The sequence below is a fragment of the Mesorhizobium sp. B4-1-1 genome, assembly GCF_006439375.1.
Lineage (GTDB): Bacteria > Pseudomonadota > Alphaproteobacteria > Rhizobiales > Rhizobiaceae > Mesorhizobium.
The window spans coordinates 1-52,165 of record NZ_VFTH01000029.1 but is presented as its reverse complement, the minus strand read 5'-3'; the positions used below and the strand labels follow the sequence as shown (position 1 = coordinate 52,165).

General features: G+C 64.8%; 48 protein-coding genes and 2 tRNA genes. 29 read left to right on the top strand and 21 right to left on the bottom strand.

Annotation, left to right across the window (positions count from 1 at the left end; all coding sequences use genetic code 11):
• Positions 1 to 261: 261 nt before the first annotated feature.
• The 5 genes from FJW10_RS27645 to hemP form a co-directional block, all read right to left on the bottom strand.
• Positions 262 to 1,050, bottom strand: a complete 789-nt coding sequence (locus FJW10_RS27645; RefSeq protein ID WP_140902425.1) for a heme ABC transporter ATP-binding protein — start codon at positions 1,048 to 1,050, stop codon at positions 262 to 264.
• A 6-nt stretch (positions 1,051 to 1,056) separates the two neighbouring features.
• The gene (locus FJW10_RS27640) at positions 1,057 to 2,154 is read right to left on the bottom strand and encodes an iron ABC transporter permease (RefSeq protein WP_140902424.1); all 1,098 of its coding nucleotides are present in this window, start codon (positions 2,152 to 2,154) and stop codon (positions 1,057 to 1,059) included.
• Positions 2,155 to 2,160: 6 nt separating this feature from the next.
• Entirely contained in the window at positions 2,161 to 3,054 is an 894-nt protein-coding gene (locus FJW10_RS27635) for a hemin ABC transporter substrate-binding protein (protein WP_140902423.1), read from the bottom strand.
• A gap of 11 nt (positions 3,055 to 3,065) precedes the next feature.
• Positions 3,066 to 4,127, bottom strand: coding sequence for a hemin-degrading factor (locus FJW10_RS27630; protein WP_140902422.1), 1,062 nt, complete (start codon positions 4,125 to 4,127; stop codon positions 3,066 to 3,068).
• Between the two features lie 70 nt (positions 4,128 to 4,197).
• Entirely contained in the window at positions 4,198 to 4,404 is a 207-nt protein-coding gene (gene hemP, locus FJW10_RS27625) for a hemin uptake protein HemP (protein WP_140902421.1), read from the bottom strand.
• A gap of 276 nt (positions 4,405 to 4,680) precedes the next feature.
• On the opposite strand from hemP, the gene FJW10_RS27620 reads away from it, so the two are divergent.
• The 4 genes from FJW10_RS27620 to FJW10_RS27605 all read left to right on the top strand — a co-directional run bounded on the left by FJW10_RS27620 (position 4,681) and on the right by FJW10_RS27605 (position 8,694).
• A complete protein-coding gene (locus FJW10_RS27620; RefSeq protein ID WP_140902426.1) occupies positions 4,681 to 6,822 on the top strand; it encodes a TonB-dependent hemoglobin/transferrin/lactoferrin family receptor in 2,142 nt (713 codons plus the stop codon).
• Between the two features lie 7 nt (positions 6,823 to 6,829).
• A complete protein-coding gene (locus FJW10_RS27615; protein WP_140902420.1) occupies positions 6,830 to 7,258 on the top strand; it encodes a hypothetical protein in 429 nt (142 codons plus the stop codon).
• 127 nt (positions 7,259 to 7,385) lie between these two features.
• Complete coding sequence (locus FJW10_RS27610) at positions 7,386 to 8,336, top strand: TonB family protein (protein ID WP_140902419.1); 951 nt, start codon at positions 7,386 to 7,388, stop codon at positions 8,334 to 8,336.
• Between the two features lie 43 nt (positions 8,337 to 8,379).
• Positions 8,380 to 8,694 carry an antibiotic biosynthesis monooxygenase gene (locus FJW10_RS27605; RefSeq protein WP_140902418.1) on the top strand — a complete coding sequence of 105 codons (315 nt, stop codon included), beginning with the start codon at positions 8,380 to 8,382 and terminating at the stop codon, positions 8,692 to 8,694.
• A gap of 42 nt (positions 8,695 to 8,736) precedes the next feature.
• Here FJW10_RS27605 and putA read toward each other — a convergent pair whose 3' ends face one another.
• Positions 8,737 to 12,345, bottom strand: a complete 3,609-nt coding sequence (putA, locus tag FJW10_RS27600) for a bifunctional proline dehydrogenase/L-glutamate gamma-semialdehyde dehydrogenase PutA (protein ID WP_140902417.1) — start codon at positions 12,343 to 12,345, stop codon at positions 8,737 to 8,739.
• Positions 12,346 to 12,510: 165 nt separating this feature from the next.
• Here putA and FJW10_RS27595 point away from each other — a divergent pair, with 165 nt between their 5' ends.
• Positions 12,511 to 12,963, top strand: coding sequence for an Lrp/AsnC ligand binding domain-containing protein (locus FJW10_RS27595; RefSeq protein ID WP_140902416.1), 453 nt, complete (start codon positions 12,511 to 12,513; stop codon positions 12,961 to 12,963).
• Here FJW10_RS27595 and FJW10_RS27590 read toward each other — a convergent pair.
• On the bottom strand, positions 12,960 to 14,168 hold the full coding sequence (locus FJW10_RS27590) for a cytochrome c peroxidase (protein WP_140902415.1): 1,209 nt from the start codon (positions 14,166 to 14,168) through the stop codon (positions 12,960 to 12,962). The genes FJW10_RS27595 and FJW10_RS27590 overlap by 4 nt on opposite strands.
• Before the next feature lie 7 nt (positions 14,169 to 14,175).
• Entirely contained in the window at positions 14,176 to 14,619 is a 444-nt protein-coding gene (locus tag FJW10_RS27585) for a FixH family protein (protein ID WP_140902414.1), read from the bottom strand.
• Positions 14,620 to 14,778: 159 nt separating this feature from the next.
• On the opposite strand from FJW10_RS27585, the gene FJW10_RS27580 reads away from it, so the two are divergent.
• A complete protein-coding gene (locus tag FJW10_RS27580) occupies positions 14,779 to 15,696 on the top strand; it encodes a sugar kinase (protein WP_140902413.1) in 918 nt (305 codons plus the stop codon).
• A gap of 45 nt (positions 15,697 to 15,741) precedes the next feature.
• Here the strand turns inward: FJW10_RS27580 and FJW10_RS27575 are convergent, their stop codons facing one another.
• From FJW10_RS27575 to FJW10_RS27565, 3 genes are all read right to left on the bottom strand, one after another.
• Positions 15,742 to 16,767, bottom strand: a complete 1,026-nt coding sequence (locus tag FJW10_RS27575; RefSeq protein WP_140902412.1) for an aldose epimerase family protein — start codon at positions 16,765 to 16,767, stop codon at positions 15,742 to 15,744.
• A gap of 95 nt (positions 16,768 to 16,862) precedes the next feature.
• Entirely contained in the window at positions 16,863 to 18,320 is a 1,458-nt protein-coding gene (locus FJW10_RS27570) for an NAD-dependent succinate-semialdehyde dehydrogenase (protein WP_140647661.1), read from the bottom strand.
• Positions 18,321 to 18,643: 323 nt separating this feature from the next.
• On the bottom strand, positions 18,644 to 19,594 hold the full coding sequence (locus FJW10_RS27565; protein WP_140902411.1) for an AEC family transporter: 951 nt from the start codon (positions 19,592 to 19,594) through the stop codon (positions 18,644 to 18,646).
• Positions 19,595 to 19,758: 164 nt separating this feature from the next.
• Here FJW10_RS27565 and FJW10_RS27560 point away from each other — a divergent pair, with 164 nt between their 5' ends.
• From FJW10_RS27560 to FJW10_RS27520, 9 genes are all read left to right on the top strand, one after another.
• The gene (locus FJW10_RS27560) at positions 19,759 to 20,307 is read left to right on the top strand and encodes a histidine phosphatase family protein (RefSeq protein WP_140902410.1); all 549 of its coding nucleotides are present in this window, start codon (positions 19,759 to 19,761) and stop codon (positions 20,305 to 20,307) included.
• Between the two features lie 210 nt (positions 20,308 to 20,517).
• A tRNA-OTHER gene (locus tag FJW10_RS27555) sits at positions 20,518 to 20,591 on the top strand.
• A gap of 2 nt (positions 20,592 to 20,593) precedes the next feature.
• Positions 20,594 to 20,663, top strand: a tRNA-Met gene (locus FJW10_RS27550).
• Between the two features lie 364 nt (positions 20,664 to 21,027).
• Entirely contained in the window at positions 21,028 to 22,170 is a 1,143-nt protein-coding gene (locus tag FJW10_RS27545) for a slipin family protein (RefSeq protein ID WP_140902409.1), read from the top strand.
• A 235-nt stretch (positions 22,171 to 22,405) separates the two neighbouring features.
• Entirely contained in the window at positions 22,406 to 22,687 is a 282-nt protein-coding gene (locus FJW10_RS27540) for an acyl carrier protein (protein WP_027167184.1), read from the top strand.
• Positions 22,688 to 22,742: 55 nt separating this feature from the next.
• Positions 22,743 to 23,930: a beta-ketoacyl-ACP synthase gene (locus tag FJW10_RS27535; RefSeq protein ID WP_140902408.1), complete on the top strand. Its 1,188-nt coding sequence runs from the start codon at positions 22,743 to 22,745 to the stop codon at positions 23,928 to 23,930.
• Positions 23,931 to 23,944: 14 nt separating this feature from the next.
• Positions 23,945 to 25,216, top strand: a complete 1,272-nt coding sequence (locus FJW10_RS27530; RefSeq protein ID WP_140836343.1) for a beta-ketoacyl-ACP synthase — start codon at positions 23,945 to 23,947, stop codon at positions 25,214 to 25,216.
• Positions 25,217 to 25,333: 117 nt separating this feature from the next.
• Positions 25,334 to 26,362 (top strand): zinc-binding dehydrogenase, encoded by a 1,029-nt coding sequence (locus tag FJW10_RS27525; RefSeq protein WP_140902407.1) that lies wholly within the window; start codon positions 25,334 to 25,336, stop codon positions 26,360 to 26,362.
• Positions 26,363 to 26,367: 5 nt separating this feature from the next.
• A complete protein-coding gene (locus FJW10_RS27520) occupies positions 26,368 to 27,360 on the top strand; it encodes a lipid A biosynthesis lauroyl acyltransferase (protein WP_140902406.1) in 993 nt (330 codons plus the stop codon).
• Between the two features lie 22 nt (positions 27,361 to 27,382).
• On the opposite strand, the gene FJW10_RS27515 is transcribed toward FJW10_RS27520, so the two are convergent.
• Positions 27,383 to 27,814 (bottom strand): L,D-transpeptidase, encoded by a 432-nt coding sequence (locus tag FJW10_RS27515; RefSeq protein WP_140836351.1) that lies wholly within the window; start codon positions 27,812 to 27,814, stop codon positions 27,383 to 27,385.
• Positions 27,815 to 28,074: 260 nt separating this feature from the next.
• Here FJW10_RS27515 and FJW10_RS27510 point away from each other — a divergent pair, with 260 nt between their 5' ends.
• From FJW10_RS27510 to FJW10_RS27490, 5 genes are all read left to right on the top strand, one after another.
• Entirely contained in the window at positions 28,075 to 29,352 is a 1,278-nt protein-coding gene (locus FJW10_RS27510) for an acetylornithine deacetylase/succinyl-diaminopimelate desuccinylase family protein (RefSeq protein ID WP_140902405.1), read from the top strand.
• A 125-nt stretch (positions 29,353 to 29,477) separates the two neighbouring features.
• A complete protein-coding gene (locus FJW10_RS27505) occupies positions 29,478 to 30,959 on the top strand; it encodes an ABC transporter substrate-binding protein (protein ID WP_140902404.1) in 1,482 nt (493 codons plus the stop codon).
• A 27-nt stretch (positions 30,960 to 30,986) separates the two neighbouring features.
• Positions 30,987 to 31,934: an ABC transporter permease gene (locus tag FJW10_RS27500; RefSeq protein ID WP_140902403.1), complete on the top strand. Its 948-nt coding sequence runs from the start codon at positions 30,987 to 30,989 to the stop codon at positions 31,932 to 31,934.
• Positions 31,931 to 32,800 (top strand): ABC transporter permease, encoded by an 870-nt coding sequence (locus FJW10_RS27495; protein WP_140902402.1) that lies wholly within the window; start codon positions 31,931 to 31,933, stop codon positions 32,798 to 32,800. Before FJW10_RS27500 ends, FJW10_RS27495 begins: the two co-directional genes overlap by 4 nt.
• Positions 32,797 to 34,419 (top strand): dipeptide ABC transporter ATP-binding protein, encoded by a 1,623-nt coding sequence (locus tag FJW10_RS27490; protein WP_140902401.1) that lies wholly within the window; start codon positions 32,797 to 32,799, stop codon positions 34,417 to 34,419. Before FJW10_RS27495 ends, FJW10_RS27490 begins: the two co-directional genes overlap by 4 nt.
• Positions 34,420 to 34,506: 87 nt before the next feature.
• Here the strand turns inward: FJW10_RS27490 and FJW10_RS27485 are convergent, their stop codons facing one another.
• Positions 34,507 to 34,938, bottom strand: a complete 432-nt coding sequence (locus tag FJW10_RS27485) for a TerB family tellurite resistance protein (protein WP_140902400.1) — start codon at positions 34,936 to 34,938, stop codon at positions 34,507 to 34,509.
• A 206-nt stretch (positions 34,939 to 35,144) separates the two neighbouring features.
• On the opposite strand from FJW10_RS27485, the gene FJW10_RS27480 reads away from it, so the two are divergent.
• The 4 genes from FJW10_RS27480 (at position 35,145) to FJW10_RS27465 (ending at position 37,581) form a co-directional block, all read left to right on the top strand.
• Positions 35,145 to 35,930 (top strand): TSUP family transporter, encoded by a 786-nt coding sequence (locus tag FJW10_RS27480; RefSeq protein WP_140902399.1) that lies wholly within the window; start codon positions 35,145 to 35,147, stop codon positions 35,928 to 35,930.
• 52 nt (positions 35,931 to 35,982) lie between these two features.
• Positions 35,983 to 36,153 carry a hypothetical protein gene (locus FJW10_RS27475; RefSeq protein ID WP_108702979.1) on the top strand — a complete coding sequence of 57 codons (171 nt, stop codon included), beginning with the start codon at positions 35,983 to 35,985 and terminating at the stop codon, positions 36,151 to 36,153.
• 90 nt (positions 36,154 to 36,243) lie between these two features.
• Positions 36,244 to 37,077 (top strand): AraC family transcriptional regulator, encoded by an 834-nt coding sequence (locus FJW10_RS27470; protein ID WP_140902398.1) that lies wholly within the window; start codon positions 36,244 to 36,246, stop codon positions 37,075 to 37,077.
• 84 nt (positions 37,078 to 37,161) lie between these two features.
• Complete coding sequence (locus FJW10_RS27465) at positions 37,162 to 37,581, top strand: VOC family protein (RefSeq protein WP_140902397.1); 420 nt, start codon at positions 37,162 to 37,164, stop codon at positions 37,579 to 37,581.
• Between the two features lie 180 nt (positions 37,582 to 37,761).
• Here FJW10_RS27465 and FJW10_RS27460 read toward each other — a convergent pair whose 3' ends face one another.
• Positions 37,762 to 39,237, bottom strand: a complete 1,476-nt coding sequence (locus FJW10_RS27460; protein ID WP_140902396.1) for a cobyric acid synthase — start codon at positions 39,235 to 39,237, stop codon at positions 37,762 to 37,764.
• Positions 39,237 to 39,842, bottom strand: coding sequence for a dimethylsulfonioproprionate lyase family protein (locus FJW10_RS27455; protein ID WP_140902395.1), 606 nt, complete (start codon positions 39,840 to 39,842; stop codon positions 39,237 to 39,239). Before FJW10_RS27455 ends, FJW10_RS27460 begins: the two co-directional genes overlap by 1 nt.
• A 139-nt stretch (positions 39,843 to 39,981) precedes the next feature.
• Here FJW10_RS27455 and FJW10_RS27450 point away from each other — a divergent pair, with 139 nt between their 5' ends.
• Together FJW10_RS27450 and mmsB are read left to right on the top strand one after the other, a co-directional pair.
• Entirely contained in the window at positions 39,982 to 41,148 is a 1,167-nt protein-coding gene (locus tag FJW10_RS27450) for an isobutyryl-CoA dehydrogenase (RefSeq protein ID WP_140902394.1), read from the top strand.
• A gap of 26 nt (positions 41,149 to 41,174) precedes the next feature.
• Positions 41,175 to 42,059 (top strand): 3-hydroxyisobutyrate dehydrogenase, encoded by an 885-nt coding sequence (mmsB, locus tag FJW10_RS27445; protein ID WP_140902393.1) that lies wholly within the window; start codon positions 41,175 to 41,177, stop codon positions 42,057 to 42,059.
• A gap of 296 nt (positions 42,060 to 42,355) precedes the next feature.
• On the opposite strand, the gene FJW10_RS27440 is transcribed toward mmsB, so the two are convergent.
• The 6 genes from FJW10_RS27440 to FJW10_RS27415 all read right to left on the bottom strand — a co-directional run bounded on the left by FJW10_RS27440 (position 42,356) and on the right by FJW10_RS27415 (position 49,020).
• Positions 42,356 to 42,721, bottom strand: coding sequence for a hypothetical protein (locus FJW10_RS27440; RefSeq protein WP_140902392.1), 366 nt, complete (start codon positions 42,719 to 42,721; stop codon positions 42,356 to 42,358).
• A gap of 127 nt (positions 42,722 to 42,848) precedes the next feature.
• Positions 42,849 to 44,228 carry an aspartate aminotransferase family protein gene (locus tag FJW10_RS27435; protein ID WP_140902391.1) on the bottom strand — a complete coding sequence of 460 codons (1,380 nt, stop codon included), beginning with the start codon at positions 44,226 to 44,228 and terminating at the stop codon, positions 42,849 to 42,851.
• Between the two features lie 52 nt (positions 44,229 to 44,280).
• Positions 44,281 to 44,403: a hypothetical protein gene (locus tag FJW10_RS27430; protein WP_041003987.1), complete on the bottom strand. Its 123-nt coding sequence runs from the start codon at positions 44,401 to 44,403 to the stop codon at positions 44,281 to 44,283.
• Between the two features lie 46 nt (positions 44,404 to 44,449).
• The gene (locus FJW10_RS27425; RefSeq protein ID WP_140902390.1) at positions 44,450 to 46,519 is read right to left on the bottom strand and encodes a prolyl oligopeptidase family protein; all 2,070 of its coding nucleotides are present in this window, start codon (positions 46,517 to 46,519) and stop codon (positions 44,450 to 44,452) included.
• Positions 46,520 to 46,592: 73 nt separating this feature from the next.
• On the bottom strand, positions 46,593 to 47,753 hold the full coding sequence (locus tag FJW10_RS27420) for an MFS transporter (RefSeq protein ID WP_140836393.1): 1,161 nt from the start codon (positions 47,751 to 47,753) through the stop codon (positions 46,593 to 46,595).
• Positions 47,754 to 47,847: 94 nt separating this feature from the next.
• Entirely contained in the window at positions 47,848 to 49,020 is a 1,173-nt protein-coding gene (locus FJW10_RS27415) for an MFS transporter (RefSeq protein ID WP_140836395.1), read from the bottom strand.
• Positions 49,021 to 49,220: 200 nt separating this feature from the next.
• Between FJW10_RS27415 and FJW10_RS27410 the strand changes: the two genes are divergently transcribed.
• The 3 genes from FJW10_RS27410 to FJW10_RS27400 form a co-directional block, all read left to right on the top strand.
• Positions 49,221 to 50,798, top strand: coding sequence for a trimethylamine methyltransferase family protein (locus FJW10_RS27410; RefSeq protein WP_140902389.1), 1,578 nt, complete (start codon positions 49,221 to 49,223; stop codon positions 50,796 to 50,798).
• A gap of 162 nt (positions 50,799 to 50,960) precedes the next feature.
• Positions 50,961 to 51,422, top strand: coding sequence for a DUF559 domain-containing protein (locus FJW10_RS27405; RefSeq protein ID WP_246674383.1), 462 nt, complete (start codon positions 50,961 to 50,963; stop codon positions 51,420 to 51,422).
• A partial coding sequence (locus FJW10_RS27400; RefSeq protein ID WP_140736295.1) for an FAD-binding oxidoreductase occupies positions 51,419 to 52,165 on the top strand: 747 nt, incomplete at its 3' end. The genes FJW10_RS27405 and FJW10_RS27400, both read left to right, overlap by 4 nt.

Below are 52,165 nucleotides of genomic sequence, written 5' to 3'. Positions count from 1 at the left end.
GCCCATGACTTCCCGGGTGGGGCGCCGCCCATGACTTCGTCATTCTAGGGCGGAGCAAGGAGCGAAGCGGCGCAGCGTAGACCCTAGAATCCATTCCGTAACGTTCGAGCGCCGCAGCGATGCAGAACTGGCGGCGTTAGCGCCAGCGCTCCTTCTGGACCGCTGCTTTCTTCGGTTGATGTCACGGAATGGATCCTCGGGTCTGCGCTGCGTCGCTACGCTCCTTGCTCCGCCCGTGGATGACGAAGTTCACCGCCAAGCCTAAGCCGCCGATTGCGGCAACACGAACGGCATGTTCGCGGCCGGCAGCGCGCCGACCTTGAGCCGGCAGTCGAACACTTTCTCGATCAGCTCGTCATTGAGCACGTCCGTCGGCGAGCCGGCGGCGGCCAGTTGGCCGTGGGAAAGCACGAAAATCCGGTCGGCATACATGGCCGTCAGGTTGAGGTCGTGCAGTATCGCCACCACGCCACCGCCGCGCCGGGCGAAGTCACGGGCGATGTTCATGATGATGAGCTGGTGCTTGACGTCGAGGCTGGAGACAGGTTCGTCGAGGAAGAGATAGCGCGGCCTGCCCTCGAGCACCGGCGCCCAGACCTGGCAGAGCACGCGGGCAAGCTGCACGCGCTGCTGCTCGCCGCCGGAAAGCTCCTGGTAGAAGCGGCCGGCAAAACCGTCGAGGTCGACGCGCGCCAGCGCCCGCTCCGGCAAACGCGCATCCTCGCCGGGCAGCACGCCGGAGCGCCCGCCGATCAGGCCGAGGCGAACGATCTCGCGCACCGTGAAGGGAAAGGACAGCGCTGTCGATTGCGGCAGCACCGCGCGCAGCGTGGCTGCCTCGACAGGCCTCATGGCCGACAGGTCGCGGCCGTTGAGCGTGACGGTGCCGGTATAGGCGAGCTCGCCGGTCAGCGCCTTGAGCAGGGTCGTCTTGCCGGACCCGTTCGGTCCGACGATGGCCGAGACCGCGCCGGGCCGTGCGGCGAAATCGACATGCGAGACGATGCGCTTGCCGCCGATCGCCACCGAGATGTCGCGCGCTTCGATCATGGCAGCTCACAGATCAATGACGCCGCGCTTGCGCAGCAGGATCCACAGGAAGAACGGCGCGCCGGCAACCGCCGTGACGATGCCGATCGGCAATTCGGCCGGCGCGACGATGGTGCGGGCGACCGCGTCGGCTAGCAGAAGCAGCGAGGCGCCGAGCAGAGCGGAAGCCGGCAGCAAATAGCGGTTGTCCGGGCCCATCGCCAGCCGCAGGACATGCGGCACGACGATGCCGATGAAGCCGATGCCGCCGCTGACCGCGACCGAAGCGCCGACCGCCGCCGACACCGCGACGATGGCCGTGTATTTCAGCCGCTGCACCGGAATGCCGAGATGACCCGCGGTCGCTTCGCCCAGCGCCAGCGCGTTGAGGCCGCGCGACAGGAGCGGCATCGCCGATAGCGCCAGCACGATCACCGGCCCCACGGTGCCGATCTTCGGCCATGTCGCGCCGGCAAGCGAACCGAGCTGCCAGAAGGTCAGGTCGCGCAACTGCCGGTCGTCGGCCATGAAGATGAGGATGCCGGTGAGCGCCATGGCAAGAGCGCTGATGGCGATACCGGCAAGCAGCATCGTGGCGACCGACGTCCGCCCCTGGCGCGTGGCGATGGCATAGAGCAGCAACGTCACCGCCAGCCCGCCGAAGAAGGCGGCGAGCGGCAGCGCGAGCGTGCCCAATGCAAGCGTGACGGGCGCAAGCCATGTGGTGCCGAGCACGATGATCGCCACCGCGCCGAGGCTGGAGCCGGCGGAGACCCCGATCAGGCCGGGATCGGCAAGCGGATTGCGGAACAGCCCCTGCATCACCGCGCCACAGACGGCGAGCGCCGCACCGATCAGCGCGCCGAGCAGCACGCGCGGCATGCGGATGTCGTAGACGATCAACTGGTCGCGCGCGGCCAGCGCCGCGTCGGCGGGCATGGCGCCCGTAAACCAGTCGCGGATGACGCGGACGGCGGAGGCGTCGGAGGCGCCTGACGTCAGCGACAGGGACACGCAGAGCGCGAGCGCCAGGCACAAGAGCAGGATGACGAACCTTGCCCGGGCCGAGCGGTCGCCATCGGCCGCCATCACCCTGACCGCGCCGGCAATGGACTGTTCGACCATCGCCGCTCAGTCCGTGACCTGGTTGCCATAGAGCTCGACCGCAAGGTCGTGGATGGCTTCGGCGGTTCGCGGGCCGAAGCCGAGCAGGTAGCCGCCCCACATGCTGATCATCTTGCGGCTGGTGCCCGCCGGTGTCGAGGCGACGGCCGAGTTGGCGAACAGCTCCTCTTCCGAGATCGGCGGTCCGCCGCCCTTCATCGTCAGGATGACATCCGGCCTTGCGCTGACGATCGCCTCGTCGGTCATCCCTTTGTAGCCGGAAAAGCCCTCGACCGCGTTGACCGCGCCGGCAAGCTTGATGATGCCGTCGGCCGCCGTGTCGCTGCCCGCGGCAAGGATCTTGCCGCCTTGCGTCGACAGCACGAACAGCACGCGCTTGCGCTCCTTGATCGCAGCCGTCCGCTTTTCAGCCGCCGTCAGCTTCGCGTCCGTCTCCGCGGCGAGCTTCTCCGCCTTCGCCTCGACCCCCAGCGCCTTGCCGACGATGCGGATCTTTTCGAGGATGCCCTTATGATTGTAGTGGTCCGGCACTTCGATGAAGGGCACGCTCGACTTCTTCAGCACGTCGACCGCTTCTTTCGGACCGCTGCCGTGCAGCGCCAGGATTCCGGTCGGATTGACCGACAGGACACCCTCGGGCGAGAGCGCGCGCATGTAACCGACATCCGGCAGCTTCGCCGCCGCCTCGGGATAGTTGCTGGTCGAATCGCGGGCCACGAGACGGCCTTCCTCGCCGAGCGCGTAGACGATCTCGGTGATCGAGCCGCCTATGGAGGCGATCCGCGAGGCGTCCGGAAAGACGGCCACCCCCTCGTTAACGCCGGCCGGCGGCGCGGTGAACGCGAGCAGGACACCGAGCATCGGCGCAAGCGCCGCGCGGAAACTGAGAACAAAGCGCATTGGGTGCTACCTCATGCAGCGGTCGGATTGGGGATGCGGGGCAGGTTCTCGGCCAGGAGGCGCCAGTCTTCCCGCTCGCCTTCGCCTTCATGACGCTTGCCGAAGAACTGGATGATCATGTCGCCATTGGCGTCATAGGCCTCCAGCGAGGTGACATGGCCGTCCTTGGTGGGCTTCCGCACCGCCCAGACTTCATGGATGTGGTCGGCCCTCAGATGCAGATGGAAGGTCTCGTCGAGCACGTTGATCCACGGGCCCATCGGCTGGACCGACCTGATCGGGCCGGAATGGATCTGGATGCAGCCGCGGTTGCCCACGAAGCACATGATGGGCATCTCGCCTGCCGCCGCGTGATGGAACATGGCGCTCACCGCGTCGTTGTCGAGCAGCCAGGCATAATCCTGGCCCACCATGCGCACCGCCTCGCGGCGGCTGAGCTTCAGCGTCTTCAGCATGCCGAAGAACTGATGCACATCGGTGAGCCGGCTCCAGCGGTCGCGCAGATCGTCGATCGAGGCAACAGAACCCTGCCCCTCACCCTCTCCTTCCGCCGCGCTTGGGAGGATCGCGACTGTCGGCTCCTGGTTCGGCGATTCGAGGCTCGCCACCAATTTCTGGTAGGCATGGAGATTGGATGCGGGCTTCAGATGCACCTTGTGCACCGCCTCGCCCGCCGCATCGAAGAACTGCAGACTGCGGCGGATTTCGCCGCCGTCGCGTTTCTCTACGGCAAAGCCATGCGCCCAGACCTTTGGGAAGACGCGCAGGTCGATGTTTTCGCCGAGCACCATAGCGTTGTGGTTGCCGGTGACGACCTTGTCGTAGACGCCGATCTTTTCATGCACGGCGCTTTCGTTGCGGGTCAGCGCCATCACCTCGCCGACCGCCTCGAGGCCGGTCAGCAGATCGTTGACGCGCGGCTCGACGCGGACAGCGCCGACGCCGCAATGCGCCGCGACCAGCTCCGCTTCCGAAATGCCCAATTGCGCCGAAAGATCGCGCTCCCGCATTTTCGGATTTTCTCCTCGCGCCCGCCGGATTTCCTCCGGCGACGGCTTAACGCGCCGGTCCATGACTTCCACCTGCAATGTTGTCTTCCACCTGTGATGTCTGATCAATGCTCGCCTGTCCCACCGCCGATCCTCACTTGTTGAGGATCAGCTTGCCTTGGCGGGTGATCTTCAGGCGGTAAAGCGCGCCGTGATGCTCGATGCCGATCTCGTGCTCGCCCTGGAACAGCGTGTTGCTGGACAGCGTCCTCACCGCCAACGGCATCCTTTCGTAACGCATCTGCGTGTCCTCCGGGCGGCTGACGCGATAGCGGAAATCGTTGGGATTGTGCGTGTTCATCGGGTCGGTCCTTTCCTCTGACGGCCACCTTGGCCGCAGCCTCATAAAATGCCGATTAAATTCTTGACTAGAATAATCATGTTTACTAGTCAGTGCATTACAGGACTAAATGAGTCAAGATTTAAGACGCCGGACGTGATCAAAAATGCGAGCGAGCCACTGGCCAGCCAGCTGTGAGCCTGAATCTGGAGTTGGGGCATGGGGTTGGTGACTTGGGGACGGACGGGCCTGGCGGGCGACAGCGCGGGCCCGGGCTTCCGATCGTTGGCGCGGGCGATGGCGATATTGATGGCCGGTTCGGCGGTGATCGCGCTTGGCGCGCCCGCCGCCAAAGCGCAGCAGGCCGCGCAGCCGGCGGCCGACCAGCAGCAGGCCGATCAGAAAAAGAAGGCTGATGAAAAGGCCGCGGCCGAAGAAACCCTGCTCGACAAGATCCTCGTCATCAGCCGCACGGGCGAAACGGCGATCCAGTCGCTGGCCTCGGCCAGCCATGTCGACCAGGAGCAACTCGACCGCCGCATGGCGACCACGCCGAACGAAATGCTGCTCGGCGTGCCCGGCGTCGCCGTCCAGGCCGACGCGCGCCGCGTCAGCTCCAGCATCAACATCCGCGGCCTGCAGAATTTCGGCCGCGTCGCGGTCATCGTCGACGGCGCCCGGCAGGACTTCCAGCGCTCGGACCACGGCACGCAGTCGACCTTCTATGTCGATCCCGAGCTCATCAAGTCGGTCGACGTCATCCGCGGTCCGGTCGCCAACACCTACGGTTCCGGCGCCATCGGCGGCGTCGTCTTCTTTGACACCAAGGACGCAGCCGATTTCCTCAAGCCGGAAGAGACCTGGGCCGGATCATTGACCGGGCGCTATGAAAGCAACGGCAAGGGCTGGACCACCAGTGCCACCGGCGCCTACCGGATCAACGAGAACTGGGACGTTCTGGGCAACATCGTCTACCGCGACTACGACGACTACAAGAATGGCGGCGGCGATACCGTTGCCGGCACCGGTTTCGACGTGTTGAGCGGCCTGCTCAAGACCACCATACGCCCGACCGAGGACAGCGAATTGAAGCTCGGCTGGGTCGGCTCGGGCGACGGATGGACGGAAACCAGCGGTGGCGTGCCGGCCAATGACGTCGATCTGAAGTCGAACACCTTCACGGCCCGCTACAACATCACCGACGATGCCAGGAGCTGGCTCGACCTCCACATCAACGCTTCCTACAACAAGACGGTTCTCGACCTGACCACGCTCACCGCGCAGAATCGCTTCGATCCGACCACCGGCCTGCCCGTGGTGCTGCCGGCCGGCTCGCTGTCCACTTTCGATGTCGGCACGACCGGCATCGACATCTGGAACACGTCGCGCTTCGAGACGGCGAGCGTCGCGCACGAATTGACCTATGGCGGCGACTGGGTCGGCGACGATGTCGAGACCGGCGGCACGGTCGGCGGCGACAACTTCTACACGCCATCGGGCAAGCGCAACGTCTCCGGCGCCTATATCCAGGACAAGCTGACCTGGGAGTGGCTCGAGGTCATTGGCGGCCTGCGCTACGACAATTACAGCCTGAAGGACGACACGAATGAGACCTCCGGCGACCGGGTATCGCCGCGCATCACCATCGGCGTCTCGCCCTTCGAAAGCGCCGGCCTGGCCGGACTGCAATTCTACGGCACCTATGCGGAAGGCTATCGATCGCCCTCGCTGACCGAGACGCTGATCAGCGGCAACCATCCGGCCGGCGTCAGCTTCCCGTTCCTGCCCAACCCGAACCTGAAGCCCGAGACCGGCAAGACCGTCGAGTTCGGCGTCAACTACAAGCAGAACGATATCATCGAGGGCGGCGACGCGCTGCGGCTCAAGGCTGCCTATTTCAACAACAATGTCGACGACTACATCGACGGCGTGACGCTCTCGCCCTTCGATCCGACCAGCGGCTGCCCGTTCGGCCCGGGCATTCCGATCTGCTTCCAGTACCAGAACTTCGCCAAGGCCAAGATCAACGGCTTCGAGCTGGAAAGCGTCTACGACGCCGGCTGGGGCTATGCCGGCCTGTCCGCCTCCATCATCAATGGGCACACCATCTCCTATGAAGGCGAGCGCGCCGACCTGGCCACCGCCCCCTCTTCCCAGGTGACGGCCCAGCTCGGCCTGCGCTTCCTCGAGGACAAGCTGACCGTCGGCGGCGAAGTGCAGTACAATGGCAAGCCCAAGGGCAATCCGGTGGCCAAGGACTATACGTTGGTCAACGCCTTCGCCAGCTACCAGGCGACGGACAATCTCAAGCTCGACTTCCGCGCCGACAATCTGTTCGACGTCAAATACACCAACCCGCTCAACGGAAGCACGACCACCGTTCTCTACGAACCCGGCGTCACGCTGAAGCTGGCGGCAACCATGCGCTTTGGAGGTTGAGGAAGACATGAAACGCTTCACGGCATCCTTTCGTCTGCTGACCTCGACGTTTGCGATGGTGCCGGCGTGGGCCCAGTCCGCGCCGGCTCCGGCCCTGAACCTGGAGCTCAATGCGGCGCAGCCTTCGGACAAGGGCTGCCGGCTTACCTTCGTCGTCAACAACGCGCTCGGCGCCGACCTGTCCAAGGCGGCTTTCGAGATTGCGCTGTTCAACGAGGCCGGCGCCGTCGACCGTCTCACCGTGCTCGATTTCAAGGACCTGCCGGCAGGCAAGACCAAGGTCACCCGCTTCGACCTTGCCGGCGCCGACTGCGGCAAGCTCAGCCGCGTGCTGATCAACGGCGCGACGCAATGCGCCGGCAACGGCTTCGAGCCGGCGGCCTGCATGCGCGGCCTGAAAACCTCGACCAGGACCGCCATCGCTTTCGGCGTATAGGGTGGGACTGCATCCGGCCTTCCCGCTTGACGCAATGGCGTGGCCTGCCTGCGGTCCACCGCCATGGGCGGCAACCGATCTTGATTTGACAATTCCTTGTCACGTGCGGCAGGTCTCGGCGCGAGACATGCAGGATATCGATCACCCTTCCGATGCAGGCAGTGAACTGGCGATCAAGCCGGCCGAGCCGCTCACGCGGACGCGGCAATCCGCGCGAGACCGCAGATGGACGGTGGCGATCATCGCCTCCGGCCTGCTCCACGGCGCCGCCGCGGCGGCGTTTCTGATCGCACCCGCGGGGACATTCGACTCCGCGGACCCGATCAGGGCCGAGGGCGCCGACCAGTCCGGCGCCAACGTCATCGGCAGCGCCTTGGATGACCAGGCGTCCGGCGCGGTGGATGTTACCCTGGTGCCGGATCCGCAACCGGCAAAACGCCAAGCCGTCCAGCCCGCTCCGCCGCAACCGGTCAGTGAACAGGTGACGCCTCGGCCTCCGCCGGAAGCCGTCAAGGAGCCGGCCCCGACGCCGGATATCCTGGCAGCCGCCACGCCGCGCCACGATGATCGGAGCGTCCCCACGGACAGCAAGCCGACGCCCGCGATCGAGCCGCAAAGCACACAAGCGCCCCCTGCCGAGCCTGGGCAATCACCGGTCCCGAGCGCGACATCGAGCGCGCCGGCCGGATCGGCGGGGCCAAGTGAACCCGTTGAACCGCGCGGCACGGCGGATGGCGACACGCGCGATGCGCCGGTCATCGCCAGCAAGGGTAAGAAACAGGCCGCCGGCAATGCGCTCGAATCCCGCTACAGCGGTGAAATCCAGAAGAAGCTTGCCCGCGCCAACCGTCGCGTTTCGAAATCGATCCAGGCCAAGGCTCGCAACAATGCCAGGGTGGTTTTCGTCGTCGCGGCCGACGGCAGCGTCAGCGACCTGCAGCTCGCTGAGAGTTCAGGGTCCGCCGAGCTCGATCAGTTCGCTTTGACGCTGGTGCGCAAGCAGGCACCGTTCCCTCCCATTCCGCCCGAGACCGGAAAATCAAGTTGGGTGTTCAAGGCGCGGATCGGCCCTTTTTGAAACTTCGCCATCCTAAGAATTCATCCATTTCGAAAGGAACCAGATGTACATCGCCATGAACCGCTTCAAGGTCCAGAACGGCTCGGAAGAAGCCTTCGAGGACGTCTGGAAGAACCGCGATTCAAGCCTCTCCGAAATGCAGGGATTCAGGGAATTCCACCTGCTGCGCGGTCCGGTCAACGATATCGAGGGCTATACGCTGTTTGCCTCGCACACCGTCTGGGCAAGCCAGGAGGATTTCGTCGCCTGGACGAAATCGGAGAACTTCCGCGCCGCCCATCGCAATGCCGGCGGCTCGAAAGTGCACTATCTCGGCCATCCCCAATTCGAGGGCTTTTCGGTCGTCGAAGGCGCCTGAGCGTCGCCGGTTCGCGACGGCGCTTCCAGCCTTGCTCGCCTGTTATGCAGCCGCCAGCAGGCTGGCGTTACCGCCTGCGGCCGTCGTGTCGACGCAGACCGCGCGCTCATGCGCGTAAGCCGCCGGGTTGAGCACCTCGCTGACCAGCGGCACGATCGGCCCGGCGCGCTCGGCGATCACCTTGCGCACGATCCGTGCCGCCTCTGGCGTGCCGGAGAAGGCGACGACATCGACCCGCAGCGAGCGCGCCTCGACCGGATCGGGCCGGCCGTCGATGGCCGCCAGCGGCAGGCCCTTGCCGGTCAGCGCCGACAGCGCCGCCGGAGCGCCCGGCGCTACCGCCAGCACGGCATTGCCGGCCGCGAGTGCCTGGATCGTCTGGGAAAGCAGCGTCTCGGCATCCGGGCCGAGGCACAGCACCCTTCCGCGCGGCGACAGCGACAGCGTGTTGGCTTCGCCGGTCGGTCCCGGCAGGTCGACCTGGCCGAAATCGAGGCTTGCTGCGGCGGCGATTGCCGCCGCGCCCTTGCCACGCAGATGCTTCCTCAGGATCGCCACGCGATCCGGCCGCGTCGACCAGCCGCCGAGCGTCGGATCCGGCAAATTGTCGGCAAGCTCCGTCGCCGTCACCTTGTGACCCTCGCCAACCTCGGTGCCTGCCTCCGGCCCCTTGCGGAAACGGCGCAGGTAATGCGGCCCACCGGCCTTTGGGCCGGTGCCCGACAGCCCCTCGCCGCCGAAAGGCTGCGAGCCGACGACGGCGCCGATCTGGTTGCGGTTGACATAGATGTTGCCGGCATGGATGCCGTCGACGAAATGCTGGACGCGGCCTTCGATGCGGGTGTGCAGGCCGAAGGTCAGGCCGTAGCCCTTGCGGTTGATGGCGGCGATCACCGCGTCGATCTCGTCGGCATCGAAGGTCGCGACATGCAGCACCGGGCCGAACACCTCGCGCTCCATTTCCTCTATGCCTTTGACGCGGAAGACATGCGGCGCGACGAAACGGCCGGTTGCCGGCGCTTCCAACTTCGCAATCAGCCGGCCTTCCAGCCCTTTCTTCTTGCAATAGTCGCTGATCGAAGCTTGCGCCTCATCGTCGATGACCGGGCCGACATCGGTCGAGATGGCCCAGGGATTGCCGATAGTGAGCGCTTCCATCGCGCCCTTCAGCATCTCCAGCATCTTCTTCTCGACGTCCTTCTGGACGTAGAGCACGCGCAGCGCCGAGCAGCGTTGGCCGGCGCTTTGGAAGGCCGAGGCGAGAATGTCGCGCACCGCCTGCTCCGGCAACGCGGTGGAATCGACGATCATCGCGTTCAAGCCGCCCGTCTCGGCGATCAGCATGGCATCGGGCGCCGCGGTCTCGGCCAGCTGCTTTTCGATCAGCTTGGCGACCTCGGTCGAGCCGGTGAAGCAGACACCCGCAATGCGCGGGTCGGCGGTGAGCGGCGCGCCGACCGACGGGCCGTCGCCCGGCAGAAGCTGGATGACGTCCTCCGGCACACCGGCCTCGCGCAGCATCTCGACGGCGCGGAAGGCGATCAGCGGCGTCTGCTCGGCCGGCTTGGCGACGACCGAATTGCCGGTGACCAAAGCCGCGGCGATCTGGCCGGTGAAGATCGCCAGCGGGAAGTTCCACGGCGAGATGCAGACGATCGCGCCGCGCGCTTGCGTGCCCGCTTCGGCATTAGTCGCCTCGGTCGCGTAATAGCGCAGGAAGTCGACCGCCTCGCGCACCTCGGCGACCCCGTCGGCCAGCGACTTGCCGGCCTCGCGGGTGGCGAGAGCGAAGAATTCGGCGGCATTGGCTTCGTAGAGGTCGGCGGCGCGGTTGAGGATCGCGGCGCGCTCGGCAACCGGGCGCTTCGCCCAGGCGGGTTGCGCGTCGACGGCGATGCGCACGGCGGTCGCCACCTGTTTGGCCGCCGCCTCGTGCACGGTGCCGACGACCTCGTCGGGCTTTGCCGGATTGACGATCTGGCGCGGCTTGCCGTAGCCGGCGGCGCGCGTGACCGGCTTCGCGTGCCAGCGGTCCGTTCCGGCGAATTCCGCCCTCGCCTTGTCGATGGCCGCCAGCGTCACCGGATCGGTGATGTCGAAGCCCCTGGAATTGCGGCGTCCGGCGCCGAAAATCGCGGCGGGGCACGCAATCGCCGGATTGGCGGCCGGCCCCTGCGTCTCGACGGCCTCGAGCGGATCACGCGCGATCTCCTCCGGCTCGACCTCCTCGTCGGTCAACTGGTGGACGAAGGAGGAGTTGGCGCCGTTTTCCAGCAGGCGCCGCACCAGATAGGCAAGCAGGTCGGAATGCGCGCCGACCGGCGCGTAGATGCGGCAGCGCGTGCCTTCGGCCTGGCGCACCGTCTCGTGCAGCGCTTCGCCCATGCCGTGCAGGCGCTGGAACTCGAAGCTGTCGCGGTCCTTCGCCATCGACAGGATGGCCGCCACGGTATGCGCATTGTGGGTGGCGAACTGCGGGTAGATGCGGTCGGTCATCGACAGCAGCTTTTTCGCGCAGGCCAGATACGAAACGTCGGTGTTGGCCTTGCGGGTGAAGACCGGATAGCCGGACAGGCCGAGCGTCTGCGCCCGCTTGATCTCGGTGTCCCAGTACGCGCCCTTGACCAGCCGGACCATGATCCGACGGTCGTATTTTTTCGCGAGCGCGTAGAGCCAGTCGATGGCGAAGGCCGCGCGAGGCCCATAGGCCTGGACGACGACGCCGAACCCGTCCCATCCGGCGAGCTCCGGCTCGGCCAGCACGCGCTCGATGACGTCGAGCGACAGGTCGAGCCGGTCGGCCTCCTCGGCGTCAATGTTGAGGCCCATGCGCGAATGCCGCGCCGCTAGCGCCAGCGACAGAAGCCGCTCGGCCATCACCGGCAGCATCTTTTCCTTCTGCGCCTCTTCGTAGCGCGGGTGCAGCGCCGAGAGCTTCACCGATATGCCGTGGTTGTAACGGATGTCGGGCCCGTTGGAGCCGGAATCGAGCGAGGAGATCGCGTCGGCATAGGCGCGGTGGTAGCGCAGGGCATCGGCTTCCGTGCGGGCCGCTTCGCCCAGCATGTCGAAGGAATAGAGATAGCCCTTCTGCGTCATCGGCCGGCCGCGCTTGATCGCCTCGGCGATGGTGCGTCCGAGCACGAACTGCTCGCCCATCTCGCGCATGGCGGCGGCCACCGCCTTGCGGATCACCGGCTCGCCCAGCCTGCGCACCATGGCGCGCAGCGTGCCTTCGATGCCGCCCTCGCCTTCGTCGAGCACGCGGCCGGTCAGCATCAGCGCCCAGGTCGAGGCGTTGACGAAGATCGAGCTCGAGCCGCCCGAATGCGCCGACCAGTCATGCGGCGCGATCTTGTCGGCGATGAGGTCGTCCATCGTCTCGGTGTCGGGCACACGCAGCAGCGCTTCGGCCAGGCACATCAGCGCCACGCCTTCCTTGGTCGACAGGCCGTAGGCAGAGAGGAAGACCTCCATCAGCCTGGGATCGGTCGAGCCGCGCACCGCGCGCACCAGGTCGGCCGCGCGGGCCGAGATCGCCTTGCGCTCCTCGTCCGACAAGCCCGCCGTCGCCGAAAGGCGCTTCACCGCCTCGTCTTCGTCGGGCAAATAATTGGCGCGGATCTGCTGGCGGATGGCGTCGAGCGGCATGTCGGGTCCGTGAAAGCGAGCGTGAGTGAGCGGTCTGGCGATCACCGGACCGAATGGCGCAAGCTAACACAGCTGCGAAATTTCAGCCGGTCCAAAGAAATCGACAAGGCAGTCCGTTCGATCTATCATATAGGTATTCTTTCAATCGTATTGACTGCAATATCGATGACTGAAGACCAATTGGACCGCATCGACCGCAACATCCTGACCGCGCTTGGGCGCGACGGCCGGCTTTCCATGTCGGAACTTGCAAGCAAGGTCGGCCTGTCGAAGACACCGGTTCAGGCACGCGTGAAGCGGCTGGAGAAGGACGGCTATATCAGAGGCTACCGCGCAGTCATCGACCGCGAGCGCATGGGTGAAGGCCACGTCGCCTTCGTCCAGGTGAAACTGTCGGACACGCGTTCGGCGGCGCTCGACGCCTTCAACCGCGCGGTGCAGGGCGTGGCGGAGATCGAGCAGTGCCACATGATGGCCTCGAGCTTCGACTATCTGTTGAAGGTCCGCACCACCGACATCGCCGCCTATCGGCGGGTGCTCGGCGAGCGCATATCGGCCCTGCCCCACGTCGCCCAGACCTCGACCTTCGTGGCGATGGAAACGGTGAAGGACCGCTAATCCGACAGCGTTTTCAGGAAAGCCACCAGCGCCGCCCGCTCGCGCTCGGAAAGGTCGAGCGAGTGCACTTCGGAAACGCCTTCGACGGCAAGCGGCGCTTTCGAATAATGCGCCACCACCTCGTCGAGTGTCGAGAACTGGCCGGCATGCATGTAGGGCGGCCGGCTTGCGGCGCCCCTGAGCGACGGCGTCTTGTAGGCGCGCATGATCTGCGGACCGTCCTTGACCATGAAGCGCAGCTCGCGGCAGGCGCTTTCGTCGCCGTCACGGAATTTGCCCAGACAGTTGAAAGGGTCGGCCTCTACCTGCGCCACGGCATCGACACGCCCGCGGTCCGGCGGCAAGCCGTCGACGGGCGGCACGCCGGTGTTGTGGAAGGAGTTGTCGGTGAAGCGCGGCCCGTTGTGGCAGGTGACGCAATTGGCCTTGCCGATGAACAGCTTCAGCCCAAGAACCTCCTCCGGCGAAAACACCGCATCCCCTACCGGCTTGGCGCCGGTCGCGAGATCGATGGCAAAACGGTCGAAACGCGTTTGCTGAGGCTCGATCGACCGTTCGAAGGCGGCGATCGCCTTGCCGATATTGGCATAAACGCGGTTGACGTCGTCTTGCTGGCCGGCGGGCATGGCGTTCCACGCCGCCTTCTCGGCATCCGTGCCGAGAGGGCTGGCATTGGCCGGCACGGTCGAAAGGTCCGGCAGCGGCCCGAAGATACGTTCATAGCGCTCGCCGAACCGCTTCTTGATGTAATGCGCGAAAGCGGCCCGGTTGCCTGCCTGCTCCAGCGGATTTTCGAGCGGCGTCAGCGCCTGCGCCCACAGGCTGTCGCGCCTGCCGTCCCAGAAGAACCAGGGATCGCGCGCCACGCCTGCCAGCGGCATGGTGCGGCGGTTGGTGCGGCTGACGCCGACCGCCTGCGGCAGGTCGTCCTGGAACTGGCGGTCGATCTTGTGGCAGGTCGAGCAGGACACCGTCCCGTCGCGGCTCATGCCGACATCGAAGAACAGCGTCGAGCCAAGCGCGGCGGCGGCCGGCACATCCGCATACTGGTTCGTGGTGTCGGGTTTGAGCGAGGGCAAGGTGTTCAACGCCAGTGAGGCGATGGTCTTGTTCTCCGCATCGCTGAACTGCGGCTTGCCGCAACCGCCGAGGAGCAAGAGCGTCGCCAATGCGAGCAGACCTGCAACGCTGGCCAGCCGTCTCATCGCCCGCTCACAACACGACGTTGAAGACGACGGAATCGGACCCGGCCGCCGCCGAAATACCGAAGTGCAGCTGCCACCAGCCGCTCATCGTGAACTTCACGCCGTCGATGCGGTAGCGTCCGTCGCCGAGGTAATCGGTCGCCTGCGGACTGGTCGGCAGGCCGTGATCGTGCTGCGGCATCCCGCCGGAGACGGTGATGGCTGCCCCCTCCACCGGCGCACCGGCGGCGGTCTTCAGCGTCAGCAGCCAGGACTGCAGCTCGCCCTGCCGGATCACCCCGCGTTCCGGCTCGAAGCTCGCGACGAACAGGCCGTTCGCCGTCTTCTTGGAGCGTGAAATGTCCGGGCCGGACGCCGATTGCGGCAGCATCAGATAGACCGCGGCCACGATGCCGATCAGCAGAGCGGCTAGGCCGAGGCCCGCAAGAATGTAACGCCATATCGATGCCAAACCCGTTCCTCTTCGGCTGCTAACGTCGCGGGCCGTTTGTGGCGTCCCGCCCTGCCTGTGGGAAATCGCTTCTGGCGCAAAATTCGCCGCTAGCCAAGCATGGCGCTGCCGGCCGCAAAAAGCTACAGCAACAGGATCTTAGGAAGGGACAAGCCCGGCATGGCCAAGGGTATCGCGTCGATCGGCGAATGCATGCTGGAACTGTCGGGCCAGACCGGCCGGGACTGGCGCATGGGTTTTGCCGGCGATACCTTCAACACGCTCTGGGCGTTGCACGCCTTGAGCCCGGATCGGCCCGCGACCTATGTGTCGGCCTTCGGCGACGACCCCTTCTCGCGCGATCAGATCGCCTTCCTTGCCGAGAACGGCATAGGCGTCGGCAACAGTCCGGTCATTGCCGGCGCTCGCCCCGGCCTTTACGCCATAACGCTCACCGGCGCCGAGCGCGCCTTCACCTACTGGCGAAGCGACGCGGCCGCGCGCCAACTCTCCTCGGATCCGGCCGCGCTCGCAAAAAGCCTTGAAAACCAGGCGCTTGTCTATTTTTCCGGAATCACCCTGGCAATTCTGGACGAGGCCGCGCGGAAAACTTTGCTGACGGCTATAGTTGCGGCCCGGAAGGCCGGTTCGCTCGTCGCCTTCGACCCGAACTATCGGCCGCGTCTGTGGCCAACCCGTGAGATAGCCCAAGCCGCGATCATCGATGCGCTTGCCGTGGCGGACATCTCGCTGCCGACTTTTCCTGACGAGCAGATGCTGTTCGGGGATTCGACGCCACAGGCAACGGCGGAGCGCCTTGGCAAGCTGACCGGCGAGGTCGTGGTCAAGAACGGCGAGCAGCCGGCCCTGATTGCGCTGAACGGCGCTTCGCAAGCCGTTGACGCGGTGCATGTGGCCGCCCCTGTCGACACCACGGGAGCCGGCGATTCCTTCAATGGCGGCTATCTCGCTGCGCGGCTTGCCGGCCATGCGCCCGCCGACGCGGTCCGCCGCGCCCATAAAGTCGCCGCCGCGGTCGTGCAGGTTCGCGGTGCGCTAGCTCCGTTCGAGACTTTGCGGATGGCCTTCGACAGTTAAGCGCTGTCGAAGGTTATGCAGACATCACTTCAACATCGGCAAACTTTAAGGTAAGCGGAACCGATATTCCGTGACCTGATGATAGATCTGTCCCGGCCACAGCGTCGCCGGCGGGAAATAGGGCCGGTTCGGCGCGTCAGGCCAGGTCTGCGCTTCGAGGCAGAGGCCCGAAAACGCCCTGTAGCGGCGGCCGTCGAGCCCCGGCGATGTCGGCGCGACAAACTGACCGCTATAGAGCTGCAGTCCCGGTTCGGTGGTCCACACTTCCATCTCGACGCCGGAATTGGCGCCTTGCACCCAGGCAGCCTGGTGTAGCGGCCCGCGGCTGGAGGCCAGGCAGTAATTCAGGTCATAGCGAAGCTGCTCGCCTTCCATTTCCATGCGCAGCGCCCGCGCCTGCCGGAAATCGAAAGGCGTGCCGTCGACCGGCTTCACCGCGCCGGTCGGGATCATCTCGTCATCGACGGGCGTGTAGGCGCCGGCGTTGAGCATCAACCGATGGTCGAGGATGTCGCCCGCCCCGCCATCGTCGAGATTGAAATAGGAATGCTGCGCGAGGTTGCAGAGCGTCGGCTCCTCGCAGGTTGCGGTCAGTTCCATGCTGAGCGTGCCGGGGATCTTCAGTCGGTAGGTGCAGGTGACGTCGAGCGCGCCCGGGAATCCCATGGTGCCGTCCGGATCGTGCAATGTCAGCGTCACGAAATCGCGGCCGTGCAGCGAGACGGTCCATGGCCGGTGGAAAAAGCCTTCCGAGCCGCCATGCAGCGTGTGCATGCCGAGAAAATTCTGCTCGGTCTGGTAGCGGTTGCCGGCGATGGTGAAGCGGCCGCCGCCAATGCGGTTGGCAAAGCGGCCGACGACGGCCCCAAAGAAGGCGCGGTCGGTCTCGTAGGGTTCGAAACGGTCGTAGCCCAGCACCAGCGGCGCATCGTGGCCGCTGAGCCTGAGATCCTGGACGATGGCGCCCAGCCCGATGATGTTGGCGGTGATGCCGCCGCCGCGAATGGTGAAGCGGCGCACAGCCTCGCCCGCCTGCGTCGTGCCGAAGACCTCGCCGTCTTTCATCGCCATGCCCGAAATGTCATTTCCTGATCCGTGGATTTAGGCCGACGGCGCATCATCCGGCAAGGGCAGGCCAAACGCCTGCCCTGTCCCAAGGATCGATATCAGAGTCCGAGGCCGCCGAAACAGGCATATTTGGTATCGAGATAGTCCTCGATGCCCTGATGCCCGCCTTCGCGGCCGAGACCGGATTCCTTGACGCCGCCGAACGGCGCCTCGGGCGTGGTGATTAGGCCTTCATTGACGCCGACCATGCCGTATTTCAGGCCTTCCATGACCCGGAAGGCGCGGCCGAGATCGCCGGTGTAGAAATAGGCGGCGAGGCCGAACTCGGTGTCGTTGGCCAAGGCGACCGCCTCTTCCTCGGTCTCGAACTTGAACACGGGCGCGATCGGCCCAAAGATCTCTTCCTTCATGAAGCGCATCTTCGGCGTGGCGTCGGCAATGACAGTCGGCTGGAAGAATGAGCCGCCCAGCGCATGGCGCTTGCCGCCGGCGACGACCTTGCCGCCCTTCGAGGTAGCGTCGGCAATGAATTCCTCGACCTTCTCGACAGCCTTCTCGTCGATCAGCGGTCCCTGCTGCACGCCTTCTTCCAGGCCCGAGCCGACCTTCAGATTGTTGCTGGCCGCCGCCAGCTTCTCGACGAACTTGTCGTAGATGCCGGCCTGCACCAGGAAGCGGTTGGTGCACACGCAGGTCTGGCCGGAGTTGCGGTACTTGGCAGTGATGGCGCCGGCCACCGCCCGGTCGACATCTGCGTCGTCGAAGACCAGGAACGGCGCATTGCCGCCGAGCTCCATCGACACTTTCTTGACCGTCGTTGCCGACTTCTGGATGAGGATCTTGCCGACCTCGGTCGAGCCAGTGAAGGTGATCTTCTTGACCAACGGATTGGCGCAGATCTCGTCGCCGATCTCGCCAGCCGAACCTGTCACGACATTGACGACGCCTTTCGGGAAGCCGACTTCCTCGACGAGCGCGCCCCAGGCGAGGCCCGAATAAGGCGTCTGCGAGGCGGGCTTGACCACCGCCGTGCAGCCGGCGGCCAAAGCCGGGCCGATCTTGCGGGCGAGCATCGAGGACGGGAAGTTCCACGGCGTGATGGCGGCGATGACGCCGACCGGCTCCTTGGTCACCAGGATGCGGCGGTCGCCCCACGGCGACGGCACGATGTCGCCATAGACGCGGCGACCCTCCTCGGCGAACCACAGGATGTAGGCCGCGGCCGAGCCGATCTCGCCCTTGGATTCGGCGAGCGACTTGCCCTGCTCGATGGTCAGCAACTCGGCCAGCACGTCCTGATTGTCCATCATCGCGTCATGCAGCTTGCGCAGGAGCTTCGAGCGCTCGAGCGCGGTGGTCTTGCGCCAGCTCTTGAAGGCTTCCTCGGCGGCCTCGATGGCGCGGCGGGTCTCGGCCTTGCCGGCCTTCGGCACGGTGCCGATCTTGAGGCCCGTCGCCGGATTGTTGACGTCGATGGTCTGGCCGCTGTCGGCCTGCACCCATTCACCATTGATGAGATTGGCCTGGCGCATGAAATGACTGGTTTTCTGAAGCATGGTCTGGCCTCCGTTCGGCGCGCTGATCGGCCGTTTTTCTGGATATCCGTTGAAGCGTGCTCAAGAGCCGCACGCTGGCGCATTGCTCTTACCTAGGGAAAGGCGGGCAAGCAATCACAAGATGGCATATAGGGGTTGGGCCAGCAAAGGCGAGCGCGGATTGCTTGCGTGCGAGATTGGTGGAGGGATGTTGAGATTCAGGTCAGGCCGAGCCGAAAATAGCGATTTCCGAGAACCGGAGCGGAGCGTACCTGAAGTACGTGAGCACCGGAAGCGCAGGAAATCGGTGTTTGCAGGCCGGCCTCAGCTGATAACGACATCCCTTATCCGAAGACGTGGATGACCACCGTCAACCAGAACGACATGGTCACCACCGCGCTTGCGGTGGCAAGCGTCATCTGGTTCGAGGCCAGCGCCTGGCCGGTGTTGAACTGGACGGCGATCAGGTAGGAATTGATGCCCGAAGGGAGTGCTGCAACCACCACGGCGACCTTGGCAGTCAGCGGCGGCAGGCCGAGCAGCCACACGAACGCCAGCACCAGCGCCGGCATCAGGAACAGTTTCAGTCCAGACAATGCCAGCGCCGGCCGGATATTGCCGGAGATGCCGAAGCGGCGCAGGCTGAGCCCCATGGCAAACAGCGCCACCGGACCGGCCGTGCCGGCGAGCGTGTCGACCAGCCGTTCGATAAGGTCCGGCAGCGGCGCGCCGGTGAGGCGCCAGGCGAGCCCCGCCAGGATGCCGATGATCAGCGGATTGACGAACAGCCGCCTGAGGAAGCTTTTGACGACGCGCAGCGGATGGATCGTCTCGCCGCTGCCGCGCCCGAACATCTCGAACAGCACGATCGATGCCATCATCATGATCGGCAGGTGGACCGAGACCAGCAGCGACAGCACCTCGAAGCCGCTCGCGCCGAAGATGCCGAGGATGAAGGGCGCGCCGAGCAGCACGACATTGGAAAAGGCCGACGACACGCCGCCGACGATGCCCGCGCGCGCATCTCGCTTGAACAGCCGCGTCATCACCAGATGGCCCGCGGCCCAGGTGATGGCCGCGGCCGCGAAATAGGCGCACCACAGCGACCAAGGCGTGACGCCATGGAAATCCGATTTGACCATGGTCTGGAAGAGCAGCAACGGCATCGCCACGTTGACGGCGAATTCGGAAATGCCCTCCCCGCTCGCCGGCTTCAGATAGAAGGTGAGCCCGGCCAGGTAGCCGAGCGCCACAAGGCTGAAGACGAAGAGGACGGTTTCGGTAAGCGGAGTCATTTTCTGGGCGGAGACATTTTTCCCGTGATAGGCGAGCCCTGTTCGCCATGCAATTGGCGCCGCGCGCCTATCTCCAGGGCCGCTGCTTGTTTTCCGGCCGGCTTTGCGATCCCTATATGCCGATCACGGTCTTGGCCCCCCGCCGGGCCGCCAAAGGACTTCCGATGCTGCGAATTGTTCTGGCGCTTTTTCTCCTGGCCGCTCCGAGCCTTGCACACGCGACAGACGCCGGCTGGGCGTTGCTGCGCGATGGCGGCCATGTCGTGCTGCTTCGCCATGCCTTCGTCACCGGAGCTGCCGACCCGGCCAATTTCGACATCGGCAATTGCGCCACGCAGCTCAACCTGTCGGAGCGCGGCAAGCAGCAGGCAAGCCGCATCGGCGCGCTGGTCGCGGCGCGCGCGGCCCCGATCGATCACGTGCTCTCCAGCCGCTACTGCCGCTGCCTCGACACTGCCCGCATTGCTTTCGAAGCCGAGCCGCAGCCCTTCGCGCCGCTCGACCTGCTGAAAACCGACCCGGCCGAAAAGGCCGCGCAAATGGAAGCGGTCATGAAGGAGATCCGCGGCTATTCCGGCTCCGACAATCTGGTGCTGGTCACGCATCTGGAAAACATCGAGGCGCTCACCGGCGTAACGCCGCGCGAGGGCGAAGCCGTGGTGGTGGCGCCGGAAGGCGACGGCCTCAAGGTGCTCGGCCGCGTCACTTTCTGAGGGCGCGGCTCGCTACCGTGGCCGAAATGCCACATCTGGAAGAAGCTGCAAATCCGCCGCGACATGCCACTTGCGACAACCCGTCGCAGGGTCTATAGGCGCGCTCCCGGTCACGAAAACCGAAGCGAGCACAACGGTTGGAGCTTTCGTCTCCGCCCGTGCAGGCGGCTTTGCCGCCCTGTATACGGCGCCGTTTCGGGGATTGGGATCGCGGATGTAGCTCAGAGGGAGAGCGCCGGATTGGGGTCCGGAGGTCGGGGGTTCGAGTCCCTTCATCAGCACCACGGATAGCTCAGGTTGGGTAGAGCATCAGACTCATAATCTGACGGTCGAAGGTTCGAATCCTTCTCCATTGGCCTCGAAAGCCAGCACCCTGCACGGTGTTATTCGAAAATCGGTCCGGGGACCGGAATGCGAGGACTTCAACGACGGCAGGGCTTAGGCCTTGCCCGGCGGCGATGTTCTGCGCCATCGGCTCGCGGCCAGGCCCGCGGTGACGATCAAGGCGCGGCGCGGCCGGCAAGGGAAGCTTCGGCTTCCGGCGCCCGCTTCGCCGCCCCGCGATCCGCTCCCGAAGGCCCGCCGCGGATCGATGCCACCGGTCCCTGGATCATTCGTGCCCAGGACATGAAGTACGACGACGTGAAACGAGAAAACGAAAGGATGATCGACGCATGACGTGACGCCTCGCATGGGGCCATGCCCGACAGGAGTAAGACAATGAAGACCATTCTCGAAAAGCTTCTTGGACGCCAGCGCGTCCTCGTGAAGGAAAACGAACGTGCCGTCGCCCTCTACAAGGGCGAGATCCAGGCGATCCTGATGCCGGGCGAACATTGGCTCGCCAACCGGCGCGGAAACCTGGAAATCTCCAGGCACGACCTGAAGAACCCCGAATTCGTTTCGGCATACGAGAAGGCGTTGTTCGACAAGCTCCCGGACGTGGCCGCGCGTCATTTCACCGTCGCTCGCACCGGGCGCACGGACGTCGCCGTCATCGAGCGCGACGGCGCCCTCCATGCTGTTCTGGCTCCCGACCGTAAGCTCGTGCTTTGGACCGATGCCGGACCGTGGAAGGTGACGTCTGTCGATACGGCAGCCGATCTCGCCGTCGATCCGGACTTGATGCGCCGGATCGGCCAGGCCCGGAAGGCGGAGCACATCTTCGTCAATCCGGTCGTGGACGGCCAGGTCGGGCTGCTCTTCGTGGACGGCGTCTTTGCCCGCACGCTTGAAGCGGGCGTGCACGCCTTCTGGAGTGTCGGCCGCATGGTCCAGGTGAAGGTCGTCGACATCAAGCGGCAGTCGCTCGATGTCGCCGGGCAGGAAATGCTGACCAGGGATCGCGTGACGATCCGCGTCAACATCGCCGCCGAATACCGGGTCGTCGATCCGGTCAAGGCGGTAAGCACGGTGAAGGACTTCTCCGAAGCCCTCTACCGCGCCCTGCAGTATGCCTTCCGCAAGACGCTTGGCGCGCTCACGCTCGACCAGATCCTCGACAAGAAGGTGACGGTCGACGAGGACGCGGCGGCCAAGGTGCGCGACGACATGGCCGCGATCGGCGTCGAGGTCAGCGATATCGCCCTCAAGGATGTGATCCTGCCGGGCGATATGCGCGAGATCCTCAACCAGGTGGTCGCGGCCGAGAAGCAGGCCGAGGCCAACGTCATCCGGCGCCGTGAGGAGACGAACGCCACGCGTTCGCTGCTCAACACCGCCAAGGTGATGGCCGAGAACCCGGTGATGCTGCGGCTGAAGGAGCTCGAGGCTCTGGAAACCATCGCCGGCAAGGTCGAGCGGCTCACCGTCCACAACGGGACGGGCGGGCTGCTCAACGACCTGGTCAAGCTCCGCGACTGACGCGTGTCGCCCAAAAGTGGTTCCGGTTTTGGAACAACGACATGCATCGGAATAGAAAGCTGACGTTGCGTAAAATGGGAAGGGCCGCCGGATCGACCGGCGGCCCTTCTTGCGTTCCCAAAGCCGGCATCCCATCTGCCCCGGCGCATCAGGCCTTTTCCTGCCGGGAAAAACCGATTAGACAGCGCCCAAACAAGATGCGGACAGATTCCGCCCGCAACCGAAGGAAGAGCCCTTGTCCACCACGTTCGAGAAAGTCGCCAAGATCATTGCCGACACCAGCGAGATCGATATCGACACCATCACGCCCGAGAGCCACACCATCGACGATCTCGGCATCGACAGCCTCGATTTCCTCGACATCGTCTTTGCCATCGACAAGGAATTCGGCATCAAGGTGCCGCTCGAGAAGTGGACGCAGGAGGTCAATGACGGCAAGGCCTCGACCGACGACTACTTCGTCATGAAGAACCTGTGCGCCAAGATCGACGCGCTGGTCGCGGCCAAGGCCGCCTGAGCCGGCTCGGGCGCGGTCTTGACGCGCCCTGCCAGCTGACCCACAACAGCCGCCCATGAGTTCTCACGACGTCGTCATCACCGGCATCGGCCTTGTCTCTTCGCTTGGAGAGGGTCCGGATGCGCATTGGCAGAAGCTCACCCGACCGGGCCTTGAGCCGGTGCTCGAGGCAGAGCGCTTTGCGCCTTACACCATCCATCCCCTGCCCGAGATCGACTGGAACCTGCAGATCGCCAAGCGCGGCGACCAGCGCCAGATGGAAACCTGGCAGCGCCTCGGCACCTATGTCGCCGGTCTGGCGCTGGATGACGCCGGCATCAAGGGCGACGACGAGCTTTGCACGACCATGGACATGGTGGTGGCGGCCGGTGGCGGCGAGCGCGACGAAGCCGTCGATGCCGCGATCCTCGCGGCCTCCGAGAGCCGCAACGACCGCGACGTGCTGCTCAACGAGAAGCTGACCACGGAACTGCGGCCGACCCTGTTCCTGGCCCAGCTCTCCAACCTGCTCGCCGGCAACATCTCGATCGTTCACAAGGTCACCGGCTCCTCCCGCACCTTCATGGGCGAGGAAGGCGCCGGCGTCTCGGCCGTCGAGACGGCGGCCGCGCGCATCCGCTCGGGACAGTCGACCCATGTTCTGGTCGGCGGCGCCTTTCAGACCGAGCATTCCGACATGCTGCTCGGCTATGAGCTGGCCGGTTACCTGCATCGCGGCCCATGGAAGCCGGTCTGGCAACGCCAGGGCGCCGAAGGCGGCGGTGTGGTGACGGGCTCCGGCGGCGCCTTCCTGGTGCTGGAACAGCGCGAGCACGCGCAAAACCGGGGCCGCAAGATCTACGCCGAACTTGGCCCCGTCATCTCCGGCCGCGCCAGGCGCCGGCGCGGTGAACTGAATGCCGAAATCGCCGCATTGCTGAAGCAGGCCTCCCTTCCCGACGGCGATCTGCTGACGATTTCCGCCGCCTCCGGCGCCCACGCCGCGACGGCGGCCGAAAAGGCGGTGCTCGACGCCAACGCGGCCTTGGCCGTGCGTGCCTTCTCGACATTGACCGGCCATATGAAGGAGGCTCAATTCCCCTTTGCGGTTGCGCTCGCGGCAATGGCCGTCGACCGCAGGGCCGCCTATCCTGTCTTCGATGCCACAGTGGAACGGCAATTCGAGGGCGCGCCCAATAGCGTCCTTGCAACGGCGATCGGCTATCACCAATTCGAGGGCCTGGGGCTGATCAAGGCCGCCTAGAAAGAGACGCAAACATGGCCAATCTCCGAGACCATATGGGCAGGCCTGTCGTCGCCGTGACCGGCATCGGCGTGGTGACCTCGCTCGGCGTCGGCAAGAAAGACAACTGGGCGGCGCTGACCTCGGGCAAATCCGGCATCCATCCGATCACCCGCTTTCCGGTCGATCAGCTCAACACCCGCATTTCCGGCATGGTCGACTTCCTGCCGTCGAGCTCTAAGGGCGCCAGCCACCTCACCTACGAGCTGGCCGAGACCGCGGCCCAGGAAGCCGTCTCGGAGGCTGGGTTGGAGTCCGGCGATTTCGGTGGCCCGCTGTTCCTGGCCTCGCCGCCGGTCGAGCTCGACTGGACCGACCGCTTCTCGCTCTATAATTCCGACAAGCAGGACGCTGGTGCCGAAAGGTTGCTGCGCGTAGCGCGCGGGTTGAAGGAGCTGGATGTCTTCGAGACCACGCAGTTCGGCTCGATCGCCGACCGGCTGGCCGACCGCTTCGGCACGCGCGGCCTGCCGATCACGCTGTCGACCGCCTGCGCCTCGGGCGCCACCGCCATCCAGCTCGGGGTCGAGGCGATCCGTCGCGGCGAATGCGACAAGGCGCTGTCGATCGGCGCCGACGGCTCGGCAACCGCCGAAGCGCTGATCCGCTTCTCGCTGCTCTCGGCCCTTTCCACCCACAACGATATCCCCGAGAAGGCCTCAAAGCCCTTCTCCAAGGACCGCGACGGCTTCGTGCTGGCGGAAGGCTCCGGCGCGCTTGTGCTGGAATCGCTGGAAGCCGCCCTTGCGCGCGGCGCGACGATCCTCGGCATCATGCGCGGCTGCGGCGAGAAGGCCGACGATTTCCACCGCACCCGCTCCAAGCCCGACGGCTCGCCGGCTATCGCGGCCGTGCGTGCCGCCCTTGCCGATGCGGGCCTTGGCGAAGACGAGATCGATTACGTCAACGCGCACGGCACCTCGACGCCTGAAAACGACAAGATGGAGCACCTGTCGCTGTCCACCGTCTTCGGCGAGCGCATCGGCTCGATGCCGATCTCGTCCAACAAGTCGATGATCGGCCACACGCTGTCGGCCGCCGGCGCGGTCGAGGCCGCCTTTTCGCTGCTGACCATGCGCGAAAGCGTCATCCCGCCGACGATCAACTACGACAATCCCGATCCGGCTATCGTGCTCGATGTCGTGCCGAACAAGAAGCGCAACGCCGAAGTCGGCACGGTTTTGTCGAATTCCTTCGGCTTCGGCGGCCAGAACACCTGCCTTGTCATGGCGCGGGAACCGGTCTAAGCGGATTTTTTCCGCTAATGCATGTCGCGCAAAAGTGAAATCGGTTTTGCTACAACGACATGCATGAAACAAAGAACTAAAGCGCATCGCGCTTTAGAGCAGAACCTGACAGGCCACATGCGCGCATTGCAACTTATCGAGGACCGCCGCCTTGAAACGGTGGACCTGCCGCCTCCCCCGCCGCCTTCGCTGGGCGAAGTGACGCTCCGCATCAAGGCGGTGGCGCTCAACCATATCGACGTCTGGGGCTGGCGCGGCATGGCGTTCGCCAAGCGCAAGCTGCCGCTGGTCGTCGGGGCGGAAGCCTCGGGCGAGGTCGAAGCGGTCGGCCCTGGCGTTTCCGGCCTTCTGCCGGGCCAATTGGTGTCGATCTACGGCGCGCGCACCTGCGGGCTCTGCCGTGCCTGCCGCGAAGGCCGCGACAATCTCTGCGAGCATGTTTCCGGCGTCCATGGCTTCCATCTCGATGGCTTCGCCCAGGAAAAGATCAACCTGCCGGCGCGCCTTCTGGTGCCCGCGCCTCCCGGCGTCACCGAAATCGGCGCGGCGGTCGCTCCGGTCACCTTCGGCACGGTCGAGCACATGCTGTTCGACAACGCGAAGCTGGAACCGGGCGAAACCGTTCTCGTCCATGCCGGCGGCTCCGGCATCGGCTCCGCTGCCATCCAACTCGCCAAGAAGATGGGTTGCACGGTGATCACCACGGTCGGCTCGAACGACAAGATCGACAAGGCCAAGGCGCTTGGCGCCGATCATGTCATCAACTACCGCGAGGATCGTTTCGAAGGCGTGGTGCGCAAGCTGACAAGGAAGAAGGGCGTCGACGTCGTCTTCGAGCATGTCGGCGCCGACACCTTCGCCGGCTCCATGCTGTCCTTGAAGCGCGGCGGCCGTCTCGTCACCTGCGGTTCGACCTCCGGCGTGTCGACGCAAGTCAACCTGATGCAGCTCTTCCAGCAGCAGCTGAAACTGCTCGGCTCCTTCGGCTGCCGCATGGAGAACATGGCCAACGCCATGCAGAAGATGGCGGCGGGGCTCGTTGCCCCGGTCATCGATACCGAAGTCGGCTTCGACGACATCGACGCCGCGCTGAAGCGCATGGAAGGCCGCGACGTCTTCGGCAAGATCATCCTGCGCGTTTCCTAGGACAGATGGTCGGCAAGGTGTTCAGGAAAGCCCGCCGGGACTTCATGTTCCGCTACGGCCGGCGACTGCGCCAGCTGGAGCATTGGCTGGTCGCGAAGCTCGCTATCGTTCTGCTCTCGCTGCTGCGCCTTCTGCCGCCGGACAGCGCGCTCAACTTCGCCGACCGCATCGCCCGCCGCATCGGTCCGATGGTCGGGCGCCATCGCATTGCGGTCAACAATCTGCGCCTTGCCTATCCGCAAAAGAGCGACGCCGAGATCGAAGCCATCGCGCGCGACATGTGGGGCAACATGGCCCGCCTCGCGGCCGAGTACATCTTCCTCGACGCGCTGTTCGACTTCGATCCGAACGCTTCGAAGCCGGGCCGGGTCGAGGTGCGCGGCGTCGAGCATTTCCTCGAGATCGCCGGCGAAAAGAAGCCGCATATCCTGTTCACCGGCCATCTCGGCAATTTCGAGCTGCTGCCGGTGGCCGCCGCCACGTTCGGCATGAACATCACGGCGCTGTTTCGCCCGCCGAACAACCCTTATCTGGCCGACTACATCCACTCGACGCGCCGCTCCTCGATGGGCGCCCTGCTGCCCTCCGCCGCCGGCGCGTCCTTCGCCCTTGCCGCCATCCTGGAAAGGGGCGGCAATATCGGCGTGCTGGTCGATCAGAAATTCTCGGGCGGCGTGGAGACGACTTTCTTCGGCCGCCGGTGCCAGAGCAACCCGATGCTCGGCATGCTGGCCCGTCACTATGACTGCGATGTCTACCCCGCCCGCTGCGTCAGGCTGCCGGGCAACCGCTTCCGTCTGGAAATCGAGGACCGGTTGACCTTGCCGCGCACCGAAGGCGCCAGCGTCGACGTCGCTGCCACCACCCAGCTGCTCACCGATGTGGTCGAGCGCTGGGTGCGTGAGGACCCTGGACAGTGGATGTGGTTCCACAAGCGCTGGGAAATCAGCGGGCGTCGTCGCAAACGCGGACAGGCGAAGGCGACAGCCGGCCAGTAACCGGTCGCTCCGCAGCCCCGGATCAGTTGGCGACGACGATCCGCGTGTTGCCGAAGCCGACTTCCTTGACCATCGCATAGAAGGTCGCGGCGTTGGCCGGATGCAGGCGCACGCAGCCGTGCGAGGCCGGGCGCCCGAGGTTTCTCACCGACCCGGTGCCGTGAATGGCGTAGCCGCCGTGGAAGAACACCGAATAGGGCATCGGCGACATCTCGTACTTGCGCGAATACCACATCCGGGCCGTCCACTGCGGCCGGTAGCTGCCGCGCGGGGTGAAATAGCCCTTGCGCGCAGTGGATACGCTCCAGCGATAGACCACCTGGCCGTATTTGCTGACGGTCATGGTCTGCGACGAGACGTCGATATTGGCGACCAGCGTGGCCGCCCGGCTTGCGACGGACATGCCGAACAACGCGGTTGCCAGCACGGTTGCCATGAGAACGAACTTTTTCATGCGATCAAACCCCTTTGATTGCCCCCTGCCATTCGCGCGGTTTTTCCATCTTTTTGCCGGCAGATGCGTTAAGTAGCACACACTCGTTGACGATTCTGCCAATCCAATGCGATGAATTTGATCGATTTTCCCGGTATAGTTGCCGCAGCAACACGCACCCTCTGAAGTTTAGGCGGGCGTTGGGCCATGCCCGAACCGTCGTGTGGCAATGAGCGACTGCTTGCTTGCAAAAGCGCTGCGTTCCTTCTTCAATCCGCCGGATGAATGAACGACTTCTCAAGGCGGTCGAGGACCGGGTCGACGACCTCGTCGCGCTGACCGCGGACCTGATCCGCTTTCCGACCGTCAACCCGCCAGGCGAGGTCTACGGGCCATGCGCCGAGTTTCTTGGCGCGCGTCTCTGGAAACGCGGCTTCGAAACCGAGTTCATCCGTGCCGAAGGCGCGCCCGGCGACAGCGACCGCTACCCGCGCGTCAATGTCGTCGCCCGCTTCGACGGCCGCTCGCCCGGCGCCTGCGTGCATTTCAACTCGCATATCGACGTGGTCGAGGCCGGTGAGGGCTGGACCGTCGATCCCTTTGCCGGCGTGGTGAAGGACGGCAGGGTCTATGGCCGCGGCGCCTGCGACATGAAAGGCGGCCTGGCCGCCTCCGTCATCGCCGTCGAAGCCTTCATGGAAGTCTATCCCGATTTCCCCGGTGCCATCGAGATATCGGGCACGGCGGACGAGGAATCCGGCGGTTTCGGCGGCGTCGCCCATCTGGCGCGGCTCGGCTATTTCTCGAAGCCGAAAGTCGACCACGTCATCATCCCCGAACCGCTGAACAAGGATCGCATCTGCCTTGGCCATCGCGGTGTCTGGTGGGCCGAGATCGAGACCAAGGGGGAGATCGCGCATGGCTCGATGCCGTTCCTCGGCGACAATGCGGTACGCCATATGGGCGCCGTGCTGCAGGCCTTCGAGGACGAGCTGTTCCCGGCCCTCGACCGCAAGATGACGCGCATGCCGGTGGTGCCGGAAGGCGCCAGGCGCTCGACCATGAACATCAATTCCATCCATGGCGGCCAGACCGAGGATTTCCGGCCGGGGCTTCCCTCGCCCAACGTACCGGATTCCTGCCGGCTCACCATCGACCGGCGCTTTCTGCTCGAAGAGGACATCGCCGCCGTCAAAGGCGAAGTCACGGGCATCCTCGAGCGGCTGAAGCGCGAGCGCAAGAAATTCGACTACGAGATCCGCGACCTGATGGAGGTGCTGCCGCTGATGACCGAGCGCGACGCGCCTGTGGTGCAGGCTGTCGCGAAAGGCATCATGGCGGTGTTCGAGCGCGAGCCCGACTACGTGATCTCGCCCGGCACCTACGACCAGAAGCATGTCGCGCGCATCGGCCACCTCTACGATTGCATCGCTTATGGCCCGGGCATTCTCGACCTTGCGCATAGGCCGGACGAATGGGTGGGCATCGCCGACATGGTGGAATCGGCCAAGGTGATGGCGATCGGCCTCAATGTGCTTTTGAGAGGAACGACGGACTGATCGGGACGAGGTGGAAAAACTTTTCCCCCGGCGCGGCAAGGCAGCATGAAACGCGATTTACTCGCGCGCGAAATCACGCTTCTATCCGCCAGCTTGAGCACGTTTGAGCAAATGGGAGTTCAACGATGAAACTGTGGAAGACCATCCTGGCCGCGGCCGTGCTGTCGCTTGCCGCCGCCACGTCGGCCTTTGCCGCCCGCACCGATCTCACGCTCGGCATCGTGCTTGAGCCGCCGCATCTTGATCCGACTGCCGGCGCGGCCGCGGCCATTGGCGAAATCACCTATGCCAATGTCTTTGAAGGGCTGACGCGCATCGACGACAAGGGCCAGGTTCAGCCCGGTCTCGCCGAGACCTGGGCCGTCTCCCACGACGGCAAGGTCTACACGTTCAAGCTGCATTCCGGCGTGAAGTTCCACGATGGCTCGGCCTTCAGCGCCGACGACGTGAAATTCTCGCTGGACCGAGCGCGCGCCAAGGATACGCTCAATCCGCAAAAGCCGCTCTTTGCGCACATCGCCGATGTCACGGCGCTCGATCCAGCGACGGTCAAGGTCACTCTCGACGGTCCGCAGGGCAATTTCCTCTACGACATGGGCCAGGTTGCGGCGGTGATCGTGGGGAAGGGATCGGCCGACGGCAATAAGGACAAGCCGATCGGCACCGGTCCGTTCAAGCTCGATCACTGGGCCAAGGGTTCCGAGATCACGCTTGTCAAGAACCAGGACTACTGGGGTACACCCGCCACGCTCGACAAGGCGACATTCCGCATCGTTCCCGACGCCGCCGCGGCTGTCCCCGCATTGCTCTCGGGCGATATCCAGGCTTTCGCCAACATGCCCGCACAGGACGCGCTTGCACAGCTCCAGTCCGATCCGCGCTTCAGCGTCGTGATCGGCTCGACCGAGGGCGAGACAATCCTGTCGATCAACAACAAGAAGCCGCCTTTCGACAAGCTTGCGGTGCGGCAGGCGCTCGCCTCGGCGATCGACCGCAGTGCCATCATCGACGCAGCTTCGAACGGTCTTGGAAAGCCGATCGGCTCTCATTTTTCGCCAGGCGATGCGGGCTATGTCGATCTCACCGGCGTCTACCCGCACGACATCGCCAAGGCCAAGGAGTATCTGAAGGAAGCGGGGTTGGAGAACGGCTTTTCGGCCACGATCAAGCTGCCGCCCGTACCTTACGCACGCGATGGCGGCCAGGTGATTCAGTCCCAACTGAAGGAGATCGGGGTCAATCTGCAGATCATTCCGGTCGAATGGGCGGAGTGGCTGAGCCAGGTCTTCACCAACAAGGACTACGACCTGACGATCGTTTCCCATGTCGAGCCGAACGACATCGATATCTATTCGCGGCCCGGCTACTATTTCCAGTATGACAATCCGAAGTTCAACGATGTCATCGAGCAGCTCGGCGCCACGGTTGACAAGGACAAGAGGCTGGAGCTGCTGGGTGCGGCGCAGAAGATTCTCGCGCACGACGTCCCCGCCGTGTACCTGTTCGAACTGCCGAAGATCGGCGTCTGGGACGCCAAGCTGCAGGGCATGTGGACGAACTGGCCGATCGAGGCTGACGATCTCACCAAAGTGAAGTGGACGGATTGAGGCCGGCGCGATCGCCCGATCGCCTCCATGACCGCATACCTCGTAAAGCGCCTCATCATCGCGGCCCTCACGCTCGTGCTGGCCTCGATGGTGGTGTTCGCGGTCATGGAGATCCTTCCCGGAGACCCGGCGCGCCTGATGCTGGGCATGAATGCCAGCGCCGAGCAGGTTGAATTGCTGCGCGACCAGATGGGGCTGAACGCGCCGCTGGTCCTGCGCTACCTGCATTGGGCGGCAGGGCTGCTCAGCCTCGATTTCGGCCGCTCCTACACCTATTCGGTGCCTGTCATCGACCTCGTGCGTGAGCGCGTCGTCGTCTCCCTGCCGCTGGCGCTGATCGCGCTGGCGCTATCGACCGTCATCGCCATTCCGGTCGGCGTCTTCTCCGCCAGCCGCCAGGGCCGCGCCGGCGACACGCTCGCCATGGGTGCCGCCCAACTCGGCGTCGCCGTGCCCAATTTCTGGTTCGCGCTGATGCTGATCTACCTCTTCGCCGTCTGGCTGCGTCTGGTGCCGGCCGGTGGCTTTCCGGGCTGGAGCGCCGGTATCTGGACGGCGCTGAAGTCCCTGATCTTGCCGGCCGTCGCCCTTGCGTTGCCGCAGGCGGCGATCCTGGCGCGTGTCGCCCGCTCGGCGCTGATCGAGGTGCTCAACGAAGACTATATCCGCACCGCGCGCGCCAAGGGCCTGCCCTATCGCGCCGTGCTGTGGCGCCACGCGCTGCGCAACGCCATGATCCCGGTGCTCACCATCCTCGGCCTGCAATTCGCCTTCCTGCTGGCCGGCACCATCATCATCGAGAATGTCTTCTACCTGCCTGGGCTGGGCCGGCTGATCTTCCAGGCCATCACCCAGCGCGACCTGATCGTCGTCGAGAGCATCGTCATGCTGCTGGTCGCCGCCGTGATCCTGATCAACCTCGTTGTCGACTTCTCCTACGCCATCGTCGACCCGCGCCTCAGAGGCCGGCAATGACCATGCGCGTCGACCTGCCCGAGGAAACCCTTGCCGGCGTGCTGGCCAAGGCCTTTGGCAACCGTTCCTTCCTGATCGGTTTGGTCATCACACTGCTGATCGTGGCCGTCGCGCTCGTCTCGTTCCTGTGGACGCCTTACGACGTCACAAAACTGGTGATCGCCGACAAGACGCAGGCGCCCTCCTGGGCGCACTGGTTCGGCACCGACCATTTCGGCCGCGACATCCTGTCGATGATCATGGTCGGCGCCCGCAATTCGATCGCCGTGGCGCTGGTCGCGGTCGGCATCGGCATGGGCATCGGCGTGCCGCTTGGCGCCTTCGCGGCGGCGCGCGGCGGGATAGTCGACGAGGCGCTGATGCGCGTCAACGATCTCGTCTTCGCCTTTCCGGCCTTGCTCTCGGCAATCATGATCACCGCGATCTTCGGCCCGGGCGCCGTCAACGCCATCATCGCCATCGGCATCTTCAACATCCCGGTCTTCGCCCGCGTGGCGCGGGCCGGCGCTTTAGCCATCTGGCCGCGCGAGTTCATCCTTGCCGCACGCGCCGCCGGCAAGGGCATGACGCGCATCAGCATCGAGCACATCCTGCCCAACATCGCCACGCTGCTGCTGGTCCAGGGCACCATCCAGTTCGCGCTCGGCATTCTCGCCGAAGCCGGGCTTTCCTATGTCGGCCTTGGCGCCCAGCCGCCGATGCCGAGCTGGGGACGCATGCTGTTCGACGCGCAGACGCGCATGGTGACCGCGCCTTGGATGGCGATCTTCCCCGGCATGGCCATCGTCATCACCGTGCTTGGGCTGAACTTGCTCGGCGACGGCATTGCCGACATCCTCGATCCGAAATCGCGGCGGCGCAGATGAGCCTGCTCGAGATCGAAAACCTTTCGCTTTCGATCGGTGATACGCCGATCCTCAAAGGCGTCGAGCTGACAATCGCGCCAGGCGAGGTGGTTGGCCTGGTCGGCGAATCCGGCTCCGGCAAATCGATGACGGCGCTGACGATCATGCGGCTTTTGCCGCATCTGGCCCGCGCCGAAGGCCGCGTCGCCTTCGACGGCATCGATATCCTTGCCGCGACCGAAGACCAGATGTGCGCCCTGCGCGGCGATGACATCGGCATGGTGTTCCAGGAACCGATGACGGCGCTGAACCCGGTCAAGACCATCGGCGAGCAGGTCGCCGAAGGCATCCGCTGGCACACCAGGGCGGGCCGCGCCGAGGCCGAGGACCGCGCGCGAAAGATCCTCGATCGCGTCGGGCTGCCGGAGGCCAAATTCCCGCTGTCGCGCTACCCGCACGAACTGTCCGGCGGCCAGCGCCAGCGCGTCGTCATCGCCATCGCCTGCGCGCTTAAACCGAAATTGCTGATCGCCGACGAGCCGACGACGGCGCTCGACGTGGTGCTGCAGGCGCAGATCCTCGACCTGCTGCGCGATCTGGTCAGCGAAAACCGCATCGGCCTGCTGCTCATTTCGCACGACCTCGCTGTCGTCACCGAGATGGCCGACCGCCTGATCATCCTGCGCCGCGGCGAGGTGATGGAGGCCGGCGACACCGCACGCACGCTGTCGGAGCAACAGCATCCCTACACGCGCGAGCTGGCGTTGGCCTCCATGCATGTGCCGGCGCGCCCGAAACCGCACCTTGCCGGCTCGGCAAAACCCTTGCTTGAAGTCGAAAACGTCGGCCGGGACTATTCGGGAGGGCGCATATCCCTGTTTCGGCCGGTGCCATCGATCCGTGCCGTCGACGATGTCTCGCTCACCATCGAGCCCGCCCAATCGGTGGCGCTGGTCGGCCGCTCGGGCTGCGGCAAGTCCACCCTTGCCCGCATGATCCTCGCGCTGGACAAGCCGACGGCGGGCACGATCCGCTTTCGCGGCGAGGTCATCACGGACAGGCCGGAATCGGCGCTGAGGCCGGCCCGGCGCGACATGCAGGTGGTGTTCCAGGATCCTTACGGCTCCTTCGACCCGCGCCAGAAGGTGGAGAAGCTGGTGGCAGAGCCGCTGCATCTTCTGGAAAAGCAGCCGGCAAAGGCCGAGAGCCGCGAGATGGTCGCGCATGCGCTCGATGAAGTTGGCCTTGGGCCGCGCGACATGGACAAATACCCGCATGAGTTCTCCGGCGGCCAGCGCCAGCGCCTGTCGATCGCCCGCGCCATCATCACGCGGCCGAAGTTGGTGGTCGCCGACGAGCCGGTCTCGGCGCTGGACGTCTCGATCCGCGCCCAGATCCTCGACCTTTTCGCCGAGCTCAACCAGAAGCTCGGCATCGCCTATCTCTTCATCACGCACGACCTGACGGTCGCCCGCGCCATGGCCGACGAGGTGCTGGTCATGCATGAAGGCAAGATCGTCGAGCGCGGCCGGGCCGCCGATGTGCTCGACCATCCGCGCTCGGAAGCGGCGCAGGCGCTGGTCGCGGCGGCGCCCGACCTCCACCGCGCCATCGCGCGGCGCCTGCAGGAACAGGGGTAGTTCAGCCTCCTTGTTTGTCGCAATTCCGGACGGAAGGCTACGGCGAAGTCGCCGAGCCTAACCGCTTCACGCTTTCCTGGAATTGCTTTAGTCCTCCGGCTTCACCACATCGACCGGACTGATATCGAGCAGGTCGAGTGTGCGGCGCAGGAGCCGGACTTCGCTCTCCGCCAGCTTGGAATCGGCCTTGGCGATCTCGGCCATGTGGCGCGCAAGCAGCTTTCGGCGCTCGACATCGAGGTCGCGGAACAGCGCGATCGCCTGCGAACCGTTGGTCTCGTAGCCAAAATCGTTGAGATATTCGATGACGCTGTCGATCGAGGCCTCCGGGATGCCGAAGGCTTCGCTGCAGATGCGCCGGAAGACGATCATCTCGCTCTCCGAGACCGAGCCGTCGGCCAGGATCATGCGGAACAGCATCAAGAGTTCCGCCGACAGCACCGGGTCGTCCGCCACCTTGCGCACACCCGGGTCACCGTCGAAGATCGAACGTATCTGGTCGAGCAGCGCCATCGCCACCAAGCTCCCTTTTGCGATTCCGATTGGATTGTTAGAGCAATTCCAGGAAAAGTGTGAAGCTGTTTTCCATCTGGAATTGCGGGAAAGAAGAATAGATCGGTTCGGCGTATTCATGAAACGTCGAACCGATCTGGCGTGGAATTGGTCTTGCGCAAACTGGTGGAGCGTGATGGAAGCTGCGGCTTCCTTCCAAGCACCCCTCCCCGATGATCGACCTTACCCTGCAGACCGTCCTCATCCTCATCGCCGCCGCCTTTGGCGCCGGCTTCGTCGACTCGATCGCCGGCGGCGGCGGGCTGATCACGATTCCGGCGCTGCTGCTCGCCGGCTTTTCGCCGGTCGCGGCACTTGGCACGAACAAATTGCAGGGCATGTTCGGTTCCGGCTCGGCCACCATCCATTATGCCGCCAACGGTCAGGTCGACCTGCGCCGCCAGCTGCCGTCGGCGCTGCTGGCGCTTGTCGGCGGCGCGGTCGGCGCCCTGTTGGCGACCGTCGTGCCCGGCGATTTCCTGCGCGCCCTTCTGCCGCTGCTCCTGATCGCCATCGCTCTCTATTTCGCGCTGAAGCCGAACATGGACGACGTCGACCGCGCCGAGCGGCTGTCGCCTTTCCTGTTCGGGCTGATCGTACCGCCGCTGGTCGGCTTCTATGACGGCGTCTTCGGTCCCGGCGCCGGCTCCTTCTACATGCTCGCCTTCGTCACCCTTGCCGGCTACGGCGTGCTCAAGGCGACGGCGCATACCAAGCTGCTCAACTTCGCTTCCAACATCGGCGGTTTCGTGGTCTTTGCCGCCGTCGGCGTCATCGACTGGAAGATCGGCTTGATGATGGGCGTGGCGCAGTTCATCGGCGCCCGTGTCGGCGCGAGCCTTGCCATCCGCATCGGCGCCAAACTGATCAAGCCGTTGCTGGTGGTCGTCTGCCTGGCTCTCGCTGTGAAGCTGCTGGCCGACCCGGCCAATCCCTTACGCCGGCTCATTGGTATGTGAGGCGCATGCTGGTAGAATTCGGGTGTTGCGAATCATGTTGGAGGGACCAGACATGAATCTCAGTGCACCCACCCAGATCGTGTTCATTATTTCGTTGGTCATCGCCGTCATCGGCCTTCTCGCCGCTCTTGGCGTTCTTGCATTCATTCCGCTTGCGTCCGTTTGGATCATGCTCATCGCCTATATCGTGCTTGCCGCCGGCTGTTTGATGCGCGGCGCCTAAACCGTTGATAGCCAATCTCAGGCAACTCGGAGCGCCCGGCACTGCCGGGCGCTTTTGATTCTTGCGAGCATGTTCTGATAGGCTCTCGGCATGTCCGACGAGACAGAGCGCCATCGACAGGATAACCGCTCTCCCACCCTCCATTTCGAGATGGTGCGGCGCAAGCCCGCCGCCTCGCTGGCGGGCATCGTCACGGATATCTGCGGCTATCGCGAGACATTGCCCGGCCATTTCCGCATCGTCGAATATGCTTCGCTGACCGTGCCGCTGGTGATCAGCTTCGCCGAAGCCTTCGCCATCGGGCTCGGCCACAGCCCGGGCGACAACGATCGCTACGCCAGTTTCGCCGCAGGTCTGTATGCCGGGCCGGTCATGATCGAATCCTTCGGCGGCTCCTGCTGCGTCCAGGTCAATTTCACGCCGCTTGGCGCCAGGCGGTTCTTCGGCCTGCCGATGAGCGAGTTGCGCGACCGCATGGTCGGGTTGGACGATGCGCTGGGCCCTGACGGCATGGCATTGCGCGCACGGCTTGGCGAGGCATCGGATTGGAACGCGCGCTTCGACATTGCCGAGAGCTTCATCGCCGCCCGCCTTGCGGAGGCGAATGCGCTTTCGCCCGAAATCGCCTGGGCTTACACGGCGGTCATCGCATCGGGCGGCCGCACCCGCATTGCGGCGCTTGCCGGCGAGATCGGCTGGAGCCGCAAGCACCTGGCGGCCAAATTCACCGACGCGATCGGCATAGGCCCGAAGACCTTGTCGCGCATCGTGCGCTTCAACCGCGCGCTTTCCCTGTCGAAGCAGCAGGACGATGACTGGGCCGGCATCGCCGCCGATTGCGGCTATGCCGACCAGGCGCATCTGGTGCGCGAATTCCGCCAGTTTGCCGGCGAAACACCGAAGGCGCTCGCGGCGTCGATCTAGGCCTGAGCTGAGGTAACATTTCTTCAAGACGCCGGAACAGCCTTGGTCGAGATTGGGTTCATCGACACGAACAAGGAGATCGCCATGCCCTCGTCAACCGAAGCACCCCGTATCTATCCTGCGCTGCGCTACAGAAACGCCGCCAAAATGATCGACTGGCTGGGCGAAGCCTTCGGCTTCGAGGTCCGCGCCCGCTATGGCGAAGGTGACATCGTCCACCACGCCGAGCTGACCTTCGGCTCGTCGATGATCATGCTGGGCACGGCACGCGACGACGACTATGGCAAGATGGTCGGCGAGCCCGGCGGTGGCGGCGGCAAGTCCATCTACATCGCCGTCGACGACGCCGATGCCGCCTATGCCAAGGCGAAGCAGGCCGGCGCGAAAATCATCCAGGAACCGGTTGACCGCGACTATGGCAGCCGTGAGTTCATCTGCCTCGACCCGGAAGGCAATGTCTGGTCCTTCGGCACCTATTGGCCGAAGGCGGGGGAGAAGGCGTAGGAAGTCTCACCGACGTTGGGGATTGGCAACAGCGCTTCGTCATCCACGGGCGAAGCAAGGAGCGAAGCGACGCGCACAGACCCGAGGATCCATTTCGTTACTTTCGCCGAAGAATGCAGCGGAGCGAATTCTGCACCGTTGCAACGCCTTGACGTCACCGAATGGATTTCTATGGTCTGCCTATCGCGCCAGCCCAAAAATCGCGTCACAGTCGACATGTCTCTCGAGCTCCGACGCGACCTCGTCCAGCGCCCTCTCGACGTCCGCGCGATAGTCGATGCCGCCTCCCCTGACGCCAAGGCTCTCCAGGTAGGCGGCGCGAAAGGCGTCGGCGGAAAACAGCCCGTGCAGATAGGTGCCGATCACCTTGCCGTCGGCGGTAACCGCGCCGTCCTCGACCCCGTTGAGGATCGTCGACGGCCGCGCCGTGTCCGGGCCGGTGGTGCGGCCGAGATGGATCTCGTAGCCTTCGAGCGGCAGGCCGAACTGCACCGACTGCGCGCTTGAATTGCGCACCGTCTTTTCGGACTCCATCACCGTTTCGATATCGAGCAGGCCGAGGCCTTCGGCTTCGGTGACGCTGCCTTCGATGCCCTCGGGATCGCGCACCATGCGGCCGAGCATCTGGTAGCCGCCGCAGATGCCGACGACATGGCCGCCGCGCTTGCGGTGAGCGAGAAGATCCCGGTCCCAGCCGTTCTCGCGGAATTTGAGCAGGTCTCCGATCGTCGACTTCGAGCCGGGGACGACAACCAGCCCGGCATCTTCCGGCAGCTTCTTGCCCGGCGGCACGAACACGACCTCGACCTGCGGCTCGGCCTTGAGCGGGTCGAGATCGTCGAAATTGGCGATGCGCGCCAGCATCGGCACTGCCACCTTCAGCGCCCGTTTCTCGCCGGAAGCGAGGCGCTCGAGCATGACCGAATCCTCCGAAGGCAGCCGGACGGCGGCCCTCAGCCACGGCACGACGCCGAAGCAGCGCCAGCCGGTGAAGGTTTCTATCGCCTTGATTCCGTCGTCGAACAACGAGACGTCGCCCCGGAACTTGTTGATGAGATAGCCGGCGATCATGCGCCGGTCCTCCTCCGGCAGGATGAGATGCGTGCCGGCAACCGAAGCGATGACGCCGCCGCGATCGATGTCGCCGACCAGGATCACCGGCACGTCCGCGCGGGTGGCAAAGCCCATATTGGCGATGTCGCGGCTGCGGAGGTTGATCTCGGCTGGCGAGCCCGCGCCCTCGACGATGACGAGGTCTGCGCCCTCGCCCACCTTGGCCCAGGAATCGAGCACCGCGTCCATCAGTCCGGCTTTCATCGCCTGGTAATCGCGCGCCCGTGCCTCGCCATAGACCTTGCCCTGAACCACCACTTGCGAGCCGATATCGCTCTGCGGCTTGAGCAGCACCGGGTTCATATGGACAGTCGGCCGGACGCCGCAGGCCAGTGCCTGCAGCCATTGCCCGCGGCCGATCTCGCCCTCGCCGGCCTTGTCGCCGCCAGGAATATCGGCGACGGCGGCGTTGTTCGACATGTTCTGCGGCTTGAACGGCCTGACCTTCAGCCCGCGATTCTTCGCGGCGCGGCAAAGCCCCGCGACCAGCACGGTCTTGCCGACATCCGAGCCGGTGCCCTGCAGCATGATCGCTTTGGCCATCAGCCCCTGCCTCCCGAGCCGATCGTCGACTTCTGCGCCAGCGGCCCGCCGCGCCAGAGATAGAGAGCCATCAGCGGTTCCGTGCCCGTACGCATGGCATGGCTGACGTTGGAGGCGTGGTGAATGACCTCGCCGGCGTCGCGAGTATGGAAACCGCCTTCGCCCATCCGCCATTCCGTGCCGCCGGTCAGCGGGACGTAGATTTCCTCGGCGATATGGTGGTGGTCGGGATAGACGATGTCCGGCCCGAGGATCAGCAGTCCGGCCGCAACCGCGTCATTGACGAAATGCCCGCGCGCGCCGAACACTTCCAGCCAGCCGTAACTGTCGACAAAGCCCTGCCCGAAATCGGCGGCGGTATAGGTCTGCCCCCAGCGTAACTCATCCCGATGGTCGGCAACGAATCGCGCCAGCGGCTTGGCGTCGGCCGGCGCAAGCTCGGCGATGCGATCGAGATAGCCAAGGCAGCCAAGCGCCCGCGGTTCGAGCGAACGGACAGGCATGTCCCAGCCGATGCGCGCGACTTCGTCCGCGACCAGATTATTGTCGACGCCGGCGAGATATGTGTGGAACCGGTCCAGCAACTCATCGAAAATTGTCGGCACGTACGAGCTCCGTTGGTCATTTCACGCACAGCCGGTCCGCAGGAAGCCGGGTTGCGCGGCGGCATCATTGGTCTAGATTGGACGGTGCGCAAAGCCAAAAACGACAGGCCAGAAGGCCTGAAACGACAGGGAGCACGCCATGGACGCGACAGTCGATGCGGGCACTGGCCAGTTCGAACTCAACGAGGAACAGCGCGCCATCCAGGAGATGGCCCAGGCCTTCGCGGCGGACCGCGTCGCGCCCAATGCGCTCGACTGGGACAAGACAAAGCACTTCCCCGCCGATGTGATCCGCGAAACCGGGCCGCTCGGCCTCGGCGGCATCTATGTGCGCGACGATGTCGGGGGCTCGGCGCTTGGGCGGCTCGATGCGGTGCTGATCTTCGAGGCTCTGGCCCACGCCGACCCGGCCTTCTCCTCCTTCATTTCCATCCACAACATGGCCGCCTCGATGATCGACCGCTTCGGCAGCGACGAGCAGCGCCAGCGCTTCCTGCCGAAACTGACCTCGATGGAATGGCTGGCGAGCTATTGCCTGACCGAGCCCGGCTCGGGCTCGGACGCAGCTGCGCTTAAGACGCGCGCGGTGAAGAGCGGCGGCGACTATGTCTTGAACGGCGCCAAGCAGTTCATCTCCGGCGCCGGCGACAGCGACCTTTATGTCGTGATGGCGCGTACCGGTGCCGACGGTCCGAAAGGCATCTCGACCTTCGTCGTGCCGAAGGACGCACCCGGCCTTTCCTTCGGCGCCAACGAGCACAAGATGGGCTGGCACATGCAGTCGACCCGCCAGGTCGTCTTCGAGGACTGCAAGGTGCCGGCCAAGAACCTGCTTGCCGCCGAAGGCGCCGGCTTCGGCATTGCCATGGCGGGGCTCGATGGCGGCCGGCTCAACATCGCCGCCTGTTCGCTGGGCGGCGCGCAGTCGGCGCTCGACAAGGCGCTGGCCTATACGGCCGAGCGCAAGGCCTTCGGCTCCAAGATCAACCAGTTCCAGGCACTGCAGTTCAGGCTGGCCGACATGGAGACGGAGCTGCAGGCGGCCCGCATCTTCCTCTACGCCGCCGCTTCCAAGCTCGACCGCAAGGCGCCCGACGCCGGCAAATGGTCGGCTATGGCCAAGCGCTTCGTCACCGATATCGGCTTCGACATCGCCAATCAGGCGCTGCAACTGCATGGCGGCTATGGGTATCTGCACGATTACGGCATCGAGAAGCTGGTCCGCGACCTGCGCGTCCACCAGATCCTCGAAGGCACCAACGAGATCATGCGCGTCATCATCGCGCGGGCGCTGATTGGTCGCTGAAAGCAGACAATTTTGGGAGAGAGACAATGAGCACCATCGCCTTCATCGGCTTGGGCAACATGGGCAATCCGATGGCCGCCAATCTCGTCAAGGCGGGGCATGCGGTGCTGGGCTTCGACCTTGTGCCTGAAAACCTCACGGTTGCGAAGGAGCACGGCATTACAGTCATGGCCAATGCCGTCGCCACGGTGAAGGACGCCGATGCCGTCATCACCATGCTGCCGGCCGGCAAGCATGTGCTGTCGGTTTATGAGGACATCGCACCCAAGGCGAAGAAAGGCGCGCTGTTCATCGACTCCTCAACGATCGATGTCGAATCGGCACGCAAGGCGCATGCGATTGCCGCGAAACATGACTTGCAGTCGATCGATGCCCCGGTCTCCGGCGGCACAGGCGGCGCCACCGCCGGCACGCTCACCTTCATGGCCGGTGGCTCGGATGACGCTTTTGCCGCCGCCGAGCCGATCCTGAAGCCGATGGCCGGACGCGTCGTCCATTGCGGCGGCGACGGCGCGGGCCAGGCGGCCAAGATCTGCAACAATATGATCCTCGGCATCTCGATGATCGGCGTCGCCGAAGCCTTTGTGCTCGCCGAAAAGCTCGGCCTGTCGCACCAGGCGCTGTATGACGTCGCCTCCACCTCGTCGGGCCAATGCTGGTCGCTGACCACCTATTGCCCGGTCCCCGGCCCTGTTCCGGCCTCGCCGGCCAACCGCGACTACAAGCCCGGTTTTGCCGCGGCCCTGATGCTAAAGGACCTGAAATTGTCGCAGGAAGCCGCGCAGGGCGCGGGCGCCGTGACCCCGCTCGGCGCCGAAGCCACGCAGCTCTATGCCTTGTTCAACGCGCAAGGTCATGCCGGCGCCGATTTTTCCGGAATTATTAATTTCCTGCGCGGAAACCAGGCGTAAGATACTGATTTTATAAGGTTATTTTCGATATTCGCCGGCCGGAAGCCGGCAAATTTAGATTTGCTTAAGGTCTCGCTAACTCACCGGTAACGATGTGCCTTTAAAACGGACTGCGAGGCGGACATCGCGTCTGCCCGGCGCTCCGGATCAGGTCTCGCGTACCGGAGCCCGTAAGTTTCGCAAGTATTCTTGTCGCGAAATGCCATGCGTATCTGGCAGAGCCGCGTTCCTTTTGGAGCGCGGTTTTTGCGTTTCTCAAGGCAATCCAACAACAGTGGAAATGGTCCCGGCCGAGATCAGCTCCTGCTGGACAAACGCCGGAAATTCGCCCGTACGGTACGGCCGGCGGGCTTGAGGGCGGCACCCAGGGATTGTAGCGCGGCCTCGCCGTTGACCAGGGACGGAACGCGTCCCGACAGCACCTCCGGCCAGAACCGGGCGGCCGATTGCAGAAGCGAAACCTGTGCTGCGATGGCGCCTTGGGCCGCGGCAGCAGTCTTTTCAGTAACGGCTCGCACGGTTTCCCTGCCGAGTTTCCGGTCGCTTTGCGCATCCGCGACAAGCAGGGGCATGCGCATCATCATCACCATCGGCGCCAACATCAGGTCGCCGCCGATCAGCGCGGCTTTCCTTGCGCCACGGGTCTTGCGGGTTTTCTTCATCGCGTAAGTCCTCAGCCGGACCCGTCTCTCAGGCCCAGTCTATTACGCGCGGGCGCATGCATTGTTCCCTGTACCTGGCGCGGATCGTGGCGGTCGGGCGCCCGAACACCGGACGCCCGACCGTTCTTCAGCGCTTGCGCAGGTCCGCGTCCGCCATGTCGAGCGCCTTGGCAATGCGCTCGCAAGCCATGTCGATCGTGTCGCGCGTCCAGATCAGCGGCGGCGACAGGATCATGGTGTCGCCGGTGGCCCGCATCATCATGCCGTTCGCGACCGCATGGTCGCGCACGACGACGGCAGCGCTTCCTGACGGCAGATAGCGTTCCTTGGTCGCCTTGTCCTTGACGATCTCGATCGCGCCCATCAGGCCTATCGAGCGCACCTCGCCGACCAGCCTGTGGCCCGCGATGCGTTCCTGCAGCGCCTGCGCGAAATAGGGGCCGGTGTCGTTCTTGACGCGCTCGACCAACCCTTCCTTCTCGATGATCTCGAGGTTCTTGAGCGCCACCGCGCAGGCCACCGGATGACCGGAATAGGTGTAGCCGTGATAGAATTCGCCGCCTTTTTCGACCAGCGTCCTCGCCACACGATCGCCGACCAGCAGCGCCGACAGCGGTTGGTAGCCCGAGGTCAGCGCCTTGGCGGTGGTGATGGTGTCGGGCTCGACCCCGAACGTCTGTGCCGCGAACCATTCGCCGGTGCGGCCATAGCCGGTGATGACTTCGTCCAGCATCAACAGCACATCGTATTTGCGGCAGATGCGCTCGACTTCCGGCCAGTAGCTCATCGGCGGGATCTTCACCCCGCCCGCGCCCATCACCGGTTCGCCGATGAAGGCGGCGACCTTGTCGGCCCCTGCTTCGAGGATTGCATCCTCGACCGCCTTCGCCGCGCGGATGCCGAAATCATGGTCGCTTTCGCCGGGCAGAGCGAGCTCATAGGCATAGGGCATCATCACATGGACGATGTTGGGCACCGCGCCGCCGAGCTGCTTGTGCATCGGCTCCATGCCGCCCAGCGACGTGCCGGCGATCGTCGAGCCGTGATAGGCCGACTTGCGCGAGATGATGCGGTTCTTCTCGGGCTTGCCTTCGAGCGCCCAATAGTGGCGGACAAGCCTGAGCGCCGTATCGTTGGCCTCCGAACCGGACGAGCCGTAGAAGACCTGGCTGACATGCTTGGGCGCGAGTTCCGCCAGCTTCTTCGACAACAGCACCGGCGTCGGCGTCGAGCATTTGAAGAAGGAGTTGTAGTAAGGCAGCTCCTTCATCTGCGCGTAAGCCGCCTCGGCCAGCTCGTCGCGGCCATAGCCGACATTGACGCACCACAGGCCCGCCATGCCATCGAGGATTTCGGTGCCGTCGGCATCGTAGATGAACGGGCCGTTGGCATGGGTAATGATGCGTGAGCCTGCCTCACGCAGTTCCTTGTGGTCGGTGAAGGGATGAAGGTGATGCGCGGCATCGATCTGCTGAAGCTGCTTCAGCGAATAATTCTGATAGGTCATGGGTTTGATCTTTCCTCTTGAACCAATCCGGCGGGAGCCGGAGGCGGATTCGTCAGAGGAAGGCAGGCGGCGAATAGCCGATGCGGGCGCACAGCCGCAAAAGCTCGGCGCGCAGCGTCCGCGGTGACGGCGTCACCGCGACCCCGAAGGCGCCTGATGTGCTGAAGCGGATCATGACGGCAGCTTATGCCGCCTGAGCCCCAAAATTCAAGCCATCCCGGTCAGGCAGTCTTGCCGAGCGACCTCTTGAGGAACATATAGCGCATCGCCGTCTGCGCCGCTTGTGGCCGGCGGTCGCCGCGCCCGCCATGGCCGCCTTCGGTTTCCTCGAAGAACAGCGTCTGGCCGTGACCTGCCTCCTGCAGCCGCGCCGCCATCTTGCGCGCATGTCCGGGATGGACCCGGTCGTCCGCGGTGGAAGTCATCAACAGCACCGGCGGATAGGCGGCATCGGCCGCGATATGTTGATAGGGCGAATAGGCGCCGAGCCAGGCCGCCTCCTCCGGCTTCGACGGGTCGCCATATTCGGCGATCCACGAGGCGCCGGGCGGCAGTTCGGTGTAGCGCAGCATGTCGAGCAACGGCACGTCGATGATGACGGCGCCGAACAGCTCCGGCCGCTGCGTCAGCGACGTGCCGGTGAGCAGGCCGCCGTTGGAGCCGCCGTGGATGCCGAGCTGCGCCGCCGTGGTGATGCCGCGCTTGACCACATCCTCGGCGACGGCAGCGAAATCGTCGAAGGCGTTCTGGCGCTTGCCCTTGAGCGCGGCCTGGTGCCAGGCCGGACCGAACTCGCCGCCGCCGCGGATGTTGGCCTGGACATAGGCGTTGCCCTTGTCCAGCCAAAGCTTGCCGCGGATGCCGGCATAGCCCGGCAGCAACGGCACCTCGAAACCGCCATAGCCGTAGAGCAATGCCGGGACCGGCCCTTTCTGGTCGCGGCGCCGCACCACGAAATACGGGATCATCGTGCCGTCCTTCGAGCGCGCCTCGAACTGCTCCGAAACATAAGGCGAGGCGTCGAAGCGGGCCGGCTGCGACTTCACCGTTTTAAGCGTCTCGCCATTGTCGTCCGACCAGATGATCGAGCTTGGCGTCAGGAAATCGGTAAAGGAGAAGGAGACGCTCGACCCGAAATGCTCGACATGGCTGATGCCGACATTGCCGTTGTCGGGCAGCGCGATCCGTTTCAGCGACCAGCCATCTGCGGCGCGGTCGCAGGCGATGACCTTGCCGCGAACATTGTCCATCAGGTTGATGAACAGCCGGTCCTGCGTCCTGGCGAGGCCCGCAATGGAAACGCGGTGCTCCGGTTCGAGGAGCGTCTCGATCCTTTCGAACGCACCCGTTTCAATCCAGCGATCGAAATCGACCGAATAGAGCCCATCCGGCAGGCAGCGCGTGCCGTCCGGCGCCGTCCAGGGGCTGCGCACGCCGAAGATAAGCTGGCCCTTGAAGATCGCCGTGTCGGTGGCGTCGTCGGGCAGCGGGATGCGCCGGTTCTCGCCCGAAGCCAGCCGCAGGAAACTGTGCGAGGTGAAGAAGTCGAGCGTCTTGCCGAGCAGCACATGCCGCTTGTCGCCGTCATACTCCACGCCGCCACCGACCGCGAGATGCTGCTTTTCGCCTTCGAAGATCGGCGTCGCGTCCTCGAGCTTGGTGCCGCGCCGCCACAGCTTGATCACGCGCGGATAGCCGGACTGCGTCTTGTCGTCTTCCTCGAAAGCGGCGGAGACGATGACGGTATCCTTGTCCAGCCAGGAAAAGCCCGACTTGGAGGCGCGCGCGGAAAACCCGCCATCGACAAAGGACCTCGTCGCGATATCGAACTCGCGCATCTCGCTGGCGTCGCCGCCATCGGGCGACATGTGGAGCAGGCAGCTGTTGAAATCGGGATAGAGCCGGCTCGCCCCGCCGAACACCCATTTGATGCCTTCCTTCGCCGAGAGCTGGTCGAAATCGATGATCGTCTCCCACTCCGGCTTGTCGGTCTTATAGGAAGCGACGGACGTGCGCCGCCACAGTCCAAGCGCGTTGGTCTTGTCCTGCCAGAAATTATAGACGTAGCCGGCAAGCGCGGCCCCGACCGGCATATTGTCCTCCGCGGTCATCAGGTCGAGCGCGGTTTCGAATGTCGCCTGATAGGAAGGATCGCCCTGCAGTTCGGCGACCGCCAGCGCATTCTGGCGATGGACCCAGTCCAGCGCTTCCTTGCCGTTGCGATCCTCAAGCCAGAGGTAGGGATCGTTGGCGGTCAACTCGGGCTGGGTTCTGGTCATCGTGCTGGTCATGCAGGTCTCCATCTGGCGGCCCCGCCTACATCGCGTTCGTTGCCTTGATATTCAAGAGCCATGTCGGGACCGATTACAAAACCCGCCGGCGCGCGATCGTCGCCGCCGCCAGCGCCGCGCAGATTGCGCCAAGCGTGACCGGCAGGCCGGCGGCGCCGATGACATCCATAACGCCACCGGTGAGCGGCGGCACGATGATGCCGCCAAAACCCCACATCAGCGAGAAGGCGGCATTGCCGGCGACCAGCGCCGAGCCGGTGAAGCGTTCGCCGAGCTCGATGATCGACATCGTGTAGATGCCGTAGGAAACGGCGCCCCAGATAAAGACGCAGCCCCAGATCAGCGGCGTCTCGATCAGCGCCGGCAAAAGCGCGCATCCAAAGATGGTCACCGCCACGCAGCCGAACCGCACCAGGCGCGCCGTCAGTTTTTCGGCGAGGAGGCCGAGCGGCACCTGCATGGCGATGTTGCCGGCGATCATCACCGACAGCAGCGCCGACATGCGCGCCTCGGGAATGCCGTGATGCGTTCCATAGACCGGCAGCAGCGCGAGTATAGCCTGCTCGAACCCGGCCGCGACCACGACCGCCGACAGAAGCAGCCAGGCCAAGGGTATGAAGCCCAGCACCGACACCTTGTTATCGGCCTCGTCGACCTTCGGCAGCCGCTTCACCACCACGGCCAGGCAACCGCCGCAGAAGAGGAAGGCCAGAATGCCGACCAGGAAAGGCGGCCAGCCTTCGGTGCCGACGGCAAGCAGGCAGAGCGGGCCGGTCGCGAAGCCCGCCGAGATGATTGTCGAATAGATGCCCATGACGCGGCCGCGCCGCGCCGGCGGCGCTAGCGCAATCACCCAGATTTCGCTCAAGACATAGAGCGGGTTGGTCACGACGCCGATCAGGAGGCGCAGCGGAAACCACAGATAGACATTTTGTGTCCAGCCGACCAGCGCCAACACCAGCGCCGAGAGCGCTGCGCAAGTGAGCGCGGTGCGCCCTGCCCCGAACCGGCGCGCCAATCCCGGGATCAGCGGCGAGGACAGGATGAAGCCGACCGGCGTCATCGCCGCCGACAGCCCGATCATCGCCGGCGAAACGCCCTGACGCTGCAGGATGAAGCTGAGGAGCGGATAGGAAAGTCCTTGCGCGATGGCGAAGACAGACACGGTCGCGATCACGCCGGTGATCGCGGCCCACTGCACCGTCTCGCCGCTCTCCGAACCAGCCAGAGCCATCGGTCTTGCTCCAATCGCCTGGAGGCTTAGCCGGTATGGCCGGCTGCCGTAAGAGCCAACTGGCGGCGAAAGCGCATGTTCCAGCCAGTCCCTGTCAGGAGCGCTGACGCTGCAAGGTACGGTACAAGGCGAACGCCACCAGCAACACATCGAGCCCAACGATGACGGCAGGCAGCCCGAGCGGGCCGATCGCCTGCATCAGGGCCCCGGCGCCGGGCGGGCCGACAATGCCGCCGACGCCCCACAGCAACGCGAAGGCTGCATTGCCGGTGACCAGCAGCGAGCCCTTGAAGCGGCTGCCGAGCTCGACCAGCGCCATCGTGTAGACGCCGTAGCCGACCGCCCCCATCACCAGCAGCACGCCCCAGATCAGCGGCGTGGCGATCAGCAGCGGCAACAGGATCGCGCAGCCCGTCGTCGCCACCGCGCAGGCGAGGATCATCGGCCGCCCGCCGAAGCGTTCGGCGAGCAGGCCAAGCGGGATCTGCAGGACGATGTTGCCCAGCGAAAGCATCATCACCAGGGCGGCAAGCGCCGCTTCGGGCAGGCCGTAGCCCGCGCCGAAGACGGGCACCAACGCATAAGTGCTCTGCTGAACGGCGGCGGAGACCAGCACGGCCAAAAGCAGCGCCGGTGCGAGCCGCGCGAAACCGACAAGACTACCGGCGGGCTGGCCATCGTCCTCGAAACCGGTGAGCTTGGAGGAGACGAGGCGCAGAATGACCGCGCAAAGGGCGAAACCGGCAATGCCGACGCCGAAAGGCGCCCAGCCGGCGGTGCCGACAAGGGTCAGGGTAAACGGCCCGGCCGCGTAGCCGGCGCCCATCAGCGTGTTGAACACGCCCATGACACGCCCGCGCCGCGATGGCGGCGCCAGCGACAGCGCCCAGACCTCCCCAAGCACATAGAGCGGGTTGATGACCACGCCGATGATGAAGCGGATGACGTACCAGGCGACCCAGTTCTGCAGATAGCCAATAGCCAGGAAGCACAGCGCGCCAAGCAGGGAGCAGCCGACCGCTAGGTTCCGCGCGCCGACCAGCCGCACGGCCGCCGGCACGAAGGATGCCGACAGGATCAGCCCGACCGGCATCATGGCCGCGGACAGTCCGATCAAGCCCGGCGAAAAGCCTTGGCCCTGCATCAGCAGGGTGAACAGCGGCGAGCTCAACCCTTGCGCCGCGCCGAACATGGCGAGCGCGGCCGTGACCCCGGCAAGGGCTGCCCATTGCGGTCGATCTTCGGCGGTCTGGACGGAAGCGGTCATCGTGGCTCGCACTTGAACAATCACGGCATCATTATCAGTGGCGAGAGCCCTCCTGATGCCTCAGCGGAAGCAATTCGGCGATCCAGTCCGCTCCCCTTCCGTCATGTCGCTTCCCTCGCCCTAGTGGTCGCCGCCTCCTCACCGGCGACATTGCCGCCAGTTCATTATGCCGCCAATTTCGCATCCTCACGAGGCTTCTCATGACTGCCGCCCTCCATCCCGCCGAACCGGCATTGGCAACAGATCGCGCCCGCCGTGGCGGACGCGCGGGAAAGCGCGCCGGCGGCTCGGCCGCTTTCGAGCAGCCCGCCTTCCGGCAGCTGAAGAACCCGCTGTCGCCGACCAGGCTCGTGTCCGACGACGAATTGGAATCGATCCACCTCGCCTCGCTGCGCGTGCTGAAGGAGATCGGCGTCGACGTCCTGCACGACGAAGCCCGCCGCATCATGAAGGCGCATGGTGCGGACGTGCGCGAAGGCTCGGAGCGCGTGCGCTTCGACAGCGACATGATCCTCGAGCTTGTCTCGCACTGTCCGTCGGAATTCACGCTGCATGCCCGCAACCCGGCGCACAATCTGCGTTTCGGCGGCAACAACGTCATCCTGTCGATGATGGCGTCGGCGCCGAACTGCTCCGACCTCGACCGCGGCCGCAGGCCCGGCAACCAGGCCGACTACCGCAACTTCCTGCGCCTCGCGCAGATGCACAACATCCTGCACTGCACCGGGGGCTATCCGGTGGAGCCGATCGACATCCATCCGTCGGTCCGGCACCTGGAATGCATCCGCGATCTCGCCACGCTGACCGACAAGGTCTTCCACATCTATTCGCTCGGCAAGGAGCGCAACGTCGACGGCATCGAGATCACCCGCATCGCACGCGGCATCAGCCGCGAGCAACTGATGCAGGAGCCTTCGGTCTTCACCATCATCAACACCAATTCGCCGCTCAAGCTCGACGTGCCGATGATGGAAGGCATCATCCAGATGTCGAGCATGGGCCAGGTCGTGATCGTCACGCCGTTCACGCTGTCGGGCGCCATGGCGCCCGTCACCGTCGCCGGCGCGCTGGTGCAGCAGAACGCCGAGGCACTCTCCGGCGTCGCCTTCGCGCAGATGGTGAAGAAGGGCGCGCCGGTCGGCTATGGCGGCTTCACCTCCAATGTCGACATGAAGTCCGGCGCGCCAGCCTTCGGCACGCCCGAATATATGAAGGCGCAGCTTGTCGGCGGCCAGCTTGCCCGCCGCTACAACATCCCCTACCGCACCTCCAACACCTGCGCCGCCAACACGGTCGACGCCCAGGCCGCCTATGAAAGCGTGTTCTCGCTGTGGGGCGCCATCCAGGGCGGCGGCAACCTGATGATGCACGGCGCCGGCTGGCTTGAAGGCGGCCTGCGCTGCTCCTACGAAAAGACCATCCTCGACATAGATCTTTTGCAGATGGTGGCCGAGTTCCTCACCCCGCTCGACCTCTCCGAGGACGCGCTCGGCTTCGACGCCATCCAGTCGGTCGGTCCCGGCGGCCATTTCTTCGGCACCCCGCACACGCAGGCGCGTTACAAGACCGCCTTCTATTCGCCGATCGTGTCCGACTGGCGCAACTTCGAGACCTGGACCGAGGCCGGCTCGCCGACGGCGATGGAGCGGACCAACAAGGTGTGGAAGGAGCGCCTTGCCGCCTACGAGGAGCCCTATATGGATCCGGCCATCCGCGAGGAACTCAACGACTTCGTCGAGAAGCGCCGCGCCGAAGGCGGCGCGCCGACGGATTTCTGATCATCTGTGTTGAGGATGAATAGTCGACCCCCACTCCGTCGAGCTGCGCTCGACACCTCTCCCCCGATCGACGGGGGAGAGGAAAGGCGCGAGGCGATTCCAGTTGGCGCCCTTCCTCTCCCTCCGGAGGGGGGAGAGGTGGCGCCGCGAAGCGGCGACGGAGTGGGGGAAGGCGCTGCTCAAACCCGCAGTCGCCGCAAAGTTGGCACGACCCAGCGGGCGCGAAATCTGCGGCAAGCCGGCAACCAGGCGGAAGCATTGCTTTGGCTTGAACTGAAGGCACGCAAGCTCGGCGGCTATCGCTTTACGCGCCAATTCTCCATCGGCCCCTTTTTTGCGGACTTCGCTTGCCGCGAGCGTTGGCGCGTCGTGGAGGTCGATGGATCCCAACATGCCGACAGCTCATATGACCGGCGCCGCGACGACTTCATGCAGGCCGAAGGTTACTCGATCCTGCGTGTTTGGAACCATGACGTCCTGAAACATCGTGCTCCCGTCTGTGAAACCATCCTCGCCGCGCTTGACGGGAGGCTGACCGAAAACATCGCGGCATCGGATCTCTGTTTTGTTTTCACCCCTCGATCACTCGAACCAGTATTTTCAAACACGGACCTATCTTCATGAAATCCCACGTAAAAGCGGTTGTCATCGGCGGCGGCGTCGTCGGCTGCTCGGTGCTCTATCACCTCGCCAAGGCCGGCTGGACCGACATCATGCTGATCGAGCGCTCGGAGCTGACCTCCGGCTCGTCCTGGCATGCGGCGGGCGGTTTCCACACGCTGAACGGCGACCCGAACGTCGCCAAGCTGCAGGCCTACACCGTGCAGCTTTACAAGGAAATCGAGGAGATTTCCGGCCAGTCCTGCTCGCTGCACCTGACCGGCGGCGTCATGATGGCCGACACGCCGGAGCGCATGGACTTCCTGCGGCTGGCCCACGCCAAGGGCCGCTATCTCGGCATGGACACCGAGTTGATCACGCCTTCGGAAGCCAAGGCGATGTTCCCGCTGATGGACGAGACCAATTTCGTAGGGGCCATGTGGGACCCGGTCGAAGGCCATCTCGACCCGTCCGGCACAACCATCGCGTACTCCAAGGCTGCGAAGAAGCTCGGCGCCGAGATCGTGCTGCGCAACCGCGTCGTCGACCTCACGCAGCAGCCGGACGGCACCTGGAACGTCGTCACCGAACAGGGCACCGTCCATGCCGAGCATGTCGTCAATTGCGGTGGCCTGTGGGCGCGCGAGATCGGCCGCATGGTCGGCGTCGAGCTGCCGGTGCTGGCCATGGAGCACATGTACCTCTTGACCGAGCCGATGCCTGAGGTCGAGGAATTCAACAAGTCGACCGGCCGCGAGATGATCGGT

Excerpts from the sequence above, each read along its gene's own strand:
- FJW10_RS27645 (WP_140902425.1), bottom strand. The coding sequence starts at position 1,050 with ATGATCGAAGCGCGCGACATCTCGGTGGCGATCGGCGGCAAGCGCATC.
- FJW10_RS27640 (WP_140902424.1), bottom strand. The coding sequence starts at position 2,154 with ATGGTCGAACAGTCCATTGCCGGCGCGGTCAGGGTGATGGCGGCCGAT.
- FJW10_RS27635 (WP_140902423.1), bottom strand. The coding sequence starts at position 3,054 with ATGCGCTTTGTTCTCAGTTTCCGCGCGGCGCTTGCGCCGATGCTCGGT.
- FJW10_RS27630 (WP_140902422.1), bottom strand. The coding sequence starts at position 4,127 with ATGGACCGGCGCGTTAAGCCGTCGCCGGAGGAAATCCGGCGGGCGCGA.
- hemP (WP_140902421.1), bottom strand. The coding sequence starts at position 4,404 with ATGAACACGCACAATCCCAACGATTTCCGCTATCGCGTCAGCCGCCCG.
- FJW10_RS27620 (WP_140902426.1), top strand. The coding sequence starts at position 4,681 with ATGGCGATATTGATGGCCGGTTCGGCGGTGATCGCGCTTGGCGCGCCC.
- FJW10_RS27615 (WP_140902420.1), top strand. The coding sequence starts at position 6,830 with ATGAAACGCTTCACGGCATCCTTTCGTCTGCTGACCTCGACGTTTGCG.
- FJW10_RS27610 (WP_140902419.1), top strand. The coding sequence starts at position 7,386 with ATGCAGGATATCGATCACCCTTCCGATGCAGGCAGTGAACTGGCGATC.
- FJW10_RS27605 (WP_140902418.1), top strand. The coding sequence starts at position 8,380 with ATGTACATCGCCATGAACCGCTTCAAGGTCCAGAACGGCTCGGAAGAA.
- putA (WP_140902417.1), bottom strand. The coding sequence starts at position 12,345 with ATGCCGCTCGACGCCATCCGCCAGCAGATCCGCGCCAATTATTTGCCC.
- FJW10_RS27595 (WP_140902416.1), top strand. The coding sequence starts at position 12,511 with ATGACTGAAGACCAATTGGACCGCATCGACCGCAACATCCTGACCGCG.
- FJW10_RS27590 (WP_140902415.1), bottom strand. The coding sequence starts at position 14,168 with ATGAGACGGCTGGCCAGCGTTGCAGGTCTGCTCGCATTGGCGACGCTC.
- FJW10_RS27580 (WP_140902413.1), top strand. The coding sequence starts at position 14,779 with ATGGCCAAGGGTATCGCGTCGATCGGCGAATGCATGCTGGAACTGTCG.
- FJW10_RS27575 (WP_140902412.1), bottom strand. The coding sequence starts at position 16,767 with ATGGCGATGAAAGACGGCGAGGTCTTCGGCACGACGCAGGCGGGCGAG.
- FJW10_RS27570 (WP_140647661.1), bottom strand. The coding sequence starts at position 18,320 with ATGCTTCAGAAAACCAGTCATTTCATGCGCCAGGCCAATCTCATCAAT.
- FJW10_RS27565 (WP_140902411.1), bottom strand. The coding sequence starts at position 19,594 with ATGACTCCGCTTACCGAAACCGTCCTCTTCGTCTTCAGCCTTGTGGCG.
- FJW10_RS27560 (WP_140902410.1), top strand. The coding sequence starts at position 19,759 with ATGCTGCGAATTGTTCTGGCGCTTTTTCTCCTGGCCGCTCCGAGCCTT.
- FJW10_RS27545 (WP_140902409.1), top strand. The coding sequence starts at position 21,028 with ATGAAGACCATTCTCGAAAAGCTTCTTGGACGCCAGCGCGTCCTCGTG.
- FJW10_RS27535 (WP_140902408.1), top strand. The coding sequence starts at position 22,743 with ATGAGTTCTCACGACGTCGTCATCACCGGCATCGGCCTTGTCTCTTCG.
- FJW10_RS27530 (WP_140836343.1), top strand. The coding sequence starts at position 23,945 with ATGGCCAATCTCCGAGACCATATGGGCAGGCCTGTCGTCGCCGTGACC.
- FJW10_RS27525 (WP_140902407.1), top strand. The coding sequence starts at position 25,334 with ATGCGCGCATTGCAACTTATCGAGGACCGCCGCCTTGAAACGGTGGAC.
- FJW10_RS27520 (WP_140902406.1), top strand. The coding sequence starts at position 26,368 with ATGGTCGGCAAGGTGTTCAGGAAAGCCCGCCGGGACTTCATGTTCCGC.
- FJW10_RS27515 (WP_140836351.1), bottom strand. The coding sequence starts at position 27,814 with ATGAAAAAGTTCGTTCTCATGGCAACCGTGCTGGCAACCGCGTTGTTC.
- FJW10_RS27510 (WP_140902405.1), top strand. The coding sequence starts at position 28,075 with ATGAATGAACGACTTCTCAAGGCGGTCGAGGACCGGGTCGACGACCTC.
- FJW10_RS27505 (WP_140902404.1), top strand. The coding sequence starts at position 29,478 with ATGAAACTGTGGAAGACCATCCTGGCCGCGGCCGTGCTGTCGCTTGCC.
- FJW10_RS27500 (WP_140902403.1), top strand. The coding sequence starts at position 30,987 with ATGACCGCATACCTCGTAAAGCGCCTCATCATCGCGGCCCTCACGCTC.
- FJW10_RS27495 (WP_140902402.1), top strand. The coding sequence starts at position 31,931 with ATGACCATGCGCGTCGACCTGCCCGAGGAAACCCTTGCCGGCGTGCTG.
- FJW10_RS27490 (WP_140902401.1), top strand. The coding sequence starts at position 32,797 with ATGAGCCTGCTCGAGATCGAAAACCTTTCGCTTTCGATCGGTGATACG.
- FJW10_RS27480 (WP_140902399.1), top strand. The coding sequence starts at position 35,145 with ATGATCGACCTTACCCTGCAGACCGTCCTCATCCTCATCGCCGCCGCC.
- FJW10_RS27475 (WP_108702979.1), top strand. The coding sequence starts at position 35,983 with ATGAATCTCAGTGCACCCACCCAGATCGTGTTCATTATTTCGTTGGTC.
- FJW10_RS27470 (WP_140902398.1), top strand. The coding sequence starts at position 36,244 with ATGTCCGACGAGACAGAGCGCCATCGACAGGATAACCGCTCTCCCACC.
- FJW10_RS27465 (WP_140902397.1), top strand. The coding sequence starts at position 37,162 with ATGCCCTCGTCAACCGAAGCACCCCGTATCTATCCTGCGCTGCGCTAC.
- FJW10_RS27460 (WP_140902396.1), bottom strand. The coding sequence starts at position 39,237 with ATGGCCAAAGCGATCATGCTGCAGGGCACCGGCTCGGATGTCGGCAAG.
- FJW10_RS27450 (WP_140902394.1), top strand. The coding sequence starts at position 39,982 with ATGGACGCGACAGTCGATGCGGGCACTGGCCAGTTCGAACTCAACGAG.
- mmsB (WP_140902393.1), top strand. The coding sequence starts at position 41,175 with ATGAGCACCATCGCCTTCATCGGCTTGGGCAACATGGGCAATCCGATG.
- FJW10_RS27440 (WP_140902392.1), bottom strand. The coding sequence starts at position 42,721 with ATGAAGAAAACCCGCAAGACCCGTGGCGCAAGGAAAGCCGCGCTGATC.
- FJW10_RS27435 (WP_140902391.1), bottom strand. The coding sequence starts at position 44,228 with ATGACCTATCAGAATTATTCGCTGAAGCAGCTTCAGCAGATCGATGCC.
- FJW10_RS27430 (WP_041003987.1), bottom strand. The coding sequence starts at position 44,403 with ATGATCCGCTTCAGCACATCAGGCGCCTTCGGGGTCGCGGTGACGCCG.
- FJW10_RS27425 (WP_140902390.1), bottom strand. The coding sequence starts at position 46,519 with ATGACCAGCACGATGACCAGAACCCAGCCCGAGTTGACCGCCAACGAT.
- FJW10_RS27420 (WP_140836393.1), bottom strand. The coding sequence starts at position 47,753 with ATGGCTCTGGCTGGTTCGGAGAGCGGCGAGACGGTGCAGTGGGCCGCG.
- FJW10_RS27415 (WP_140836395.1), bottom strand. The coding sequence starts at position 49,020 with ATGACCGCTTCCGTCCAGACCGCCGAAGATCGACCGCAATGGGCAGCC.
- FJW10_RS27410 (WP_140902389.1), top strand. The coding sequence starts at position 49,221 with ATGACTGCCGCCCTCCATCCCGCCGAACCGGCATTGGCAACAGATCGC.